This window comes from Ligilactobacillus aviarius subsp. aviarius DSM 20655, from assembly GCF_001436315.1.
GTDB lineage: Bacteria > Bacillota > Bacilli > Lactobacillales > Lactobacillaceae > Ligilactobacillus > Ligilactobacillus aviarius.
Genome location: NZ_AYZA01000011.1, coordinates 40,126 through 91,133, shown reverse-complemented (window position 1 = coordinate 91,133; position 51,008 = coordinate 40,126). Strand labels below are relative to the sequence as shown.

At 42.1% G+C, this 51,008-nt stretch carries 45 protein-coding genes and 1 riboswitch; of the genes, 36 read left to right on the top strand and 9 right to left on the bottom strand.

Going from position 1 to position 51,008, the window contains the following annotated elements; all coding sequences use genetic code 11:
• From FC33_RS02200 to FC33_RS02190, 3 genes are all read left to right on the top strand, one after another.
• The coding region (locus FC33_RS02200; protein WP_202813764.1) for an LPXTG cell wall anchor domain-containing protein at positions 1-496 on the top strand (496 nt) is incomplete at its 5' end.
• Positions 497-752: 256 nt separating this feature from the next.
• Positions 753-3,428, top strand: a complete 2,676-nt coding sequence (locus FC33_RS02195) for a SpaA isopeptide-forming pilin-related protein (RefSeq protein WP_057826990.1) — start codon at positions 753-755, stop codon at positions 3,426-3,428.
• 1,042 nt (positions 3,429-4,470) lie between these two features.
• Positions 4,471-7,110 (top strand): LPXTG cell wall anchor domain-containing protein, encoded by a 2,640-nt coding sequence (locus FC33_RS02190; RefSeq protein ID WP_057826989.1) that lies wholly within the window; start codon positions 4,471-4,473, stop codon positions 7,108-7,110.
• A 54-nt stretch (positions 7,111-7,164) separates the two neighbouring features.
• Here FC33_RS02190 and FC33_RS02185 read toward each other — a convergent pair whose 3' ends face one another.
• The gene (locus tag FC33_RS02185) at positions 7,165-9,585 is read right to left on the bottom strand and encodes a Xaa-Pro dipeptidyl-peptidase (RefSeq protein WP_057826988.1); all 2,421 of its coding nucleotides are present in this window, start codon (positions 9,583-9,585) and stop codon (positions 7,165-7,167) included.
• Between the two features lie 177 nt (positions 9,586-9,762).
• Here FC33_RS02185 and FC33_RS02180 point away from each other — a divergent pair, with 177 nt between their 5' ends.
• The 4 genes from FC33_RS02180 to cls all read left to right on the top strand — a co-directional run bounded on the left by FC33_RS02180 (position 9,763) and on the right by cls (position 14,796).
• Entirely contained in the window at positions 9,763-10,935 is a 1,173-nt protein-coding gene (locus tag FC33_RS02180; protein WP_057826987.1) for a cation:proton antiporter, read from the top strand.
• 146 nt (positions 10,936-11,081) lie between these two features.
• Positions 11,082-12,365 carry a PTS transporter subunit EIIC gene (locus FC33_RS02175; RefSeq protein ID WP_057826986.1) on the top strand — a complete coding sequence of 428 codons (1,284 nt, stop codon included), beginning with the start codon at positions 11,082-11,084 and terminating at the stop codon, positions 12,363-12,365.
• A 16-nt stretch (positions 12,366-12,381) separates the two neighbouring features.
• A complete protein-coding gene (locus tag FC33_RS02170) occupies positions 12,382-13,254 on the top strand; it encodes an alpha/beta hydrolase (protein WP_057826985.1) in 873 nt (290 codons plus the stop codon).
• A gap of 93 nt (positions 13,255-13,347) precedes the next feature.
• Positions 13,348-14,796 (top strand): cardiolipin synthase, encoded by a 1,449-nt coding sequence (gene cls, locus FC33_RS02165; protein ID WP_420864651.1) that lies wholly within the window; start codon positions 13,348-13,350, stop codon positions 14,794-14,796.
• Positions 14,797-14,836: 40 nt separating this feature from the next.
• Here cls and FC33_RS02160 read toward each other — a convergent pair whose 3' ends face one another.
• A complete protein-coding gene (locus FC33_RS02160) occupies positions 14,837-16,132 on the bottom strand; it encodes a nucleobase:cation symporter-2 family protein (protein ID WP_057826983.1) in 1,296 nt (431 codons plus the stop codon).
• 2 nt (positions 16,133-16,134) lie between these two features.
• Positions 16,135-16,710 carry a xanthine phosphoribosyltransferase gene (locus FC33_RS02155; RefSeq protein ID WP_057826982.1) on the bottom strand — a complete coding sequence of 192 codons (576 nt, stop codon included), beginning with the start codon at positions 16,708-16,710 and terminating at the stop codon, positions 16,135-16,137.
• A gap of 77 nt (positions 16,711-16,787) precedes the next feature.
• A riboswitch (purine riboswitch) is annotated at positions 16,788-16,888 on the bottom strand.
• A 147-nt stretch (positions 16,889-17,035) separates the two neighbouring features.
• Here FC33_RS02155 and FC33_RS02150 point away from each other — a divergent pair.
• Positions 17,036-18,019 (top strand): GMP reductase, encoded by a 984-nt coding sequence (locus FC33_RS02150; RefSeq protein ID WP_057827040.1) that lies wholly within the window; start codon positions 17,036-17,038, stop codon positions 18,017-18,019.
• Between the two features lie 167 nt (positions 18,020-18,186).
• Here FC33_RS02150 and FC33_RS02145 read toward each other — a convergent pair whose 3' ends face one another.
• Positions 18,187-18,912 (bottom strand): GntR family transcriptional regulator, encoded by a 726-nt coding sequence (locus FC33_RS02145; RefSeq protein ID WP_057826981.1) that lies wholly within the window; start codon positions 18,910-18,912, stop codon positions 18,187-18,189.
• A gap of 197 nt (positions 18,913-19,109) precedes the next feature.
• Here FC33_RS02145 and galE point away from each other — a divergent pair, with 197 nt between their 5' ends.
• From galE to FC33_RS02105, 8 genes are all read left to right on the top strand, one after another.
• Entirely contained in the window at positions 19,110-20,111 is a 1,002-nt protein-coding gene (galE, locus tag FC33_RS02140) for a UDP-glucose 4-epimerase GalE (protein ID WP_057826980.1), read from the top strand.
• A 263-nt stretch (positions 20,112-20,374) separates the two neighbouring features.
• A complete protein-coding gene (locus FC33_RS02135) occupies positions 20,375-21,427 on the top strand; it encodes an aldose epimerase family protein (RefSeq protein ID WP_057826979.1) in 1,053 nt (350 codons plus the stop codon).
• A 14-nt stretch (positions 21,428-21,441) separates the two neighbouring features.
• Positions 21,442-22,089: an HAD family hydrolase gene (locus tag FC33_RS02130; protein ID WP_057826978.1), complete on the top strand. Its 648-nt coding sequence runs from the start codon at positions 21,442-21,444 to the stop codon at positions 22,087-22,089.
• A gap of 100 nt (positions 22,090-22,189) precedes the next feature.
• Positions 22,190-23,260 carry an AI-2E family transporter gene (locus FC33_RS02125; protein ID WP_057826977.1) on the top strand — a complete coding sequence of 357 codons (1,071 nt, stop codon included), beginning with the start codon at positions 22,190-22,192 and terminating at the stop codon, positions 23,258-23,260.
• The gene (locus FC33_RS02120) at positions 23,253-24,443 is read left to right on the top strand and encodes a MalY/PatB family protein (RefSeq protein WP_057826976.1); all 1,191 of its coding nucleotides are present in this window, start codon (positions 23,253-23,255) and stop codon (positions 24,441-24,443) included. Before FC33_RS02125 ends, FC33_RS02120 begins: the two co-directional genes overlap by 8 nt.
• Positions 24,444-24,526: 83 nt before the next feature.
• A complete protein-coding gene (locus FC33_RS02115) occupies positions 24,527-25,213 on the top strand; it encodes a 2,3-diphosphoglycerate-dependent phosphoglycerate mutase (protein ID WP_057826975.1) in 687 nt (228 codons plus the stop codon).
• A 115-nt stretch (positions 25,214-25,328) separates the two neighbouring features.
• Positions 25,329-25,898 (top strand): endonuclease III domain-containing protein, encoded by a 570-nt coding sequence (locus FC33_RS02110; RefSeq protein WP_235803878.1) that lies wholly within the window; start codon positions 25,329-25,331, stop codon positions 25,896-25,898.
• A gap of 57 nt (positions 25,899-25,955) precedes the next feature.
• The gene (locus FC33_RS02105) at positions 25,956-26,483 is read left to right on the top strand and encodes an HdeD family acid-resistance protein (RefSeq protein ID WP_057826974.1); all 528 of its coding nucleotides are present in this window, start codon (positions 25,956-25,958) and stop codon (positions 26,481-26,483) included.
• A gap of 30 nt (positions 26,484-26,513) precedes the next feature.
• Here FC33_RS02105 and FC33_RS08365 read toward each other — a convergent pair whose 3' ends face one another.
• On the bottom strand, positions 26,514-26,708 hold the full coding sequence (locus tag FC33_RS08365; protein ID WP_146993455.1) for a hypothetical protein: 195 nt from the start codon (positions 26,706-26,708) through the stop codon (positions 26,514-26,516).
• Positions 26,686-27,072: a TMEM175 family protein gene (locus FC33_RS02100; RefSeq protein WP_057826973.1), complete on the bottom strand. Its 387-nt coding sequence runs from the start codon at positions 27,070-27,072 to the stop codon at positions 26,686-26,688. Before FC33_RS02100 ends, FC33_RS08365 begins: the two co-directional genes overlap by 23 nt.
• Before the next feature lie 216 nt (positions 27,073-27,288).
• On the opposite strand from FC33_RS02100, the gene FC33_RS02095 reads away from it, so the two are divergent.
• From FC33_RS02095 to FC33_RS02065, 7 genes are all read left to right on the top strand, one after another.
• Positions 27,289-27,951, top strand: coding sequence for an Lreu_0056 family protein (locus FC33_RS02095; protein WP_162257607.1), 663 nt, complete (start codon positions 27,289-27,291; stop codon positions 27,949-27,951).
• Positions 27,952-28,231: 280 nt separating this feature from the next.
• Positions 28,232-29,206 (top strand): LPXTG cell wall anchor domain-containing protein, encoded by a 975-nt coding sequence (locus FC33_RS02090; RefSeq protein WP_057826971.1) that lies wholly within the window; start codon positions 28,232-28,234, stop codon positions 29,204-29,206.
• A 100-nt stretch (positions 29,207-29,306) separates the two neighbouring features.
• Complete coding sequence (locus FC33_RS02085; RefSeq protein WP_162257606.1) at positions 29,307-29,807, top strand: hypothetical protein; 501 nt, start codon at positions 29,307-29,309, stop codon at positions 29,805-29,807.
• Positions 29,800-30,339 (top strand): hypothetical protein, encoded by a 540-nt coding sequence (locus tag FC33_RS02080; protein WP_057826969.1) that lies wholly within the window; start codon positions 29,800-29,802, stop codon positions 30,337-30,339. The genes FC33_RS02085 and FC33_RS02080 overlap by 8 nt, the downstream gene beginning before the upstream one ends.
• A gap of 105 nt (positions 30,340-30,444) precedes the next feature.
• The gene (locus FC33_RS02075; RefSeq protein ID WP_057826968.1) at positions 30,445-31,863 is read left to right on the top strand and encodes a zinc ribbon domain-containing protein; all 1,419 of its coding nucleotides are present in this window, start codon (positions 30,445-30,447) and stop codon (positions 31,861-31,863) included.
• A 15-nt stretch (positions 31,864-31,878) separates the two neighbouring features.
• Positions 31,879-32,817, top strand: coding sequence for a zinc ribbon domain-containing protein (locus FC33_RS02070; protein ID WP_057826967.1), 939 nt, complete (start codon positions 31,879-31,881; stop codon positions 32,815-32,817).
• Between the two features lie 146 nt (positions 32,818-32,963).
• Positions 32,964-33,902 carry a phosphate/phosphite/phosphonate ABC transporter substrate-binding protein gene (locus tag FC33_RS02065; protein ID WP_057826966.1) on the top strand — a complete coding sequence of 313 codons (939 nt, stop codon included), beginning with the start codon at positions 32,964-32,966 and terminating at the stop codon, positions 33,900-33,902.
• Positions 33,903-34,075: 173 nt separating this feature from the next.
• On the opposite strand, the gene treC is transcribed toward FC33_RS02065, so the two are convergent.
• Both treC and treR read right to left on the bottom strand, forming a co-directional pair.
• The gene (gene treC, locus FC33_RS02060) at positions 34,076-35,743 is read right to left on the bottom strand and encodes an alpha,alpha-phosphotrehalase (RefSeq protein ID WP_057826965.1); all 1,668 of its coding nucleotides are present in this window, start codon (positions 35,741-35,743) and stop codon (positions 34,076-34,078) included.
• A gap of 14 nt (positions 35,744-35,757) precedes the next feature.
• Positions 35,758-36,480 carry a trehalose operon repressor gene (gene treR / locus FC33_RS02055; protein WP_057826964.1) on the bottom strand — a complete coding sequence of 241 codons (723 nt, stop codon included), beginning with the start codon at positions 36,478-36,480 and terminating at the stop codon, positions 35,758-35,760.
• Positions 36,481-36,682: 202 nt separating this feature from the next.
• Between treR and FC33_RS02050 the strand changes: the two genes are divergently transcribed.
• The 4 genes from FC33_RS02050 (at position 36,683) to trpS (ending at position 41,458) form a co-directional block, all read left to right on the top strand.
• Entirely contained in the window at positions 36,683-38,623 is a 1,941-nt protein-coding gene (locus FC33_RS02050; protein WP_057826963.1) for a PTS sugar transporter subunit IIABC, read from the top strand.
• 174 nt (positions 38,624-38,797) lie between these two features.
• Entirely contained in the window at positions 38,798-39,466 is a 669-nt protein-coding gene (locus FC33_RS02045) for a VIT1/CCC1 transporter family protein (protein ID WP_057827039.1), read from the top strand.
• 17 nt (positions 39,467-39,483) lie between these two features.
• On the top strand, positions 39,484-40,176 hold the full coding sequence (locus FC33_RS02040; protein WP_057826962.1) for a VIT1/CCC1 transporter family protein: 693 nt from the start codon (positions 39,484-39,486) through the stop codon (positions 40,174-40,176).
• A 265-nt stretch (positions 40,177-40,441) separates the two neighbouring features.
• A complete protein-coding gene (gene trpS, locus FC33_RS02035; RefSeq protein WP_057826961.1) occupies positions 40,442-41,458 on the top strand; it encodes a tryptophan--tRNA ligase in 1,017 nt (338 codons plus the stop codon).
• A gap of 35 nt (positions 41,459-41,493) precedes the next feature.
• On the opposite strand, the gene FC33_RS02030 is transcribed toward trpS, so the two are convergent.
• A complete protein-coding gene (locus FC33_RS02030) occupies positions 41,494-42,252 on the bottom strand; it encodes a substrate-binding periplasmic protein (protein WP_057826960.1) in 759 nt (252 codons plus the stop codon).
• Positions 42,253-42,331: 79 nt separating this feature from the next.
• Between FC33_RS02030 and FC33_RS02025 the strand changes: the two genes are divergently transcribed.
• The 9 genes from FC33_RS02025 (at position 42,332) to FC33_RS01985 (ending at position 51,007) form a co-directional block, all read left to right on the top strand.
• Positions 42,332-43,597: a hydroxymethylglutaryl-CoA reductase, degradative gene (locus tag FC33_RS02025; protein WP_057826959.1), complete on the top strand. Its 1,266-nt coding sequence runs from the start codon at positions 42,332-42,334 to the stop codon at positions 43,595-43,597.
• The gene (locus FC33_RS02020; protein ID WP_057826958.1) at positions 43,594-44,556 is read left to right on the top strand and encodes a hypothetical protein; all 963 of its coding nucleotides are present in this window, start codon (positions 43,594-43,596) and stop codon (positions 44,554-44,556) included. The genes FC33_RS02025 and FC33_RS02020 overlap by 4 nt, the downstream gene beginning before the upstream one ends.
• Positions 44,557-44,577: 21 nt before the next feature.
• Positions 44,578-45,279, top strand: coding sequence for an NAD-dependent protein deacylase (locus FC33_RS02015; RefSeq protein WP_057826957.1), 702 nt, complete (start codon positions 44,578-44,580; stop codon positions 45,277-45,279).
• 73 nt (positions 45,280-45,352) lie between these two features.
• Positions 45,353-47,383: a methionine--tRNA ligase gene (gene metG / locus FC33_RS02010; RefSeq protein ID WP_057826956.1), complete on the top strand. Its 2,031-nt coding sequence runs from the start codon at positions 45,353-45,355 to the stop codon at positions 47,381-47,383.
• Positions 47,384-47,474: 91 nt separating this feature from the next.
• A complete protein-coding gene (locus tag FC33_RS02005) occupies positions 47,475-48,242 on the top strand; it encodes a TatD family hydrolase (protein WP_057827038.1) in 768 nt (255 codons plus the stop codon).
• 16 nt (positions 48,243-48,258) lie between these two features.
• A complete protein-coding gene (rnmV, locus tag FC33_RS02000; RefSeq protein WP_146993469.1) occupies positions 48,259-48,834 on the top strand; it encodes a ribonuclease M5 in 576 nt (191 codons plus the stop codon).
• The gene (gene rsmA / locus FC33_RS01995) at positions 48,824-49,705 is read left to right on the top strand and encodes a 16S rRNA (adenine(1518)-N(6)/adenine(1519)-N(6))-dimethyltransferase RsmA (protein ID WP_057826955.1); all 882 of its coding nucleotides are present in this window, start codon (positions 48,824-48,826) and stop codon (positions 49,703-49,705) included. The genes rnmV and rsmA overlap by 11 nt, the downstream gene beginning before the upstream one ends.
• Positions 49,706-49,804: 99 nt before the next feature.
• Positions 49,805-50,056 (top strand): Veg family protein, encoded by a 252-nt coding sequence (locus tag FC33_RS01990; RefSeq protein WP_057826954.1) that lies wholly within the window; start codon positions 49,805-49,807, stop codon positions 50,054-50,056.
• Positions 50,057-50,158: 102 nt separating this feature from the next.
• Positions 50,159-51,007: an alpha/beta hydrolase gene (locus FC33_RS01985; RefSeq protein ID WP_057826953.1), complete on the top strand. Its 849-nt coding sequence runs from the start codon at positions 50,159-50,161 to the stop codon at positions 51,005-51,007.
• The last annotated feature ends 1 nt before the right edge of the window (position 51,008 follow it).

Here is a 51,008-nt window from a genome sequence, read left to right as displayed (position 1 = left end):
GCCAACATTGGTATCAAGCTCAATGAACGTCCCAGTAACAAGCTGGTCAAAGGAAATTGTGAACGGAAGTTCAGCAACGACGGTTGGAACAACAGTGATCACATATTCACAAAGTGAAATTCCGAATAAGGAAAGTAACAACAAACCAACAGCTAACACGGCAACAATTACACATAACGTTCAAAATACAACTGTAATTAATAACAATAATAATCACAGTACAAACCAAGGCGGAGTAGCAGTTATTGGAAATAACAATAACAACGGCGGCAACAACGCTCAAGGCGGCCAAGCTGCTCAAGGCACTCAAGGCAGCAACAATGTTGAGAACAATCAATTAACTGCAAATGGTCAAAATACACAAAACGGGAATGGTAACAATAGCGATGGCAGCAACTTACCACAAACCGGTGAAACTGGAGCAAGTGCATTGATTGCTTTAGGAGTGATTTTGATCGTTGGATCAACAATTGCTTTCTACATTAAGCAGCGTTAATAACTAATGATGAGAAAAGGGAATGCGATGGAAAGTCGCATTCCCTTTTTTGTTAAGAACTGATAATCTTTTTAAAGAAAAAATTATATTTTACAAATATTTAAGGTAATGTTTAAACAAAAATGCGTTTTTGTTGTGTTGGATAGTGATTGATAATAAGATTGAAAGTCGGAGATTATTTTATAGTGAATTCAAATCAAAAGGGGGATTTGATAACTATAAAATCATTCTAATTTTTAAGGAAAGGATCGATAAAATGTCAAAGAGTAAATCTCGAATTGTACGGTTTTTGATGGTTGTAATTTCTGCGCTTGCTTTGATTATTCCAATGACGCATTCTCAAAAAGTTCAAGCAGCAGATATTACAAGTTCAGAAGTCAATTCAATTTCAACAAATGTTGGGCAGGCTAAACCTGGACAACGGGTATACTTCACAATGACCTTTGGGAATAGTTCACAGGTTATTCATACGGGTGATACGATTCACGTAACCTTCCCGCAAGCAACTGATACGGCTGCTGGGATTCAAGGAATTCCTCACCAGATTCCAGTCAAGTATAATAACCCAAGTGATCCAGGTGACCCGCTAAATGGGCAAACGATTGCGACTGCTGATATTTCAACAACGGGTGTGACAATTACATTTAATAGTAAGATGAATGGTCACATTTTAACGTCAGGGAGGTTAACGTTTGCGGGTCAGATTGCGGCTAAGGCCGGAACTAATCCAACCAAGGTTAACAATTGGCCGAATATGGGAAATGTTCCGACACCATCAATTCACGTTAGCCAGACGATTAAGCCGAACACCAATCCTAACGTTGGCCAAGGTGGAACACCAAACATCATTGCACCAACCGGTCAAGTTAAGAAGAGTGGTCGGATTGCCAATAATGGAAATATTAATTGGCAAGTTCACGGGGTTTTAGGTGACCCAGGAACAACGACCATTACGGATACATTGAAGGATGGTCAAACATTGGTCCCAGGATCAATTAAAATCACCTACTTTATTCAGTACCAAGATGGTCAGTGGGGAACTGACCACTTCAGATATACTGAAAAGACTTATCCAGCCTCTGAAGGTAAGATAACAGAATCAAGCGATGGATTCACAATTACTGCAAACCAATATGACATCGCCGGTGCATTGATGGGGGTTGACCAAAGTGGTAACCAGGGCCAAGTTCAACAGGTTGCGTATACGATCACGTACCAATCAAGGCTTTCATCAACGGAACAAAATGATCAGTGGACAAATTCAGCTACGCAAACCAATCCTGACGGCTCAAGCGGCGGTTCAACAACGGCAACTGTAAAGAATAGTTGGCAGGCAACGGCGGACGGAATTCAACCGAAGTACGGGGTAAAATTACAGAAGGTTGAAACCACAAATGGTCAAATAGCTGGCTTATCAGGAGCAACATTTGAACTTACTGGAAATGGAAAGAATCTTACAGCGGTCTCAAACGCTGCAGGGGTCGTTGGCTTTAGCGGATTACCAGCTGGAACATATACGGTAAAAGAAACTAAGGCTCCAGCAGGATACAGCATTAATAATGAAAAAATTAATGTAACGATTGATGATAAAGGAAAGACAACGGTAACGGTTGATGGAAAAGATGTTACTGATAATGCATGGGTAATTGATACGCCATTAGCTGCAAGTTCGTCAAGTAGTTCATCGTCAAAGAAGTCAAGCTCAAGCAAGATCTCTTCAAGCAGTAGCAAGAAGAGTTCAAGCGTAAAGAGTTCATCAAGTAAGAAATCAAGTTCAAGCAAGATTTCAAGCAGCAGTGAGAAGAGCTCAAGTGTAAGGAGTTCGTCAAGTAAGGTCTCAAGTAGTAGCAAGAGCTCAAGTGTAAAGAGCTCATCAAGCAAGAAGTCAAGCTCAAGCAAGATTTCAAGTAGCAGTAAGAAGAGTTCAAGCGTAAAGAGCTCATTAAGTAAGAAGTCAAGCTTAATTAAAAGTTCAGTAAAGAGCTCAAGCAAGAAGAGTTCAATGGTCAAGTCATCAAGTAAGGCTTCATCAAAGAAAGCTTCAAGCAAGAAATCAAGTTCAAGCAGGGTTTCAAGTAGTAGCAAGAAGAGCTCAAGCATCAAGAGTTCATCAAGCAAGGAATCAAGCTCAAGTAAGATTTCAAGCAGCAAGAAGAGCTCAAGTATTAAGAGTTCATCAAGCAAAGAATCAAGCTCAAGCAAGGTTTCAAGCAGCAGTGAGTTAAACGCACCTTCAAAGAATGATTCAAGTAGTAGAGAGAGTTCATCAAACATTGTAAATTCGTCATCAACAGCTAGCTCAAAGAGCATTGGTGCAAATTCAAGCACGGCTTCATCAAATGGAAATGGTGGCGGAAATAGTTCAAGTAAGTCACAAGGCTCTCAAAGTATGACATCATCACTTGTGTATACATCAAGTATTGTTTCAGTATCTGGAGGAACGGGAACAAGTAGTTCTTCAGAAAATACAGGAAACGGGTTACCAAGTAAAGGTTCAAGTTCAATTGGGCCTTCTACGCCAAGTCAAAAGCCGGCCCCAGCTCCTGCATTTTCAACAAGCGTGATTATTAAATCAAGCTACGTTCAAGTTCCGGTTCCGGGTTCTGGAAACAATAATGAAGGTGGATCATCAGGAAATGGTTCTTCTCAGAACCAAGGTTCAAGCAACATTGGAAATGGAGCAGTTGCTGAAACAGGAAATACGAATGGCGGCAACGCACAACAAAACAATGGTGCTCAACCAATAGGTAATCAAAGCATAGAAAATAGTTCAACATCATTGAAAGCTCAAACAAGCCAACAACAAGCTGGTCAAAAAGAAAATTCACAACAAAAACTTCCTCAAACCGGTGAAGCAAGTTCAATTGTGATTGTTAGCTTAGGAGTTGCAATGATTGTTGGATTGGGAGTTTATCTAGAAAAAAATAAATAAAGGGATTGTTTGAAACATTAAAGAAGTTGCAGAAATGTAACTTCTTTTTTTATAATCTAAATTTAATTAAAGTTAAAGATTGTTGGAATATTACGAATGAATAAAAAATATCTCAAAATAAAATTTGGGTTTATCAAATGGATGAACGGCCGAATGGAAGCGGTTATCATAAATCATATTAAAAAACGCTATTTTAAAAATTTTAAGTGTTGATTTATTAAAATTTTTTTATTGATTTCAAATAATTCAGTAGGGTAAAATCAAACCACAATATGTTAAAGATAAATAAGCTTATTAAATAATCCTTTAATGTAGTGTGATTAAGAATCACGATGCATTTAATGACTTAAAACAAATCAAATGTTAATATTTCAGGACTTAAACCTGTAATGAAACCTCCGAGTAACTTTTCGAGGAGGATGATTGAATTTTTAGTCATAATCAAAAATGCTCCAAAATCGTTAGGTAATCTAATAATTTTAGAACACTTCTGAATTACGATTTTATGATTCGAATGAGGTAAGGTAAGTAACTAAGGATTCAATATGAGGGTTTAAGTGTAATGAAATTCAATAATGAACCAATTAAAATAAAATCCATTCAAATATTGGTGCGCTAGGGTCTCTATATACAATTCAGTTTTATTGTGAAGCTTAATTTGCGATAATTTTGTCCACTCAATAAGACACTGGCGAAAATTCCACAGTACTTTTTAACCTTATAAAATGACCAATTCAGATCGAACTGCACGATTTGAGTTGGTAAAATTGTTAAAATTAAATCCCCATTAATTTTGACGATTAATGAACTTTTCTAATTTAGAGAAGTTTAATTTGATAATTGATCCTCATTGATTATCAAAATTCGAAAACGAGAGTCCTTTTATAAATAACACGTAGATCGATTTAGTCCAATTAGAAGATAATTGGCAAATCCAAAATTTTATTTTGAAATGGTTAAGCTGTTGAAAGCAATAACTTTTCAAAGAAGGAATAGGTAAAATAAAAAATTTAATTGTTGGTTTTAAAGAAGGGGGATCTAAATGGATCATTTAGTTCATTTAATCAAACATTGTAAAATGGCACTTTTATCAGTTGCTATTTTGATAGTATCATTATTCAGCAGTTCGATTACTGTATTGGCAACAACGCCAACTGATGCCGGCGCAGGCCAGGTAAAGGTCACAGGACTAACAATCGATAAGCATGAAGTTCGAAATAACGGCTATGTAAATGTGGCTGTGGCGTTTCAAGGTGGAGCAAACGTTCAACCTGGAACAACGTTAACTATTAATTTACCGCAAAATACAACTAATGTTGCGGGCTTGCACGGTGTTCGTGGAAAGCAAGCAATCAATGCAACGTATAATGGAAATACCATTGATAATGTTGCGACTGCTGAAGTTTCGCAGGATAAGGTAGTAATTACTTTTAATGACCATGTTAAACAATTGCCTAACGGATTTGTGGGAAATTTCCGGTTTAACGCGGTTGCAGAAGCAGCGATAAATTCAAAAGATAAAGTTACTCCAGCAACAATTACGGTCGATGGTCAATCAGTATCAATAAATGTTACTAATAACTCAACCCCTGTAGGACCAGGGGTGTCATCCCAAAAGCCAATTGATACAAGTAAGACTTACTTTAATAAAGGCGGATATTTTGGAAAAGACGGGAATATTAACTGGGGAATCAATGGTTCGATTCCAGATGCAAACACGGGTAATATTGTAATCACGGATACTCCGTCTGGACCAGCGACCAAGATCAACCAGGCTTCATGGTCAATTGCGATTAAGTCAGCGAACGGTTATACTGATAAATTCAGCGTTGGTCGGGCACAAAAAGAACTACGCGCCAAAATTACCTTTGATGATAAGGGAGGATTTACCTGTGTAATTCCTGCTGATGTATTGAGAAATACGGTTTGGCATATTCAATACAATTCGCAAACAATTGAAACCCCAACAAATGGTGATACGTTTGATAATCATGCAGCTGTAAGTTATAACAATAAGACACAAACGGCTGATAAGCAGATATCTTTTAAGCAAAATATGAGCGGTGATATTGTTGGTTTTGATACTGGAAAATTAACTCTTCAAAAACAAGATGGACTGACTAAGGTCGCTTTACCAGGAGCACAGTTTTCTTTGTATAAGAACGGTACAGCGTTGAAAACCGCTGTTACGGATAATACCGGTAAATTAGTATTTACAGGACTTACAGATGGAAATTATACGTTGAAGGAAACGAAAGCTCCTAATGGGTATCAATTACCAAAAGATGAATACCACTTTACGATTAGTCAGGGTAAACTTGCAAACTCAAATTTACCTAAAAATTATATCTTGAAGAATTATAAGACTGCTTCAAGCTCAAGTAAGATTTCAAGCAGCACGAAGAGCTCAAGCATCAAGAGTTCATCAGGCAAGAAATCAAGTTCAAGCAAGATTTCAAGCAGCAGCACGAAGAGTTCAAGTGTAAAGAGTTCATCAAACAAGAAGTCAAGTTCAAGCAAGGTTTCAAGCAGCACAAAGAGCTCAAGCATTAAGAGTTCATCAAGTAAGAAATCAAGCTCAAGCAAGATTTCAAGCAGCACGAAGAGCTCAAGCATTAAGAGTTCATCAAGTAAGAAATCAAGCTCAAGCAAGATTTCAAGCAGCACGAAGAGCTCAAGCATTAAGAGTTCATCACCAAGCAAGAAGTCAAGTTCAAGCAAGGTTTCAAGCAGCACGAAGAGCTCAAGCATTAAGAGTTCATCACCAAGCAAGAAGTCAAGCTCAAGCAAGGTTTCAAGTAGCAGTAAGAAGAGTTCAAGCGTAAAGAGCTCGTCAAGCAAGAAATCAATTTCAAGCGTGAAGGTTTCAAGTAACTCATCATCAAAGAAATCAGCAACAGTTAAGAGTCATCATGGTGGTGATCGTCCTGCCAAGAGTTCAGTGGCTAAATCGAGTTTGAATAGTGAGAATAGTTCTGTGAAGTCATCAAGCGCAAAGAGCTCAACAGCGAAGTCATCAAGCAAGGAGTCTACATTAGTTGAAAATTCAAGTGTAAAGAGTTCATTAGAAAAGCCATCAAGCACAAAATCTTCAACAGCTAAGAGTTCATCAATTGAAAGCTCAAGTACAAAGTCTTCAACAAAGAAGTCATCAGGCGTGAAGAGTTCATCGATTGGAACAAGCAACACGAAGTCTTCATCAATGAAAACATCGAGTGTGAAAAGTTCATCAATTGAAGGTAATAGTGTTAAATCTTCAACGATGAAATCATCAGGTGCAAAAAGCTCATCAAATGCAATCAGCGACGTGAAGTCATCAACTGCTAAGAGCTCATCATATGCAACCAATAGCACGAAATCTTCATCAGTTGTAAAGGATTCTTCTCAAGAATCGTCAGCCAAAGATCACAACCAAGAAACAACTTCTGGATCAAAAGGTAAGGAAGAACAATCTTCAAATGGTCACAAGGCCGGCGTAATTGTAACAAATAACAATAATGGAAAAGGTAATACCACTGGTAAAAGCCATGGAAATGGCAATAATAGTGGTAACGGGAATAATTCATCATCCGGGTCCGAATTACCTCAAACAGGTGAAAAACAATTTACGATTTCATTAATTGTTGGAATTGCAATCTTAGCAAGTGTTGCTGGTGCAACCGTTTATAATAAGAAAAAATAATAAATTTAAATGAAAAACGCCCTGCGGTAACTCACCGCAAGGCGTTTTCTTAATTTATTTCAATTCTTCATAATCAACATTTAATTCACAGTTTTCAAGCTGAAGTGAGTAAGTAATGTCCTCGTTTCCGCGGACGGTCATTTCCATGTCGGTTGAGTAAATTACAAGCCCAAGTTGATGACCTTTAAGCAAATGGTAAAACATCGGCTGAAGGTCCAATTCGAATTGGTAGAACGTTTTTGGAACTAATTCATCCGTTTTCCATGGATGTTCACGGTTTTGAAGATTGATGTGTCCCTTCGTGATCATTTTCCACGGGGTTGGTTTTGCAAGTTTGAATTCCTTTAAATCATCAGGGCGCCATTGATAACCGGCATCAAGGGCCTTCAAGTCAAGCGTTGCCGGAACTTCACCCAGCCGCTTGGCCATTCCGAAGTCAACGAGCATGAAGCTCAGCATCCCCTTATCAACACTCGAGGCAACGTCTAACTTAATGTGCGGACACCCTTGAAGATAGATGTCGTGTTGCAGCTTTTCCGTCTTGAAGATCAACCGGTTGTTATTAAGGGCATTTTTTTCATCACTTAAAAGATCAGCGCGCCACTGATTCCAGTTCTTTTTATACTGATCAAAGGCAGCTTGTTCAAGCTGGTCATTAAATGATGCGACTGCTGGTGCAGTTGCATGGTCAACGAGCTGTTCATTTTCAAATCCAAATTGATGGGTTTGCGGATTTTCAGTATGCCATCCATCAAATGCATGCCACGTGCTTTCAGTACTATTATCCTGAACGCAAACATCTGGAAGTAATTCATCAGCGTGGTTTTCAACGCCGTATAATTTATTTGATAGCCAGATATTCATCATATCTGTGAAATCAATTGATTGGAAATTATTAATATAAATATGTTGTCCCTGATGTAAGAAAAGTTTCTTTGTTACAGGAAGCTTTTCTAGTTCGCGATACAAGTTATAAACATTGCGTGGTTTAACGTTCCAGTCATTTAATCCGTGAACCATTACGACGTCACACTTAATGTTTTCGACATCTTTAAGATAGTTGCGGGCGTCCCAAAATGAATTATAGTCTCCGGTTGTCCGGTCTTGGCCGGCTGTGATTTCGGCAAGATCACGGTTGAATTGGTCCTTGCATTTCAGGTAATCACCGGCTTGTTTTTGCCGACTGAAACATTCTTCGGCAAGAATATCGGCATCTTCACCTGGGAAGCCGCCGGGAGCAATTACAAGCCCGCCGTCCCGGTAGTAGTCATACCAACTTGAGATCGCAGCTTCTGAAATGATGGTCTTCAAACCGTCAACGCCGGTTGTAGCTGCAGCCGTTGCAAGCGTCCCGAGGTATGATTTCCCGGTCATTGCAACGGAGCCGTTACACCACCATGCTTTGATTTCGATGTTGTCGGTTTTATTGGTAAATGCCCGCCGGTTGCCTGCCAACCATTCAATGATTGCAATCGTCGATTCGGTTTCTTCCTTTGAACCGCAAGTCCGTTCGCCGTCAGAATCCATTGTTCCGATTCCGGCTGCATAAACGGCAGCATACCCGCGGGCAAGGAAGTAGTCGTTTAAGGTAACGGCTTTGGCGTGACCGAACGTTTCTTCAGCCGTCTGCGTTTCGCTCTGGACTTGGCGCGCAGGCGGAAGTTCAACGGCGGGTTCATGAAATTCAATGTCTTCATATGTATTGTTGTTTGGTTGCTTGCGTTTCAGCGACACGTCAACGTTGTGCATTAATTTATCAGCTGCATGATCGTTGGTTCCTTGATTATAAGGACTGGCAGTATAAAGCGCCGGAACTTTTAAACCATCGTTGGTTTCGACAGGCCGAATGATTTCGGCTTTCAGCAGATCGCGTTTGCCGTCATGATCAGTGTCCAAGGATGATTCAACGTAAACGACTTCACGAATCAATTTAGAAGTGTCAAATACCGGTTGCGTTTTTCCGTTGAAAATCAGCGGCTTTTGCTCAACCGGCAAATTCCAGAATGGTTTAAAGTAGCCCTTGGCAGCTAACAAATCAAGGTAGGTTCGGCCGCCTTTGCCGTGAGTACAAAGCAAATCATACCAAGCATCGATCAAGTCGGCTGCATTGGTTAACTGATCGTGGTGGAAAAGGTGCAGGTCATCCATTTTTTCAAATAGATGATCGATTTCAAAGTCATCGTCAACTTCAAAACCCAATAATTGCATTGCAACCGTGTAGAAGACTTCAAGTGTTAATTGATGATGATCAAGATAGTCCTTTAAGTCTTGATCAGGGGTTGCGAGCAATGCGTGTAACTTTTGGTCAAATGCACTTGAACTTTGAGCTTCGATCAACGCACACCGTAGGAAATGAAGGTAAAGGTCATTTAATGACAGTGTGCATGCATCAGCGTCTAAAAAATTAATTTTTTGAAGTTCATTAATTTTTTGCTGATGATCAACTTTAAGATGTGCAAACTGATTAATTTTCATTCAAAATTCCTCCCATTAAAGGTTAGTTTAAGTATATCAAGATTGGAGATTACATGACAAAAAAAGTGGGGCATGGTAAGATAGTAATTGAAATATTTGTTCGGAGTGGAGTTTGTCAACCTTAGGCAAACTCTTTTTTTATAGGCAATCGATGCGAGTCGAGAAAGGAATTTGATCGTGGAATTTTTAGGAACATTATGTTTGGTATTGATCACAACTTCATTGGCAGGTCACTTTAGCCGGCGAATTGGAATTCCGGCTGTCATTGGGCAGTTGCTGGTTGGAATTTTGATTGGTCCGGCCGTTTTAGGATGGGTACATAACAACGCGTTTATGCATACTTTTTCTGAGATTGGCGTCATCATTTTGATGTTTATCGCAGGGCTTGAAAGTGACCTTGGAATGCTGAAAAAGTATTTTAAACCGGCACTGGCGGTTGCTTTCAGCGGTGTTGTTTTTCCCGTGGTGTTGATTTACTTTTTCGGAAAGTTATTTCACTTTTCGTTTGAACAGGCGATTTTTCTGGGAGTAACCTTTTCGGCAACTTCGGTCAGTATCTCAGTTGAAGTCTTGAAGGAATTGAAACGGCTAAAATCCAAGGAAGGAACGACGATTCTTGGAGCGGCCGTGATCGATGATATTATTTCGGTGATCATTTTAAGCGTGCTGGTAAGCATGTTTAGCAACGTTGCCAAAGCACAGGGTGGCCATCACTCAAGCAACCTTTGGATGAGTTTCTTATTGGATGCCCTTTATTTTGTCGTGATTTTCTTCCTGTTTGAATGGATCGCACCGAAGATGATGCGGCTGGGTGAGCACTTAAAAGTTGCTTCATCAGTGACGTTAATGTCGATCGTCTTGTGCTTAGGGATGGCATGGCTTGCTGAACAGGTAGGCTTAAGCGATGTTGTTGGAGCGTTTTTTGCAGGGGTTGCGATTGCCCAAACCCCATATAAGCAGGAAGTTGATTCCAACATCGAACCGATCGGCTATGCGGTCTTTATTCCGATGTTCTTTGTTAGCATTGGCTTGAATATGACGTTCAAGGGCTTTTTTGACGACTTGATTTTTATCGTTTCGTTAACGATTTTAGCATTGATCACCAAGTGGCTTGGCTGCGGCCTGGGAGCAAAGGTTTTAGGAATGAATTACGATTCAATGAATATTATTGGATCGGGAATGGTTTCGCGGGGTGAAATGGCGTTGATCATCGCTCAGATCGGGTATGAAGCTCATTTATTGAGCTCAGAGTATTACTCGGGAGTAATTTTCGTAATCATCCTGACGACCCTTGCAGCACCATTTATGCTCAAAGCAGCGATCAAGCGGCAAATGCGCAATGAAAAGTAAAAATGAATATTGAATGAATAACCCTTGAATTTACTGAAGATTCAATGTATTTAGTAGGTTCAAGGGCTTTTTCATTGTATAATGACCAACAGAGATACTATAGAAATCAGGTAAGTGAAATGAGGTTATCGGAGAAAGGATACAAGTTGATCGTTAAACTGTATCAGCTCCCATTTATTTTAGTAATGCGGCGAACGATGCTGATGCTTTTTCCGTTTGCGGTTTTAGGCAGTATTGCGTCGGTGTTCAACGTTTCAATTTTGTCGCGAACAGGGTTTATTGGGAACATCTTTTATATTACCCAATGGTTGCCGCACGTTGCGCGGATCCGGTCAATGTTTGCAGCCTTCAGTATGATGACGGTTAAAATTTTGGCGGTTCTGGCTGCATACCAGGCCGGTACGCATACTGCCCGACTATATCATAAAAATACTGAAATGACCGGAATGACGGGGATGCTGGCATTCTTGATTATTACTTTACGTCCAGTCCAGCGTCAATATGGTCCGCAGACTTTTCTTCAATTCAACGTCAATAATAATTTGATGGGGATTCAAGGAATTTTGGTTGGAATTTTAATTGGTTTTATTACGGGGCAGATTTTCCGAATTTTTAACCGCAAGCCAATTTCGATCCGTTCAGATTCGTTTTCGCGGGCTTACCGGACAATTATCCCGGTCATGATCACCCTTGGAGCAGCGATCATTGTTAACCAGTTGATTATTCAAGTTTACAAGTATCAAATTCCATCTGGAATTTCGAATTATTATCAAGCATTATCATCGAAAAAGCATGGCTTAGTGATGACTTTGATTTTAGGGGCGTGGTCAAGTTTTTTGGCATGGCTGGGATTGAGCGGTCCGTATAATCAAGCCAGTTTCAATGATGATCCGGCTGCGGTCGCAGACTTAACGTATGCCCTGAAACACCATAGTCCATGGAATGTTCCATATAAGTATACGCAAACAACGCTATATCACAGCTTTGGAACGTTTGGCGGGGTGGGTTCAACCTTAGCCCTTGTCATTGCCATTATCATTGTTGCCCGGACGAGCCGGTATCATCAGGTTGCACGATGGGCAGTTTTTCCAACGTTATTTAATGCTAACCAGCCGATTTTATTGGGAATTCCAATTTTATTTAATCCGATATTCCTGATTCCATTTGTCGCAACGCCGGTAGTCAACATGCTGATTGCAGCGTTTGCGATTCATTTCCAAATCATGCCGCCGGTAACTTATCCGTCACCGCTTGATACCCCAGGAGTCTTGTCAGCGTTTATTGGAACGGGTGGAAATCTTATGGCATTATTAGTCGGAATTTTAATTATGACGCTTGATGTATTGATTTACATTCCATTTGTTAAGTTGTCAGAGCAAATTCGCAACGAAATGCAGACCAAGGAACGGCAACGGTTAAGAATGCGGTAATAAGGAAGTGAAAAAGATGGATGCACATAAGAAACGCAGTGGGATTTTCTTATTGGTTGCAGGAATCATCATGTTAGCAATGGCAATTCCATCGTATTTTTGGACGCGCAATAACATTGATGAGCTTGCTCATTGGCAAAATTCCAAACTTTCACCGGTGATCATGATTCCCGGAAGTTCGGCAACGGTCAACCGGTTTGACGACATGGTAAAATTATTGAATCAGACTGATCACCAGAATCATAGCCTCTTAAAGGTCAAAGTGTTCAATGATGGGAAAATTAAATATTACGGTAAGATTCGCTCGGGTGATAACGAACCGATCATTGTGGTTGGCTTTCAAAATAATCATGATGGGTATAGCAATATTCTGAAGCAGGCAAAAATGTTCAACGAAGCCTTCAAAGCGTTGCAGAAAAAATACTATTTCAACAACTATAAGGCGATTGGACATTCAAACGGTGGTTTGGTTTACACCGCCTTTTTGGAAAAATACTATAAAAACTATGATGTTCGAATGACAAGTTTAATGACGATCGGTTCGCCATTTAACTTTGATGAAACAAATCTTAAATATAAAACGCAGATGCTGTCTGACTTTATTAAGGCACGGAAAAATATTCCCAAGAATTTGACGGTTTATTCCGTTGCGGGAACCGAAAACTACGACTCGGACGGGTTAGTTCCGTTGAATAGTGTGGAAGCGGAAAAATATGTTTATCAAGGCCAAGTCAAACATTATACTGAAATTACGGTAACGGGTGTGAACGCTGAACACTCTGATTTGCCGCAAAATCAGCAGATTGTTGACCTGATTCAGAAATATATCTTGACTTCTGATTATCCAGCTCCGGGTGCCGGAACGGGTCACCAGCAGGTAAAGCAATAAAATTAAGTGCCACTTCGGTTTATCGAATGATTTGCTTTTGGTAAAATAAAAGTAAATGATTTTCGAGAAAGGAGCGGCACTTTTTTGCATACTTTGGGGATTATAATTGGAGTTATTTGGATCATTAACTTACTGGCTGCAATTATTACGGTTTTCCATGAAAAACGCGATATTTCAACGACGTGGGCATGGTTACTGGTGCTGGTGTTTATTCCGATTTTTGGATTTTTGCTGTATCTGTTTGTGGGACGTAAGATCTCGCACGATAAGATCTTTACGATCCAAAAAGAACAGGAAAAGGTTATTAACTCGCTGACGCGCCGCCAAAAAGAAATGTGGCAAAAGCGGGACCTGGACAAGAACAGTACCCAACAGGAACGTGAATTGGAGCATTTGTTTCTTGAATCGGAAGGGGCGTTTTTAACAACGAATAATCAAACCCAGTTGTTTGATGACGGCAAAGCCTTTTTTGATTCGCTGTTAAAGGATATCAAAAATGCCAAGCACAGCATTCACATCGAATTTTACACGTTTTATGCGGATAAAATCGGGCATAAGGTTCTGCATGCTTTAGAGGATGCAGCCGAACGCGGCGTCGAAGTCCGGGTCCTGTATGATATGTGGGGTTCGATTGGAACCAACTACAAGTTTTTCAAACGGTTAGAACAGCTAGGCGGCGAAGCTCAAGGATTCATTTCGAGTTCCGAAAAACAGTTGATCACCACCCCACGGTTGAACTATCATGACCACCGTAAACTGGTGATCATCGATGGCAAAACGGGCTACATCGGCGGCTTTAACATCGGCGATCAGTACCTTGGCCGGCTTGAAAAGTACGGTTATTGGCGCGACACCCACATGCGCATTTACGGAATGGTAACGATTCAAATGCAGGCCCGGTTCATGATGGACTGGAATACAACTTGCCGGCGAACAACGAAGAGCCGGTTTGAATTTGAAAAGAAGTACTTCCCGGTATTTGAGGGCAACGGCAAGACCAAGATGCAGATCGTTTCATCTGGTCCGGATAGTGAACGGCATTCGATTCGGCGCGGGTACCAAAAGATCATTTCAACGGCGCAACGTTATCTGTATATCCAAACCCCGTACCTGATTCCGGATGATTCAGTGATCGAATCGTTGATCATTGCGGCATTATCAGGGGTTGATGTGCGGATCATGATTCCAAGCAAGCCGGATCATCCGTTTGTTTACCGGGCAACGGAATATTATGCCAAGTACTTGGTAAATAATGGGGTCAAGGTTTACCGCTATGATAATGGTTTCCTGCATGCGAAGACGATGATTACCGATGATACGATTGCTTCGGTCGGATCAGCCAACCTTGATTTCAGAAGTTTTGAATTGAATTTTGAATGTAATGCGTTTTGTTATGACGCGGATTTGACCCGGCAGTTGAAGACAATTTACGAAAAAGATTTGGAACACTGTACCGAATTAACCCCGGAATACTTTGAAAAGCAGTCCCGGTGGCGGAAATTCAAGCAGTACTTCTCACGGCTGTTATCGCCGATCTTATAAATTAAAAAATGGAATCGGATTTTTCCGATTCCATTTTTGATTATTCACGATTTCTAAATTTCGGCCGTTTCAAAAGGAGATTCAATCCAACGGCACAGACACTGGCAATTACGATCCCGTTTCCGAAGAAAAGCTGAAGTGATTGCGGCAATGCTTGGAAAATGGTGGGGTAAACTGATGCCCCTAATCCAGCACCAACCGAAATGGCAACAATCAACGTGTTGCGTTCGTCGGTAAAGTCAACTTTTAAAAGCATCCGAATTCCTTGAACACTGATCATTGAGAACATGACGAGCATTGCACCGCCTAAAACCGGGGTGGGAATGATGGTTGCCAATGCCCCGATTTTCGGAAGCAGCCCCATCAGCATCAGTAAGCATGCTGCCCAGTAGATCGGACGCTTAGTCCGAATTCCAGAAAGTTCAAGCAAGCCGACATTTTGAGAGAAGGTTGTATACGGGAAAGTGTTAAAGATTCCGCCGAGGATCACGGCTAATCCTTCTGCCCGGTATCCTTTTTTCAGGTCTTCTTTTTGAATGTCGCGGTCAAGCAGGTTTCCTAAAGCAAAGAAAACGCCAGTCGATTCAACCATTGAAACCAGTGCAATGATGATCATTGTTAATGATGGTGAAAGGGCAAACCGTGGCATGCCGAAGTAAAACGGTTGCGGAACGTGGAACCATGCGGCTTGGGTAACGGGTTTGAGAGAAATCATTCCCATAAATGAGGCAACGATTGTTCCGCCAATCAAGCCGATCAAAACGGCAATCGAACGGATAAATCCTTTGCCCCAAAATTGGATTGCAAGGATGATTAAAATCGTAATGCCGCCAACCGCGATATTTGGCAGTGATCCGAAAGATTTGCTGGCGACGGTTCCGCCACCGAGGTTTTGAACGGCAATTGGAATCAGGGTCAATCCAATCACGGTGATCAAACTGCCCGTTACAACTGGTGGGAAAAGTTTGCGAATTTTAGCGAACTGTCCGGCAATCAGGAAAACGAAAATTCCGGCAACGATGATCGAGCCGTACATCGTTCCAATTGAGTATTCATGACCAATCATTTTGAGCGGTTCAACGGCTTGAATGGCGCAGCCTAAAATAACGGGCAAGCCGATTCCAAAGTACCGGTTACGGGCAAGTTGGAGAAAAGTGGCCAGGCCGCACATGAAAATATCGATTGAAACCAAATAGGTCATTTGAGTGCTGGAGAAGTGCAACGCGGTTCCAATCAATAACGGAACGGCAACCGCCCCGGAATACATTGCCAGTAAGTGTTGAATTCCTAAAATAAATGCTTTGCGGTGGTTAACTTCAGATGATGGTTGGTTCATAACTAATCCTCCATAAAGGTGACGTGCTGATCAGCAAGTGATTTGATTCGAACGAGGGATTCAAGCCTGTATCCTGAATTACGAAGTTGCTGGCCGCCTTTTTGAAAGGCTTTTTCAATTACGATTCCAATTCCAGTAAGGGTGCATTCGGCTTGGTTGCATACTTGAATCAGGCCGTTGACCGCTTCGCCATTTGCCAAAAAGTCGTCAATGATCAAGACATGATCGGTTGGGTTAATGAATTTGCGGTCAACTAAAATGTGATTGGTAACCTTTTTAGTGTATGAAAAGACGTCAGCGTGGTAACTGTTGTCATTTTGAATTGCACTTTTAGATTTGCGGGCAAAAACGACCGGAACGTTGAAAGCTAAACCGGTCATCAGGGCTGGTGCGATTCCAGAAGCCTCGATCGTTAAAATTTTAGTAACTGGTTGGTCATCAAAGAGGTGCTTGAATTGTTGACCGATGCGCTGCATTAATTGTGGATCGATTTGGTGGTTCAGAAATGAATTGACTTTTAAAATGTCGCCATCAAGGACTTCGCCATCTTGTAAAATACGTTGTTTAAGTTCTTCCATGTATAAAAAAATCCCTTCATTTTTGCTTGAAAATGCTGATGGTTAAGCAAATGCAAAAATGAACGGATTTAAAATGATTCCGAACACTCAAAGCTTATAGTCCGATGTTTTACGGTATCGGGTAGAAACTTGCTAACCATATCATAGCGATTATATAAGCAAAAAGTTAATTTAAATGTTAACTATATTATGAACGATTATTTTGAATTGTCAAACATTGGTGAATAATTTCGGGAACAAAAGACAATTTTGTTCTTGAAAATCAGTGGAGATTCCTATAAAATAATCAATGGTCATTTTAAGAATTTTGAAGGGGAAAACGAAAATGGAAACCTTTGATTATGAAGATGTGCAATTAATTCCAAACAAATGTGTTTTGAAAAGTCGGAAAGAGGCGGATACCCGAATTAAATTCGGTCCCCGGACGTTTAAGCTCCCGGTCGTTCCGGCAAACATGGCAAGCGTGATCGATGAGAACCTTGCTTTATGGTTGGCCCAAAACGGGTACTTTTATGTGATGCACCGGTTTGAACCGCAAACGCGGGCGGCGTTCGTGCAACGGATGCACCAGCAAGGCCAATTTGCATCGATTTCAATTGGAATCAAGGATCGTGAATATCAGTTAGTTGATCAATTAAAGGAAATGCATGAGGTTCCAGAATATATCACGATCGATGTTGCGCATGGTCATTCGGATTACGTAATGAAAATGATCGATTATATTAAGAAGCAATTACCGGAAAGTTTTGTGATCGTGGGTAACATTGCAACGCCGCAAGCAGTAATCGATTTGGAAAGTGCCGGTGCCGATGCCACGAAAGTTGGAATCGGACCAGGCAAGGCCTGCATCACCAAATTGAAAACTGGATTTGGAACGGGCGGCTGGCAATTAGCTGCGATTCAAGCATGCAGTGCGGTTGCTCATCATCCAATCGTTGCGGATGGCGGCGTGCGGTACAATGGCGACATTGCTAAGTCGATTCGATTCGGTGCTTCGATGGTGATGATCGGCTCAATGTTTGCCGGCCATTTGGAATCGCCGGGAGAAATCGTAACGATTGACGGTCAAAAGTATAAGAAGTACTGGGGTTCAGCATCAGCCGTTCAAAAAAATGATGTGCACAACATTGAAGGCAAACAGTTATTGGTTCCGTATCGCGGCAAGATCAGCGATACGTTGCAAGCCATGCAGGAAGATCTGCAGTCGTCGATTTCGTATGCCGGCGGTCGGAAGTTAACTGATTTACGGAAAGTTGATTATGTGATCGTTAAAAATTCAATTATGAATGGCGATCAGTTAGGAGAGTAAAAAAGAAGGTTGCAGACGCAACCTTCTTTTTACTTATCGGGTTCCAAAACAAACGGAGCTACGACGCGAAGCTAGTGAAGGGACGCAAACCTCCGAATCTACGCTGGCGCGATTCGTTCGATTTGCTGCTTCCACCACGCTCGTTTTGAACGTTTTGTCACACCTTTTTATTGAATACTTACAAATGAATTGAATTTCATATATTCATAGTGCAGCCGCATGCTTGAAAACTCAAACGGCGTTCCGTTATCAAGGAAGAAGATGCCTTCCATGACGCCGACTGGTTGAGTTGGATCAAGCTTCAGTAGTTCTTGATCTTGCTGGGTTGACGGTTCAGCAAAAACCGACATGAATGATTTTGAAACGGATTGTTTTAATTCACGGTGAACATAGTCGAAAATCGATTTTTCGAGAATGCTGCTGCTCAATTTCGGGAGCAGCTTGATCGGAATAAAGCCGGTTTCAATCATAAATGGCTGATCGTCAAAGAACCGCAACCGCTTGATCTGGTACACGAAGTCTTCGCTTTCAAGGAAGAGGTCGCGTTGGAGTTCAGCAGTGGGACGCACAACATCAAAACTTAAAACTTTAACGCTGGGCTTTTCACCGTTTAATTGGAAGTTGTCTGAAATTCCAAGATTTTTACCGGACCCGTAATTAAAGACAGATTCGTTCTTTAAGTAAAGCGGGTTGATGAATGTTCCGGAACCGCGCTTTTTAAAGATGATTCCGTCACTGGCCATCCGGCTGAGCGCCCGTTTGATCGAACTGCGGCTTACATCGTACTTTTCAGCAAGGCTGCGTTCATCAGGCAATTTCATGTCTGGAAATTCATTATTAAAAATCTTCTTTTTTAAATCGGTGATAATTTGCTGGTAAATCAATTCAGCCATGGTTAAACTCCTCTTATATAGTGCTATTACCAGTTAAGCACATGGCCGCGAAGATGACAAGTGAAATCTAGAAAGGCAAATTAATGCATGAAAAATGTAAAAAGTGTATAATCCTTTTTAGGAAAATTTATTTCAATGAAGAAATAAGTTTTTAATTACATAAGAATGTTAGAGATCAACTCTAATAGGAGGATATTATGGCATCAGTATTAGTTGTAGGTGGAGCCGGATACATCGGTTCACATATGGTCGACCGTTTAATTGAAAACGGCGAAGATACAGTTGTCGTTGATAACTTATGCACAGGACACCGTGCAGCTGTTAGCGACAAAGCAAAATTCTATGAAGGCGATATCGCAGACAAAGACTTTATGCGGAAGGTATTCAAGGAAAACCCTGATATCGATACGGTAATTCACTTTGCTGCATACTCATTGGTTGGCGAATCAATGCACAAACCTTTGAAGTATTTTGATAACAACATTACAGGCTTGATCAAGCTTCTTGAAGTTATGAAAGAAGTTGGTGTAAAGAACTTAGTCTTCTCATCATCAGCTGCAACATATGGTATTCCAGATCACATGCCAATCAAGGAAACAGACCCACAAAACCCAATCAACCCTTACGGTGAAAGTAAATTAATGATGGAAAAGATCATGAAGTGGGCTGACGAAGCATACGGCATCAAGTGGGTCGCATTACGTTACTTCAACGTTGCGGGTGCAAAGCCAGATGGCTCAATTGGTGAAGACCACGGTCCAGAAACCCACTTAGTTCCAATTATTTTACAAGTTGCTCAAGGCAAGCGCGACAAGCTTCAAATCTACGGTGACGACTACAATACTCCAGATGGAACAAACATCCGGGATTACGTTCACCCATACGATTTGGCCGACGCTCACATCTTAGCAATGAACTACTTGCGTGACGGCAATCCATCAGATGCATTTAACTTGGGTTCATCAACTGGATTCTCAAACTTAGAAATGTTGAAGGCTGCACGTGAAGTTACAGGAAAAGAAATTCCTGCAGAAATTGCCGGCCGGCGTGGCGGAGACCCAGACTCATTGGTTGCTGCTTCAGACAAGGCCCGCAAGATCTTAGGCTGGGAACCAAAATATGATGATGTTCACAGTTTGATTGAAACTGCATGGGCATGGCACTCAAAGCATCCAAATGGCTTTGATGACAAAAATTAAGAAGGTGTGACAAAACGTTCAAAACGAGCGTGGTGGAAGCAGAAAAGCGAACGAATCGCACCAGCATAGATTCGGAGGTTTTCGAACTTCCAAGTAGCTCGTTTGTTTTGGAACCCGATTATGTAAAAGTAACGAAGAAGATTGCGACGTATGTTGCAGTCTTTTTTAATTTAAAATAATGAATGACAACGCTTTACTCTAATTAGAGATATGAGATAATGAAATCGTAGAACGATACTACTTAATTACAGGAGATCAAAAAAATGGACATTTTACAACATACATTTGGACGTTATCAGAATGAAAAGGTTACGGAAATTACGTTGGTCAATGACAATGGGGTTGAAGTGTCATGCCTGACGATGGGCGCAATTTGGCACCGGTTCGCAGTGCCAGAAAATGACGGAACGAAGAAAAACTTGTTGTTAAGTTTTGACGGAATTGACGATTATTATTCAAACAATCAAAACATTTGCAAGTCGATTGGTCGGGTCGCCGGCCGGATCAAAGGCGCTTCGTATGATTTGAACGGTAAGCATTATCAATTACCGGCAAATGAAAATGGCAATACATTGCACGGTGGTCCGAACGGTTTTTCAACGTTGAATTGGAACTATTCAACTTCAATTTCAAAGAATGGCATCAGCGTTATTTTTCAACGGAAGATCGATCAAGAAATGGACGGTTTCCCGGGCAACATTTTAGCAACGATCATTTATACGTTGAACAACAATAACCGGGTGACGATTGCATATAGTGCAATGAATGGCAAGGAAGATACGCTTTTCAATCCAACGTGCCACGCATACTTTAACTTAAGCGACCGGCGTGATTTGACAACACATGAAATGCAGATTAACAGCACCGGAATTTTGGATGTGAATAATCAAATGATCCCAACCGGTGAAGTATTGTCCGTTGCGAATACACCATATGACTTCCGCGATTTCAGCAACGTTGCTTTAGCAGTCGGCAAGGTCCACGGCCTTGATACGGCGTATGTTGTAAACGGTCCTGGTCAAGGAACGAAACCAGTTGCGGTTTTACGTGACCGGGAAAGCGGCCGCCAGATCACGGTCAACTCCGACCGGAATGGCCTAGTGGTTTATACTCCGGAAGAAATTGCGGATCAAAATATGTCATTCAGCCGCGACCATGGCGAACCAGCTAACAAGAACGAAGGAATCGCGCTTGAATGTCAAATGCTGCCGGATGCAATTCACCAAGATAACTTTGGCGATATTGTTTTGCCGCGGTACAGTAAGCAAACATACCGGTTCTCATTTACCTATGACCGGATCAAAAATGAAGATTAGTGGAGTAAATTGAAATGCAGAATTTCTTATTTGACTTTGACGGGACGATTGCGGACTCTGGCGATGCAGCTACCCTTGCGACCCAAGCATGCTTTAAGGATTTTGATCTTGAAGTCCCGACGGCCGAAACGGTGCGGTATTATATGGGGGTTCCGATTGAAATCTTTATTCCGGAATTAGTTGAAAAACAAGGCAAGCATTATTCAGCTGAACAGTTTGAAGCAATGTACGACAGTTTTCGCCGGCACTATGGCGAAATCGAACAGGAAACAACGACCTTGTTCCCGCAGATGAAGGACACGTTGACTGCATTGAAAGATGCCGGTAAGAAGCTCTTCATCGTTTCAAGCAAGGCTTCGACTTCGCTCAAACGGAATTTGAAGACGCTTGGAATTGCCGATTTGTTCGATGATTTGATCGGCTCTGATCAGGCTGAACATTATAAACCAGCTCCAGATGGGGTCTTGATGGTGATTGAAAAGTATCATCTGGATAAGAATGAATCGGTGATGATCGGCGATGCGAAGTATGATCTTCAAATGGGCAAGGCCGCCGGCGTGAAAACATGCGGCTGCTTGTGGGATACGTTTGACGCGCAGTTATTAAAAGCTGAAAACCCGGACTTTCTTTTAGAAAAGCCCGCCGAATTATTGAATATTTAAGTGAAAGGTGTAATGAGCCAGGGATAAAGCGTGGTTTCATTACACCTTTAATGTATAATTAAATTATTGTGAACTAACAGATGGAAAGGGAAAAGAATTAATGAGTTTATGGCAACGCTTTTTGAATAATACGCGGTTACGGCGGTTTGTGATCCTGCTGTTTTTGATTGGAATTTTATTTGCATTCCACAAAATGATCAGTATTATTCTGCTGACGTTTATTTTTTCATTTTTGATCATCCGGTTGATCAACTGGATTCAAAAGCGGATCAAGATCCCGTCGCCGGTGATCGTGGTCGGGGTGTACCTGTTGCTGATTCTGTTATTTGTGGCGGCAGTCACGACCTATGTTCCAAAGTTGATCGTTCAGTCGGAAAACATGATCCACTCGATTTTGCATTTTTACAAGCACTTGCCAGAAGGAGCCGGTGAAATCGCAACGTACGTTTCAGCCTACATCAAGCACAGCGACTTTAGCCAGCAGCTGAAAGGTGGAATGACGGTTATTTTTGGCTATATCAGCAAGGCCGGCTCAATGGGCTTTACGTTCGTAATGTCATTGCTACTGAGTTTCTTCTTTACGGTCGAAAAGGATACAACGTTTAAATTCTCACGCAGTTTCTTGGAAGGACCGTACTCATGGATTTTCAAAGACATTTATCACTTTGCGAAAATCTTTACCAATACATTTGGGGTTGTCTTAGAAGCGCAATTTTTAATTGCAATCGTGAACACGATTCTGACGTGCATTGGGCTGGCAATCATTGGCGTTCCGCAAATTGCCAGTTTAGCTGTGATGATTTTTGTGTTAAGCTTGATACCAGTTGCGGGGGTCATCGTTTCGACGATCCCAATGTCGTTTGTTGCGTATACGGATGGCGGATTCCGCGATGTCGTTTACGTCCTGATCATGTTGTTGGTCATTCATGCGATCGAAGCCTACATTTTGAATCCGAAGTTCATGTCAAGCCGCACCGAACTGCCGATTTTTTACACCTTTGTTGTGTTATTTGTTTCAGAACGGCTTTTCGGAACATGGGGCTTGATCGTTGGAATTCCGATTTTCACTTTCTTATTGAATGTGTTGGAGATCGAACCGCATCCGGGACGGCATCAGAAATTGCATCGGAAAGTGCAACAGCGGCGCAAGAAAGGTGAGAGCAATGAATAAGGAAGATTTTGTAAAACAATATGCGGTTGAACGCCAAAATACGAATTCAGTAAAGTGGGACGGCATGCAAGCCAAGTTCGGCGAAAACGATCTGTTGCCGATGTGGGTTGCCGATATGGAATTTAAGACGCCGGAAGCAGTTCGGGAAGCGTTGCATGCCCGAATCGATGAAGGGGCATTCGGTTATTCATTTACACCGGACACATACTATGATGCTTACTTTACATGGCAAAAAGAACGGTACGGAATTGAACTGCACAAGGAATGGGTGCGGTTTAATCCGAACGTGGTGCAATCATTAAGCAACCTGGTTCAGTTATTGACAAAGCCGGGGGATGCCGTGATGGTTTTGCAACCCGTTTACTTCCCATTTATGGATGTGATTGAAAAGAACGGTCGCAAGTTAGTTGTTTCAAATTTGATCGATAATCACGGTCATTATGAACTTGATTTGGACGACATGCGGCAAAAGATGATCGATAACCAAGTCCGGTTAATGATTTTCTGTAACCCGCATAATCCGGTCGGCCGGGTATGGTCAGCCCAAGAACTTGAAGATGTCCTGGAACTTTGCCGTCAGGAACAAGTATTAGTGATTTCAGATGAAATTCACCATGATTTAATGATCGATGGCAGCCAATTTACATCAATGTTGAACATTAGGGACGGTTTTTACCGCGATAACCTGGTCGTTGTTGATTCCCCGTCGAAAACCTTTAACTTGGCGTCATTGTGGAACAGCCATGTAATCATTCCCAATCCGCAAATTATGATGCGCTATGACGCATATCAGGAACGGATGAAGAATCCGGGCGGTTGTTTGTTAGGCCAAGTTGCGGGTGAAGCCGCATACCGGCATGGCACCGAATGGCTTGAAGGATTGCTTGAAACGATTGCGGATAACTATCATTATGTTCGTGATGAATTAAAGAAGGAACTTCCAGAAGCTGTGATTTCACCGCTTGAAGGAACATACCTTGCATGGATCGACCTTTCGCAACTCGTCGCCAATGAAGACCTGCAGACCGTCATTCAGGATAAAGCAAAATTAGCCGTTGATTTTGGCGACTGGTTCGGTGAAGCGGGCAAGGGGCACATCCGCTTTAACTTAGCGACGACGCCGGCCAATGTCCACCAGGCAACGAAGCAGTTAATTCAAGCCGTTCGGGCATATCAGGAATAATTTGTTAAAGAGACTATTAATTTTTAATAATTCAGTGTAAAATATTCAATGTAATATCTTAATTCAAGAAAGAGGTTACGAATATGTCAAAATTAGTATTCATCCGTCACGGACAAAGTGAATGGAACTTAAAGAACCTTTTCACTGGTTGGACAGACGTTAACTTAAGTGAAAATGGGGTTGCAGAAGCTAAGGAAGCTGGTCGCAAACTTAAAGATGCCGGCATCCAATTAGACCAAGCATACACATCAGTTTTAAAGCGTGCCATCATGACATTGCACTATGCTTTGGAAGAATCAGACCAATTATGGATTCCAGAAGTTAAGTCATGGCGCTTAAACGAACGTCACTATGGTGACTTGCAAGGCCAAAACAAGGCAGAAGCTGCTGAAAAATTTGGTGAAGAACAAGTTCACATCTGGCGTCGTTCATATGACGTTTTACCTCCAATGTTAAGTGAAGATGATCCTCGCTCAGCTGCTCAAGATCGTCGTTACGCAAACTTGGATCCAAACGTTATCCCTGGCGGTGAAAACTTGAAAGTTACACTTGAACGTGTAATGCCATTCTGGGAAGACCACATTGCTCCAGACTTGTTAGCTGGTAAGAACGTAATCGTTGCTGCTCACGGTAACTCATTACGTGCTTTAACAAAATATCTTGAAGGTATTTCAGATGATGACATCATCAACTTGGAAATCCCAACAGGTCAACCAATCGTTTACGATTTAGACGAAAACTTGAAAGTTGTTGACAAGAAGCAACTTTAATTTGAAGTTGATTAAAATGAAAAGATGCGCTGCGGCGTATCTTTTTTTTTACCTTAATTAAGGCGGAGGAAGAAATGATTGATATTCGGAAACTTTATCAAACAATGGTTGCCCATTGCGGGGAACAGAACCCAAGCCGGAGATCGTTCTCGGGGCGATTCTAGTTCAAAATACAAGCTGGGAAAGTGCGCAAAAGTCGCTTGATCAGTTAAAGGAAACCACGGCATTTGATCCGCAGCGCATTTTACAGCTCGATGATCAAACATTGCAGGCGCTGATTCGGCCCAGTGGCTTTTACCGCAATAAATCCAAAGCGATTCGGGCAGTCTTTACATGGCTGGATGATTTTAATTTTGACTATGCGGCAATTCGGCAGCACTTTGGAAAGAACTTACGGCGCGAACTTTTAAAACTCCGCGGCGTTGGCAATGAAACGGCGGATGTTTTATTGATCTATGTATTTGATGTTCCGGCATTTGTGGCTGATAACTATGCGCAAAAGCTGTTTGCGCATTTAGGGGTTCCAAGCAAAAACTATCAAGACCTTGCCCGGCAGATCACGCTTCCAGTCGATTTTACGTTTCATGAAGCGCAGGTCTTTCATGGCCTGATCGATGATTTCGGGAAGAAATATTTTCGCGGCCAGGATACATTTGATGAAAGCTTTTTGGCCGCCTTCAATTAAGGAATTTGATGATAAGCGTGCTAGAATGAAGGTATCAAAGTGAGAGGAAAATGAAGGATGATTAATTCAGAACGAAAATTTGACTGGTTCAGTTTGGTAATCGGAATTTTATGGGTGATTTTAGGCGCAGCCGCCATTAATTCGCCCAGCACCGCCATCAGCGTGATCGCCGTTTTTGTCGGAATTGGGGCCCTGGCAAAAGGCATTTACACGTTATGGCTGCGGCGGGCGATTCAAATGTTGACGGGCAGCAACAGCAAGATGAGGTTGCTGATCATTTCGTCCGTGGTTGATATTATTTTAGGAATCATTTTCCTGTTCCGAATTCATTTTGGCTTCGGAATTATTGCTTACCTGTTTGCATTCTGGTTTATCTTCGATTCGATTTTGCAACTGGTGATCGACCACTTCTTTAAGGCAATGAACCGGTCGTACTTTGATATTTTGATCGTGTTAAACATCATTACGTTGATTTTGGGCGTGGTGTTGCTGTTTAACCCGATGTTATCGATTTATACCTTGATCGGCGTAGTTGCATTCTATTTGTTCTTGATTGGAATTACAAAGATTATTCAAGCGTTTTAAGAAAAAATGTGGCTTTTCAGTCACATTTTTTTACTTTAATGCTTTATCAGGAATTACCCAAATCACAACTGCTAACAGACTGATGGCAATTGTCGAAATGGGAACGACATAGCCGCAGCAAATTGCCAAAATGTTAATCAGCAAGTTAAGGTGAAGTTTAAAATGATAAACCTTAAAGCGCGGCAGGGTATTTAAACGCGGGTTAAAGTGAATTAACGTCCGCATTAAAAGGTAGTACGATCAGCATAATGGCGGCGTAAAACATTTCCGGGTCGCGCTGGTTGATATTGCATGCAAGCCAAGACGAAGCAAACGGCAAGAAAGTGATAAAAAGCAGGAAGATGCTGTTTGCCCATGAAACTTGCGGCGTGATTTTAAGATGCTTAAGGCCGGAAAATAACCTGCCATGGTTGACCCAGTACATTGAAATCAATAAAAAGCTGTAAATGTAGGTTAAAAAGTGGTCATTGGCTCGCAAGATGTCACTGAAAAAATGACCTGTCGGGACGTGAATATCAAGAACCATCAGGGTGATCACGATGGCGATCACCGCGTTCGTGTAATCTTCAAGCCGTTCAACTTTATTCATCATTCCACCTCCGATTTGCTTTTAATTATAGTTCCATTTGATGGTTATGAGGATAAAAAAGACCGTCAAAGATCATGACTAAATTAAAAAATGATGAGAATTAAAAACTTAAATATTTTTTTGAAAGCAACATTTAATCTAAAAATGTCGATGTAAAATTCCGAATCCAAGAAAATGGGCATTGATTTTTGAAAACAAACCGCGTATCTTTTCTCAATGAAAATTGAAAAGGAAGAGATGTTATTTATGGAAAAGTCAATTAAGACGACCCTTCTTGGATCGGCAGCGGTATTAATGTCCGTTTCACTTGCAGCGTGCGGGAATTCAAATGCAAGCAAGTCAACGAAGAAGACAACAGCCCCGAAAACAGAAAAGGTTCAAAAGAAGTCATCAGCAAGTTCAGCAACCAGTGCCGCAGAATCATCAGCAGTTTCAAGCAGCGCGAGTTCTAAAGCTTCATCAATGAGCAGTGCCAGTTCTTCAAGTACGGTGTCAGCTAAGAATTTGACACCGCAACAACTTGGAATCTTAGTTGTTCTTAATCAAAATCCGCAATTATTGCAGAATTTGAATACAAGCTCTGATGATCCGGTAGGGTTATGGTACGCTTCAAGTAATGATAATAATACTAGCCCGGAATTGGCTGGATTTGATGCAATTACAACCCATGGAGATGGAACAGCTAACTTGTATTATAAATTGAACGGTAATAATGTGATTATTAAAAAAATGGATCCGAACTCTGGTAACTGTGTTGCAGATGAAAAATTAATGACAATTACAGTTCCGGTATCACAAATTATGCAGAATTACTCAACTCCGCAACAACAAAGTCAAGTTAATAATGATGCCAACAAATTAAGACAGGGAAATAATTAACTTGATTGAAAATCAAACATATTTCTTAAGCAAGAATTGCAAAGTTTGCAGTTCTTGCTTTTTATTTTAATAAATAACAAAATGTTAAAGATTTAAACGAAAGAATTAAAACTTAAATGTTAAGTTTGTATTTAAATCAACAGATATTTTTTTATGTTGATTTAAATAATGGAGTTTGTGAAAGCATTTCAATCAAATTGTGAAAAAAGATTGATTTTTTCCATGTGGGGGGGGTAGAATTCGTTACTGAAAATAACGTTAAGAAAAAGGTGAAGTACAAATGAAGAAATTTTCTAAATTAGTTGCTGTTAGTGCAGCAGCCATGACTTTTGGGATTACAGGTGTCTCAGCATTGAATAATACAAAAGTTGTTAATGCTGATAATTTAACTGCTGATAATGGTAAGTTAACTAACGATATTAATGGGATGAAAGCTGAAAATTCACCATTACATGAAGAAATCAACACAGACTTTGGTTGCTTGATTGAAGGAATCAACAAGACAGCTTCTCAATTACAACCCAATGAGAGTTTAAAGAATATTAAGCAAGACTTAAATAACAATACTTATGAGTTGGGAGAAGGCGACAACTATAAAGCTGGTGATCAAAATAGTGATTGGGGCACTTTAAGAAATACTTGGCAAACAGATGACACCGTAAAGGACAATGCTGCTGCTGAACAAGCTTATGAAGGTGTATACAATGACGCTAACCAAGTATTAGCAGATCTTTACAACCAAGGTAGTCAACCAGCCGCTTCAAATGCTAACAAGCAAAACGCAAACAACAATAACAATGCGAATGTTCAAAGTAACTCATCAAACAAAAAAGCTGATGTAGTTGCTAATGCTAATAACAACAACGCTAAGAAGGACAACACTCAAGGTGCTGTTGCAAACAAGCAAAATACAAACAACGAAGCAAACGCTCAACAAAACACAGTTAAGAGCAATGCCAATGCCAACGTTGAAGGTGCAAAGACTGTCGCTAACGAAAACGAATCAAACTCAACAAAGAACCAAAACAATGGTGCCATTGCTGAAACTCAAAACGAAAACACAACAGCTGCTGGTGAAACAAGCACAGTTGTTAAGGCTCAAGCTAAGTCAGCAAGCAACTCAGCAGCTCAAAAGAACAACACTCCAGTCTTCCCACAAACTGGTGAACAAACATCAGAAATCTTGGCTGTTGCCGGTGGTTTAATCATCGCTGCAACTGCTGCTGGAATCGTTGTTTACAAGAAGCGCAACTAATATCTAACAGTTAGTTATACCCATTTGAAGAAGGTCACCTGCCCTTTAGAGGTTTTCTGACCTTCTTTTTTTATTGAAAAGGAAGAAAAGGATGATCATGATGGAGCAAAATGCAAAGAAAAAGATGTCAACCAAGAAGAAAGTTTTAATTATTATCGCCGTAATCGTTGGAATTTTGGTAGTTTGCTGGGGCGGTTATGAAATCTATGCAAACAAGGTCCCAGAATATAACCAAAATACAACGGGCATGATCTATGGCAATGATAAAGAAGATACGTTGGATGAACAACAATACAACGGCTTTAAGAAAATCGTTCAGGAAGCAATCCAACAAAAGTGTTCGGACGTTGATCCAAGTCAGTACAAGGATGACGGCATTGCGGTTGCCAAGTCAGGTAACAACTCATATGAAATTGCCTGGGGATGTGAAAAACAAGGCCAAAGGTACACAACAATGGTGAAGGTTGATATGCAAAAGGGAACCTTTATCGGCGGACCGAAGTTCAAGCTTGACTACTTCGTTTCAGACTTTAATAACGATGCAACGGCAAGCAACATTGAACAAGGCATTAGTGATTTAGGAAGTTTATTAGGTGATTAACATGAAGAAATCAGTAATTTTGGTTAGTGCATTAACGGCGTTGACCCTTACCGGTTGCGGCAATCAACACCAAGTGCCGAAAAAGAATTATGAACCGAAAAAAACAGCGGTCAAACCGCAAGCTCACAATTCAGCTAAGAATGATTTGTCTTCAACGATAACTGCAAGTTCAGCTTCCAGCCAAGCTCAAGCAGAATCATCAAGTGCTTCAGCAGCATCTTCAAGCTCAACGCAGCAAGCGTGGACGTTGGATTCAGCCAAGAACTATTACTTAGCAACCGTAAGAGATAATGATGGTAATCCGCTTCAATTAGTCGGTGACATCCCAACCGCAGCTCAAAACGGTCCAACCGTTTGGCAAAACATGGGAACATCGAATAACGGTCAAACCATGAACGTGGGAATCAGCGGAACGCAAATTTTCACGATCACGAATAATGGCGATGGGACGTCAACGATCCAACTTGGAACCGTCACAATGAAAGTTCGCAATTCCGACCACTGGATCTTGGAAAATAACCAGCAACAATAATTTGTAAATGTGAACTAAATATGAATTTTTTTTGATTTAATTTGGAATGAAGAGTACACTCTTAGGTGAATATATTTAGCAAAATTATTTTAGGGGGTTCTTTTTATGGCAAAGAAGTTTTGTCCCAAGTGTGGAACCGAGCGTCAAGGCAACGAAAAATTTTGTCGGAAATGCGGCTATCAGTTTGCTGAAGCGGCATCAACGGTAAAGCAACCCGCTGCCCAACCCAAAGTTCAACCGCAACGGCGCAGTCGGCTAGCACCGAAGCCGCGCAAACCAATGTCAAAGAAACAGAAGGCAGGGTTGATTGGAATCGGGGTCGTGATTGTTGCTTTAATTGCATTCTTTGTATGGGGCAACAATTACTATTCAGAAACCAATCAAATCGACCGGATCGCTCAAGACTTATCGAGCACCAAGAAAGATGCATCCGGAATCGTAACCACGTCTGACCCGAACTTGAAGATCACTTCAAGCACGGTCAAACCGCTTCAAGAATACTTTGAAAATAATAAAGATGACTTGAATTCTTTGGTTTCAGATGTTGAAAGCGGCGCAAGTCTGCATGGAATTACCCTTGTCCAAGACGGCCACTACTGGTTGTTCTTCCCGAAGTACAAGTTAAATGTTCCGGCAGCCTATGCCAAAGTTGAAACGAACCATGCTGGATCAACGGTTTACGTCGATGGCAAGAACGTCGGCAAGGCAACTGGCAGCGATGGCGAATACACGAAGAATGTGGGTCCATACTTCCCCGGAACGCACACATTCCAAGTTAAGACCAATGTTAACGGGCGCAATCTTCAAACCAACCAGGATGCGGATGATATTTGGGGTCAAAGTAATGACGAACAAATGACGATCACAACGGCAACCTTTAAGGTTAAGAGCATTGCGGGCGCAACGGTTCTTCTTGATGGCAAGAATGTCGGCAAACTTGACGGTAACGGCGAACTAGAATTTAAGGACTATCCAATTACGAAAGGCCTTGAATTACAAGTTCAAGCCAACGTCAATGGCAAGACGGTTACATCCAAGAAGATGAACGTTTATGACCAGGTTGAAGATGACACGAAGACATTGTCACCGAAATTTGCCGGGGTAATTTCTGAATCAGATGCTCAATCATTGTTATCAGCAGCATTTGATCAAAGTACAGCAACTTCTGATCAAGGTGCTGACCTGTATCAAAACCAGGAAGGAAACAGCGACTTTAAGCAGGTTAAACAAATGTTTGACGGCTTTAACAAGAACGATAACAACGATTCATACACAACGGATGTTACCGTGAAGAGCATCATGCCAGGTGGCGACGGCAAGAGTGATGTCGTTTACGATGTTAAGTACGTCTTTGATCGCAGCGATGGCAGTCAACTTGCTCAAGTCATGGAATATTCAGGCTGTGTCCTTGAAAAGAATCCAAACTACGATAAGAACGATGAAGGTCAACCATACATGATCGATACGATCGGTAAGGGTAAGATGATTCAAAACAACACCGTTTCAGGTGACGACAATAATTAATGAGGGTGAAAGAAAATGAAGAAATGTCCAAAGTGCGGCGCACAAATGTCGAGTGATACAAATTTCTGTACTGAATGCGGTGCAGATTTACGCAACGTTTCGGTAAGCGACGAATCAGTTCAATCAACTGAAACGTTTGAACCAAACGGAACGGTTGAAAATCAAAACCAACAACAAGCAAATCAAAATACGCAACAAACTGCTCAAGCCCAAGCAACGCAACAAGCACAACAACCTGCTCAAGCTCAACCAGTTCGGCGGTCGATCGATACCGAACAAGCTAAGCAAACAGCTGCCAGCTACTGGAAATGGTTGCTTGGTTCATGGGCTCACCCAACCAACACTGAAGCTCCAACTTCAAAGTGGTTTGGAGTAGTTTCAATTGCGATTGAAATTTTCTTGTTCTGCGCATCATTCTTTACAATGGTTCAAAAGGCAGTCGCATACCTTAACCAACAAGCAAACAACGTCTCAAATGGTCTTGCTGCTCTTTTAGGCCAACAACAAAACAACAGTAATTTGATCCACTTCAATTCATTTGGAACATCATTTGAAATCTTTATTGTATTGTTGCTGTTAGACGCTGCTGTTTTAGGTGCCGTTTACGGCATCAACTGCTGGGTATTCAGAGAAAAGGAAAGCTTCTTTGATTTCATCAACCGGTTTGCACACTACACAAACGTTATTTTGATCACAAACCTCTTGTTCTTCTTATTCAGCTTGATGTCAGCCTACACAATGATGGCCCTTGTATTAGTACTATCAATTTTCCTTTACATTTTAGGAATGACAATGGTAATCGTTACCCGGCAAGGAAGTCAACGCCTTGACCGGCTTTATGGAGCAGTCTTTGTTGCCATCATTATCTTAATTGCACTTGGCATTCTTTGCGCAATCTGCGGCACAGCGGTTGACATTGCAGTTAAGTCATTGACTGGCGGATTAGGGAATTAGGATATAAATTTTGGATAAATAAAGGAACTTCTGCGAAGGCTGGAGTTCTTTTTTTATCCATAGTAAATCCGAACTATATTTTAAAATTTATTCTTAATATTTTGTGTTATACTCCTTTATAGTGAATGGAAAGGGAGCAATTCTTAATGAAATTAATCAAAAAGGTAATTATGTCAGTTGCTGCAATCGTCCTTGCTTTATTGATTGGCGGCAACGTGCATGCGTCAACTACGAATTCAAAGGAGTATACGCCAAAGAAATTGGTAATTGCGTTTGATCCATCATCGAATGCAGAAACGATGGAATCAAAGGCGCAACCATTCGGAAAGTTGCTTTCAAAGCAGCTAGGAATCCCGGTCAAGGTCGTGGTTGCAACTAATGACGACACGATGATTGAAGGGATGGGGTCTGGCAAAGTCGACTGTGCGTTCTTACCGCCTGAAGGTTATGTTTTAGCTCACCAAAAATACGGCGTTAAAGTCATCTTGCAATCGACCCGGTACGCATACAAGGAACCGGATGATCAAATGACTCACCACCTGGTTAAAGATTTCCATGCTCAGATTTTAGTGCGGAAAGGCAGCGGAATTAAGTCGTTGAAAGATTTACGCGGAAAGAAGATTGCGGTTCAATCTTCAACTTCAACGGCTGGCTGGATTTGGCCGGTAGTTGCCCTTTACAAGCACGGCATCAATATTTATAAGGATCACATTCAAACCGTTCAAGTTAAGGGTCACGACCAAGGAGTTATGGCCGTTTACAATGGCAGTGCCGATGCTTGCTTTGTCTTCCAAGGTGCCCGGAACATCGTGAAGAAGGATGCTCCAGATGTTATGCAAAAGGTTGTTCCGCTTTACACGACGCCGGCGATTCCGGACGATACGGTTTCAGTTCGCGGCAATATGAGCCCGGCATTCCAAAAGAAACTGATCAATGCTTTCCAAACGGTTGCTAAATCAAAGCAAGGTCACAAGATCATTCAGGAAGTTTACCAACAACAAGGTTATGTGAAGGCAAATAACAGCGACTTTAACAAGGTTCGTGAATATGCAAAGATCATGCAAAAGATTAATCAAAGTAAATAGAAGGTGTGACAAAACGTCAAAAACGAGCGTGGTGGAAGCAGAAAAGTGAACGAATCGCGCAAGCATAGATTCGGAGGTTTGCGTTCTTCCACTCAGCTCGTTTGTTTTGGAACCCGATTATGCGGATATAGCAAAGAGGTTGTGACTTATGTCACAACCTCTTTTGAATCTAATTATTTAATTTTAAAAGCGATCGATTGATATGGTTGCAACCGGATGGCATCTTTCAATTGCATCTTCCGTGGTTCGCCGTAGTTATCGATCAAGACTTCAACTTCTTTATTTTGCAGGTCAGCTGGAATATCAGCCCAGGGTTCGTAGCCGTAGAAGTTGTTCAGGACGAATAATTGTTCATCACTGTCGTCAAGGTAACGCCGGTAAGCGAAGACTTGCGGATGATCTTCCAGTTCAGCCTTAAAGTGACCATCGGAAATCAAATCTTCCGTTTTCCGGAGATTGATCAGTTGTTGATAGTAATTAAAAATTTCGCCGTGATCAAGTTCGGCTTGAACGTTGATCTGATCCTGGTCAGTCGGTTTCAACCATGGCTTTCCGGTTGTGAAACCGGCATTTTGACTGTCATCCCAGTGCATTGGGACCCGTGAGTTATCACGTGCCTTGGTCTTCACGATTTCAAAGGCATCGTGGGCGCTCATCCCGTTATCCATCATTTCCTGGTAAGCATTCAGCGCTTCAACGTCAACGTAATTGTGGATCGAGTAGTAATGCGGATCGATCATTCCAAGTTCTTCGCCCATGTAAATGTACGGTGTTCCGCGCAACAGGTGAATGGCAGTTGCGAGCATTTCAGCTGATTTTTCACGGTAGTTGACTGGGTCGCCGAACCGGTTCAATGCCCATGGCTGATCGTGATTATTCCAGAACAGGGCTTGCCAGCCGTTACCGCGGTCGATTCCGGCTTGCCATTCATTTAAGATGCGTTTGAGTTTCATGAAATCAAACGGAACTTTGTTCCATTTTTCGCCGTTTTCATAGTCGACTTTTAGGTGATGGAAGGCAAAGACCATTGAAAGCTCATGGTCGTCTGGCTTCGTATATTCGATTGATTTTTCGATCGTCGTGGATGACATTTCACCAACGGTTACGGCATCTGGATCCTGACCGAAACTTTCACGGTTGAGTTGCTTAATGTAGTCCTTAACGACTGGAGTATCAGTGTAAAGGGCTTTTTCGTGATCGATGTTGCCATCTGAATCGACTAAAACTTCATCTTTTCCAGTAACGTTCAACACGTCAAACCGGAAGCCTTTGACGCCCTTTGTTCGCCAGAAATTGACGATGTCGACAGCTTCTTGGCGGACATCGGGATTATGCCAGTCAAGATCGGCTTGAGACGGATCAAACAGGTGAAGATAGTATAAATCGGTGTCACCAAATTTTGCCCAGGCCGGCCCGCCGAATTTTGATTCCCAGTTTGTCGGAAGATCGCCATTCGGCTTAGCCGGCCGGATGTAGAAGTATTTCATGTACTTTTCATCGCCGGCTAAGGCTTTTTGGAACCATTCATGGCCAGTTGAACAGTGGTTGAAAACCATATCCAACATCACGTCGACGTTGATTTTCTTTAACTTCGCAACCAATTCTTCAAAGTCCGCCATCGTTCCGAAGCGCGGATCAATTTCACGATAGTTGGCGATGTCATACCCGTTATCGTGCTGTGGTGAAACGAAGAACGGGTTGAACCAGATCATATCAATGTTGAGCCTGGCGATGTAAGGAATTTTTTTGATAATTCCTCTTAAATCCCCGATCCCATCGCCGTTACTATCATAAAAAGATTTGGGATAAATTTGATAAATAACTTTTTTTCCTAAATTCATGGGAAAAGTCCTTTCTATTTTAATTTGATTTTCTGTCGCCGGGCAAAGTCGCTGAATTTAAATTTGTCAGGCCGGTGGTAAGATTCAGTCAATTGAAAAAGGGTCGTGTCATTTAAAAATGATAAGCTGCGGACAACGACAACAAGTTGGTCGCCGGTCAGTTTCAGTTGGGCAGCGACTTCGTCATCAGCCTTTTCAACGGTAATTTCCTTTGAAGCGTACGAAATATCCAGCCCTAATTCACCTTCAATATAATCGTATAACGAATTTTCAGCAACCTTTTGCGGAATTTCGTCAATTGGCGGAGTCAGCAAAAAATCACGGTCGATTACAACTGGTTCATGATCGATCATTCTGAGCCGTTCAATGTAAATGGATGGTTGATCGGCATCAACGCCCCGGTTTACAAAGTATTGCGGAATTGAAGTGCAGGGTTCGTTTTTAAGAACCGTCGTGACCGCATGCATTCCCAATTTTTGATTAAGTTCCTGGAAACTGGTAATTCCGGATACCGGGAAAGTAAATTTTTGATAATCAAGGACGATCGATCCTTTCCCTTTGATTTTTTGAATTAGCCCCAAGTCATTCAACTGGGAAAGGGCACTGCGAATCGTTTCACGCGAAGTTCCGTACAGGTCGGTAAGCTGATGCTCGCTTGGCAGATAGTCCCCTGGACAGTACAATCCATGATGGATTTTTTCAGCAAGATCCTGGGCAATCATATCTTGTTTGCTCATGAACGTCCCTTCTTTCATTGATTTAAGTTCAAGTTCTATTTAACCATAGAATGTATAGTCAGGCAAATTAATAAAAGCTAATAACGTTGTCAAAATAATTTTGAAAGCGATTAAAAAAGATGTTGACAACTTGTCTATACAAGATATAAAATAATGACAGAAATTAAAAGAAAGTGCTTTCAAAAATTAAGGAGGAGCCGCAATGGCAAAGAGAACAGATATTGAGATCCTTGCACCGGCAACGGGGAAGGTCTTACCATTATGCGAAACAAAGGATGAAGTTTTTTCAGCAGGAACAATGGGCCAGGGATTCGGCCTTGAACCATCAGCTGAAGGTGAAATCGAAGTTGTTGCTCCGGTTAGCGGAACGGTCATGATGTTGGCTGATACTAAGCACGCGATTGGAATTCAAACCGCAGATGGGCTTGAAATTTTGATCCACATGGGAATTGATACGGTCAATTTGAAAGGAACCCCATTTACGGTTCATTGCGAACAAGGTTCAACGGTTAAAGCAGGCGAACCGATTGCAACGATGAACCTAAAAGAAATCGAAGCCCACAAGCTCGCTAAAACGATCATGGTGATCGTAACGAACTCAGCTGATAAACTTGAAAGTCTTTCATTAGATGAAGGCGAAATTCAAGCCGGCGAACCAGCCGCTGATGCCCATTTGAAAGGTGCCGGCAAAAAGAAAAAGGGCAAACGGGATTATGATGCATTAGCAACGACGATCATCAAGCTAGTTGGCGGGAAGGAAAACGTGAATAACTTGATCCACTGTATTACCCGGTTGCGGTTCTACTTAAAGGATGAAAGCAAAGCAGACACTGAAGCATTGAAGAATACCGATGGCGTAATCGATGTGATGAAGGCTTCAGGCCAGTATCAGGTTGTCATCGGGAATGAAGTGACGAACGTTTTTGATGCGGTAATGAAGCAATTAGGACCATTGGATGAAGACGCAGCCGCTGCTCAACCGGCAGAAAATGACGGGAAGAACCCAATCAGCCGGGCCTTTGGCAATTTGATCGGCTTTATTACCGGTTCAATGAGTCCGGTAATCGGCGTTATCGCTGCATCTGGGATCATCAAAGGAATCTTGGCATTGTTGACTTTGCCTCAATTAGGTTCGATCTTAAGCGTGAAGAGCACGATGTACATGACGGTCAGTGCAATGGCGGACTCAGCCTTCTTCTTCCTGCCGATTTTAGTTGGTTATTCAGCAGCTAAACGGCTTGGCAGTGATCCAATCGTTGCGGCCGTTATCGGGGGTGTCTTGACTTATCCGCAAATCATTACTTGGGGGAAAGCCTTCAAGACGATGTTTACCGTTGGTGGATTCCACTTCCAATTCTTGAACTACACGTATTCAATTTTCCCGATGATCGTTGCTGCATGGTTGGCCAAGAAGGTCGGTGACTGGTTGAAAGACCACCTGCCAAGCTACCTTCAAATGATTTTCAATCCGTTGATCACGATTTTAGTAGTTTCAACGATCACCTTAGTAATCACTGGTCCAATTATTCAAGGGGCTGCGAACGGAATTGCCGACTTCGTTAACTGGTTAGTTCAAGCATCAGGCTGGATCGGCGGTTTGATTATTGGTGGTTTCTATCAGTTACTGGTTATCTTCGGGTTGCACTGGGGCGTTGTGCCGCTGGTTGCCCAACAAATTGCCCAAACGCATCAAAGTGCTTTGAACGCAATTATTTCAGTTACAATGGTTTCTCAAGGGGCTGCCGTTTTAGCAGTTGCAATCAAATCAAAAAAGGGTAACATGAAAGAACTTGGCTTTGCAGCTGCCATTTCAGCCTTCTGCGGGGTTACAGAACCTGCAATTTACGGGATTAACTTACGTTACAAGAAAGTCTTCGTTTCTGGTTTGATCGGTTCAGCTGTCGGTGGGTTGATTACCGGCTTGATGCACGGAACAATGTACGGCTTTACGGGTTCATTGATTGGATTCTCATCATTCTTCAATCCAGCTCATCCAACCCAATTAACAAGCTTCTATGCATTCTTGCTTTCAAGTATTGCCGCCATTATCGTTTCATTCCTTGTAACATGGTTCTGGGGCTATAACGATAACATGTCAATGGGCAAGAAGGTTGAAAAGAAGAAACGTCCAGGAACAAAATAAAAATATTAATTAACCGATAAAATCTCGACCGCTTTGTTAGTGGTTGAGATTTTTTTATGTGATTCAACTATAATAAAAGTGTTAGTTCGCATTGACATTGATAATTTGTATTGTGTAAAATATAAATTAATTTGAAATAATGAGAGAAGGATCATTTTGAAAACCAAAAAGAAAATGTCGCTTGCCCAGCGAATCAACATTCTCCGGGCAGCGGTCATGGGCGCAAACGATGGAATCTTGTCAGTTGCCGGAATCGTTATCGGGGTTGCCGGAGCGGCGACAAGCAACTTTGCGATTTTTATTTCTGGAATCGCTGGAATGTTAGCCGGAACGGTTTCAATGGCAATGGGCGAATATGTTTCAGTCAGCGCTGAAAAGGATTCGCAAAAGCAAGCGATTGCGACTGAAAAGCAAGCTCTTAAAGATGATTATGATGGTGAATATGATTTTGTAAGACAAAAGTATTTGAAGAAGGGCATTAAGCCGGAATTGGTTGAAAAGGCCGTTCATGAAATGATGGAACGGGATGCACTCCGGACAATGGTACGTGAACGGTATGGGTTTGACGTTGATGAATTTACCAGCCCATATGCGGCCGCGATTGCATCAATGGTCTCATTTCCGTTAGGTTCGATCTTACCGTTGTGTTCAATTTCGTTTTTCCCGCATTCAATCAAAATCGTAGCAACGTTCATCGCGGTGATCATTGCATTGGCAATCACCGGGTGGGCCGCTGCTTGGTTGAACCACGCTAACAAACTTCACGGAACGGTGCGGAATGTGATTTCCGGGATCATTACGATGTTAGTAACATATGGGATCGGTCATTTATTCGCGCACTAGAAAGGAGGACTTAGACAATGGCAAAGAAGAAAAAAGATGAACAACGCTCAGCAATGGGCGAACGTTTGAATGTTTTACGGGCCGGAGTTTTAGGCTCCAACGATGGAATTTTAACGGTTGTCGGGGTCCTTTTTAGTGTGGCGGTTGCGACGTCGAACCGGTTTACGATTTTTATCGCTGGTTTGTCTGATTTGCTTGCCTGTGCCTTTTCAATGGCTTCGGGGGAATATGCTTCGGTAAGTACTCAACGCGACATGGAACAGGTAACGGTTAAGGAAGAACAGGCGCTGTTGAAGAAAGACCGCGAAGGCGAATTAGCCGCAGTTCGGAAATACTACATGGAAAAAGGGGTTTCCGAAGAAACGGCTGAAGACATTGCGGAGGATTTACTGGATAAAAAGCCGCTTGAAACGGTGGTTGATGTGAAGCACGGATTGATTTTAAACGAGTACATGAACCCGTGGAACGCAGCTTTTTCATCATTGATTTCCGCTTCGCTCGGCGGAATTTTCCCGTTAGCGGCAATGACTTTTAGTCCGGTAAAGTGGATGTGGCCGATTACGATCTTGGCCGTTTGCGTTTCCGTTTCGTTGACCGGTTATTTAAGTGCCAAGCTTGGAAACGGGTTGGTTAAAGTGGCTATTAAACGGAACTTGATCGTCGGGATCATTACGATGATCATTCACTACACGTTAGGATTAATGATTTAGCCGCTTTACAGGGATTTGAATAACGTTTAAAATGAAAGTAACAATTTCAATGACCGGATTGAAGTAGAAGATCCAGTAACAGAGAGGTTTCAAGTGCTGAAAGAAACCAGGATCTTCGAAGTGGGACCGACCAGAAATTCCAACTAAATATTGGTAACAAGTGGCAGGATAACTGCAAATTAGGTGGTACCACGGTTAAAATCGTCCTATTCAGAAATGATGGGGCGATTTTTTGATTGGTCAAGAAAAAGAAAGGAATTTTATCATGGCAGAAAAACCAGTAATTTTAACCGGTGATCGTCCAACCGGCAAACTTCACATCGGACACTATGTTGGTTCATTAAAGAACCGGGTTGAAATGCAGAATACAGGAAAATACACGCCGTTCATCATGATTGCCGACCAGCAAGCATTGACGGATAATGCGCGTGATCCGGAAAAGATCCGCAAATCATTGATCGAAGTTGCGCTGGATTACCTTGCAGTAGGCTTGGATCCAGCCAAATCAACGATTTTTGTTCAATCCCAAATTCCAGCCCTTTCAGAATTAAATTTGTACTACTTAAACTTAGTAACGGTTTCGCGGTTGGAACGGAACCCAACCGTTAAGGCTGAAATTCAACAAAAGAACTTTGAACGGTCGATCCCAGCTGGATTCTTTACATATCCGGTCAGCCAAGCAGCTGATATTACAGCGTTTAAGGCCAGCCTTGTGCCAGTCGGCGATGACCAGGAACCAATGCTTGAACAAACGCGGGAAATTGTCCGGAGTTTCAACTCAATTTACGGCGATGTTTTGGTTGAACCAAAGGGCGTTTTCCCACCAAAGGGTTCAGGACGAATTCCAGGATTAGACGGCAATGCCAAGATGAGCAAGTCGTTAGGCAATGCAATTTACCTTTCAGATGACGCAGACACATTGCGGAAAAAGGTTATGTCAATGTACACGGATCCAAATCACATTCACGTTGAAGATCCGGGTCAAGTCGAAGGCAACATGGTCTTTACCTACCTTGATATTTTTGATGATGATAAGGAAAAAGTCGCTGAATTGAAGGCCCAATATCAACACGGCGGATTAGGCGATGTGAAAATCAAACGTTACCTGAATGAAGTCCTTGAAAATGTCTTAGGACCAATTCGGCAACGACGGGAAGAATTCGCCAAAGACATTCCAGCGGTTTACGATATGTTGAAAAAAGGCAGCGAACACGCCAACGAGGTTGCAAACCAAACCCTTGAAGAAGTGCGGCACGCGATCGGCGTTGATTATTTTGGATAATAAAAATGGCATTCAGAAAATTCTGAATGTCATTTTTACTTAAACGCATAATTATATTGATAATACTTGGCCGACAACTTTGTCAATGTTCCGCTCATCCGCAAGCTGTTGATGACTTGTGAAACTTGTTTGGCAAGCTGGTCATCGTTTGTAATGGCAAACAGTTGCTGCGATAAAATTTGCGGATCGCTAACCTTTTTAAATGGCGGCAGTTTTAAACTCGAATTATTGATCTGGGCTGCCTTTTCCCGTTCCGGATGCTTATCAAGGTAAAGGTTATATTGATATTGGTTCAATAAAATTGCCTTAACTTGATTTTGATCAAGGGCGTTCACCAGCTGATTGACCGTCGCAAACTTTTGCGGTTTAAGTTGAAGCTGGGTTAACATTGTTCCTTGCCCGCTTTCGTCCAAAATTCCAATCTTTTTATTTTGAAGACCGGTCAATGAGCGGGACTTGGTGCTCAGCATCACGTTTTTAATATATAGATAAGGCTGCGTTTGATAAACGTTTTTCAATTTTGGGGTTGAAAAGCCCATTGCCAGGTCAAGCTGGTGGTCAGCAACGGCTTCTTCCAGCTGAGATTGCTGCCGGTATTGGCGAATTACAACCCTTCGGTGGAGCTTTTGCCCAATTTGAAGCGCAAGCCGCTGGTCAAATGCACTTGAGTTGTGATTGGTGGTTTCGGTTTGAATTCCGACTTTTAAAGCCGGGGCGGCTTCGATTCGTGAAAAGAGGCTGCTGATTCCGATCAAAGTCAGCAGCGAAACCAACAGGCGCGTAATTTTTTTCAAAATAATGCCCTCCGCGAAAACTTTTTCAAGATATTATATAATTAGTTTAACAAAGAATTGAGAACAGGGAGTAAAAAGAATGCAGTGCTTCAATAAATACTATCAAAAGCCATGGCAAAAGCGGTTGGCGATTTTGAAAAAAAACGGATTTCTGGATGAAAAGGAAATCAATCAGCTTGAAACTCAAGCCGTTGACCCAACGCTTGGCGATACGATGATCGAAAATTTCGTAACGCAGTACCAGCTTCCTGAAGGCCTAGCGATGAACTACGTAATCAACGGCAAGGAATACGTCGTGCCGATGGTTACGGAGGAGCCGTCAGTTGTTGCGGCGGCCAGCAATGGAGCTCGTTTAGTTAAGTTTGGCGGCGGTTTTCAAACCAAGTCATTATCCCGTCTGATGATCGGTCAAATTGCAATCGAAAACGTAACGGCGATGGATCAACTCGTTGAAACGATCGATCAACGGCAAGATGAATTCTTGGAAATTGCAAATCACGCCCATCCATCGATCGTGAAACGCGGGGGCGGTGCCCGGTGGATTCGAACTCGGATTTTGGCCGATGATATGTTGTCAGTTGACATGGCGGTCGATGTTCAGGAAGCAATGGGGGCAAACATGCTGAACACGATGCTTGAAGCGGTGGCCGATGAAATCCGGTCAACCTTGCATCAGGACATTTTAATGAGCATTTTGTCAAACTATGCAACGGAATGTTTAGTTTCAGCCCATGTTGAAATTCCGGTTACGGTTTTGGCAAAGGAAAAGATCGACGGAGCAACGGCAGCTGCGAAAATTGCTCAGGCAAGCCGCTTTGCCCACCTTGATCCGTACCGCGCAGCAACCAATAATAAAGGCATCATGAACGGAATCGATGCGGTCGTGATTGCCAGCGGAAATGACTGGCGGGCCATTGAAGCCGGAGCCCATGCCTATGCCGCCTGTGACGGCCAATATCGCGGGCTGAGCCAATGGCGGGTTGATGGTGATCAACTGATCGGTGACCTGACAATGCCGATGCCGGTTGGTTCGGTTGGCGGTTCAATTAAAATTGTGCCGTTAGTGAAGATCAATCACCATTTGATGAAAATCGAAAGTGCCGTTCAGTTAGCCCAAATCATTGTTGCAGTTGGGTTAGGGCAAAACTTGGCGGCCTTATACGCATTGGTAACCGATGGGATTCAACGCGGTCACATGCGGTTGCAATTGAAGAGTTTAGCGGCATCAGTCGGCGCAACTAAGGATGAAATTCCAATGCTCGTTAATGCCCTTGAAGAACAGCATGCCCGGGATTCACACACTGCAGAAGTTTTATTAAAGAAGATACGTGAGGAAAAAGAATGACAGAACCACAATTAAATGAAAAAGTTCAACAATTGATCAAAAAAGCAGAAGCGCTTCAACCAAATGGCATTGAGATCCAATACCATGACGAAAAATCGGGCTTTGTGCGTCACGACCAGGCACAGCACTTTTTACGCAACGGAAAATTAGTGATCGACGTTTTAGATCAAACCGACGTGAACTACATCGTTTCGCATGAACTGTTGCACTTTATGTTGATGTTTGAAAAGCTGCCGCAGATCGCATTTAATTTGGAAAGCGGGCGGCAAAAGCTTGATACAAAGTACACCGCTACGGGAATGGAATTGTATGATATTTTGATGCACTTCTTTGTTTATGACCGGCAGCGCGAATTAGGCTTGATCGATGACCAGGTCGAAGATTTGTACTTTAAAGGCATTTTGGCAGTCTTAAAACCGGAACCGCAAGATCATCAGGATGACTGGATGGTTTTACGGACGGTCAACCTGCTTGATGCGTTGATTTTCTTTAAGGACCAACAGGATAATGTTTTACCGAAATTGCGGGAATTATACCCGAAGGCAACTGCGCAAGCCGAAAAACTGTATGCAATTGTTACGGCTAAACCGCTCGACTCGGCTTTCAACGTTCGGCGGGCAATCGTGAAATTATATAAAGGCTTTGATGAAGCATTGAAGAGCTATGGCTTGTATGAAATGAATTTGAATTCGTATGTTTCATTAACGCCGGTTTTAAGTGATCGCCAGTTACGGCTTGAAGTGCGGCAATTATTTGAAATTTTCCACACTGATATGAAGGAAAACCTGCATTTTCGGACGGCTTACATCGGCCGCATGAAAAATGATCAGCAAAATGTTTTTGTTATTCCTGAACCAAAAGGCAGCGAACAACAGCGGTCAGTTGAATTTCGGCACATTTATGAGACCCCGGTTGGAGAATATTTAGATTCAATCGGTGTCCCATACTTGAAACGTTAATTATCAAACGGAGGCGGTTAGATGACAAAACTGAATGATTTGATTCAACATGCCCGCCAGATCGTATTTATGACCGGTGCGGGAGTTTCAACGGCATCGGGAATTCCGGATTACCGTTCAAAAAATGGGTTGTATTCGCATGGGCAAACCCCAGAATACCTATTAAGTCACGATTGTTTGGTGAATGAACCGGAAGTGTACTATGACTTTGTGATCCATAATTTATTTTATCCGGATGCCCAACCGAACATTATTCACCAAAAAATGGCGGCGCTGACCCGGGAAGGTCGGGCAACGATCATCACCCAAAACATTGATGGCTTGCATGCGCAAGCTGATCCGGCACCGGATTCGCTAATTGAATTTCACGGCAATTTATATAATATTGTTTGTCAAAAGTGCGGTCAAAAGGTTGATTGGCATGAATATCTAAAAGATATGCATCATCGGAATTGCGGCGGTATTTTGCGCAGCCAGATCGTTCTTTACGGTGAAGGAATCGATCAGCAGAAACTTGAACACTCGATTCAAGCTATTCAAGCGGCCGATTTGATCGTCGTTGTCGGGACTTCATTTGTTGTTTATCCGTTTGCAGGCTTATTACAGTATCGCCGTCTGGACGCTCAAATTGCGGCGGTCAACAAGGAACCAATTCAAGTTCCGCCGCAAACCACGATGATCGTTAACGATGCGGTGCAAGAATTCGCTCAAGTTAAGGTCTGACTATGATATACTAAAAATAATGATTTTTGAGATTGAAATTTGATTTCACATTCAAGGAGAAAGGAAACTGAACATGGCAGACAAACCAACATTTTACGTAACCACACCAATCTACTATCCATCAGGGCGGTTACACATTGGAAATGCATACACCACAATTGCATGTGATGTTTTAGCCCGTTACAAGCGGCTTCAAGGATACGATGTATTCTTCCTGACCGGAACGGATGAACACGGCTTGAAGATCGAACAAAAAGCCAAGAAGATGGGCATCACGCCGCAAGAATACGTTGATCAAATGGCTGCGGATATCAAGCAATTATGGAAGAAACTTGAAATCACCAATGATAAGTTTATCCGGACAACGGATGACTATCATGAAGCAGCTGTTCAACAAATTTTTGAAAAGTTATTGAAGCAAGGCGACATTTACAAGGGAACATATAAAGGATGGTATTCAGTTTCAGATGAAGAATACTTTACTGAATCACAGTTGAAGGAAGTTTTCCGGGATGAAAATGGCAATATGACTGGCGGAATTGCTCCATCAGGGCATGAAGTTCAATTAGTTGAAGAAGAATGCTACTTCTTTAAGATGAGCAAGTACGCTGACCGGTTAGTTCAATACTATGATGAACACCCTGAATTTATTGAACCGGCTTCACGGAAGCAGGAAATGTTGAATAACTTCATCAAGCCGGGATTGGAAGACTTGGCCTTGACCCGGACCAGTTTCGACTGGGGCGTTAAGGTTCCATCAGATCCAAAGCATGTTGTTTATGTTTGGATCGACGCGCTTTGCAACTATATCACGGCTTTAGGTTATGGTTCAAAGGATGACAGCCTGTTTAAGAAGTTCTGGCCAGCTGACATTCAAATGGTTGGAAAGGAAATTGTCCGCTTCCACACAATTTACTGGCCAATCATTTTGATGGCGTTAGATTTGCCATTGCCAAAACACATCGTCGGTCATGGCTGGTTAGTTATGAAGGACGGCAAGATGTCGAAGTCAAAGGGCAACGTTATTTATCCTGAAACAATCGTTGACCGCTATGGCTTGGATGCATTGCGTTACTACTTAATGAAGGCTGTTCCGTTCGGCAATGATGGCCGGTTTACTCCGGAAGACTTTGTTGAAAAGATGAACTTTGATTTGGCAAACGACCTTGGAAACTTGCTTAACCGGACGGTCGCAATGATCAACAAGTACCGGGATGGTCAGATTCCGGCCCTTGAAAGCAATGTGACACCATTTGATAAAGACCTTGAAGAAACGGCCGCAACGGCAATTCAAGAATATTGTGATGACTTGGACAAGACGTACTTTGCAAAAGCTCTTGAAAACTTATGGAAACTTGTTTCACGGACAAACAAGTACATTGATGAAACGGAACCATGGAAGCTTGCCAAGGATGAATCAGCCGAAGCAAATGCCCAATTAGACAGCGTTTTGGCTCACTTAGCAGCCAGCTTACGGGTAATTGCAATTCTCTTGCAACCGGTAATGACCCATGCACCGCAACAAATTTTTGAACAGTTAGGATTAGCAACTGACAAGATGGAGATCAAGAATCTTTCATACTTTGATTTGCCAGCCGGGGCAACGGTTGTGAAGAAGGGAACACCAATCTTCCCGCGGCTTGATAAAGGCGAAGAAATTGAATACATGCAATCAATGATGACTGCCAACGAAAAGGCAAAGGGCCGGAAGAACATGGCGGTTAACAAGGAAGATGCATTTGATCCTTCAAAAACAACGTTGAATTTAACGAAGAAAGAAATTCGGTTTGATAAGTTTGAAAAAGTCGAATTGAAGGTTTGCGAAATCAAGGCGGTTGAAAAGGTTGAAAATGCCGACAAGTTATTGAAATTCCGGTTAGATGCAGGTGATGAAGGCGACCGGCAAATCATTTCAGGAATTGCAAGCTGGTATCCTGAACCGCAAAAATTGGTTGGCAAGAAAGTAATTGCAGTGACGAACTTGAAACCGCGTGAAATGCGGGGCGAACTTAGTCAAGGAATGTTACTTTCAGCTGAATTTGGCGATCAGGTTCAACTTTTGACCGTTCCAGAAAATATTCCAAACGGTTCAATCGTTGGCTAAAATCTAAAATTGGGAGAAAAGACTGGCAGGTTGAGTTGAAACTGAAAAATGTCCAGTCTTTTTTCATAAAAATGAGAGGAGCAGGAAAATGATTTCAATTTTCGATTCGCATACCCATATCAATTCCCACGAATTTGATGATGATATTCCAGACGTCATTGACCGGGCAAAGGCATTGAACGTTGATTCAATGCTTGTATTGGGCTACGACGGTGAAAGTGCTGACAAAATGGTGAAATTGATCAACCAGTACCCGGATATTTACGGGGCAGTTGGAATTCACCCGGAAGATGCGGCCAAATATGATGATTTTGAAGACCAGTTGCGGGTTTATATGATCGAACCGAAAGTGAAGGCCGTTGGTGAAATTGGTCTGGACTATCATTGCGATGTTGACCATGATTTGCAAAAGGAAATCTTCAAGAAGCAGATCAAACTTGCCCATGAATTTCATTTACCGATCAGCGTTCATAACAGGGATGCGTTTGAAGATACCTATGACGTGATCAAAGAAACCGATGGGGCCAAGTATGGCGGCATTATGCACAGCTTTAACGGTGACGTGCAGTGGGCTCAACAGTTCCTTGAGCTTGGAATGGATCTGTCATTTAGCGGCGTCGTAACATATGATAACGCCAAGAAAGTTCAAGAAGCTGCCAAATATGTTCCGGCTGATCGGATGCTGGTTGAAACGGATGCCCCGTATTTGACGCCGATGCCGTATCGCAACCAACGCAATGAACCGGGAATGACCCGGTATACAGTTGAATTCTTAGCGCAATTGCGGAACGAAAACGTTGACCAGTTGGCCACGCAAACAAGTCAGAATGCAAAGAAAGTATTGAAAATCAATGAGTAAAATGATGGAAGATAAAATGAAAATTCAAGAAGTGATTGTCGTTGAGGGTAAAGACGATACCAAACGAATTAAAATGGCGGTGAATGCCGATACGATCGAGACCCGCGGATCAGCAATTAGTGATGAAACCCTTGACCAAATTGCGGAATTACAAGAAAAACGGGGAGTGATCGTGTTCACTGACCCTGATTACTCCGGTGAAAAAATTCGGAAAACGATTCGCGAAGCAGTCCCAGGAGTCAAACATGCTTTTTTGAAACGGAAAGATGCCGTTCCGGTTCATCAAGGAAGTTTAGGCGTTGAACATGCAAGCCCCGAAGTGATCCGCGAAGCATTGAAAAATCTTTACACGGAAGTTCCGGATGCGCCAGCGATGATTTCACGTGAAACGTTGGCGGCCAAGGGATTGATCAATGGTCCGGCGGCCAAGAAACGTCGGGAGTTACTGGGTGAAATTTTAAATATTGGCTATACGAACGGCAAGCAACTGTATAAGCGGTTGCGGTTGTTTGAAATTACCCCGGGTGATTTTGAAGATGCAATGCAAAAGGTTGAACAGCAAATGGAAAACGGTGATCAACATGAAAAATAATGAAATTGAAATTGCGAATCCAACTCGTACGCGGGCAATCATGGAAACGTACGGGTTGAATTTTAAGAAGAGCTTAGGCCAAAACTTCTTAACGGATATCAACGTGTTGCATAACATTGTGGACGCGGCCGAAATTAGTGAAGAAGATGATGTGATCGAAGTTGGGCCTGGAATTGGAGCTTTGACAGAGCAGCTTGCAAAACGTGCTCATCAAGTAATGGCTTTTGAAATCGATGAACGGTTGATTCCGGTGTTAAAGGAAACGTTAGCGCCTTACGACAATATTACGGTTGTCCAGCAAGATATTTTAAAGACGAACCTCGAACAGCAAATTGAAGCCCATTTCGATGGCCATCATCAGTTGAAATTGGTTGCCAATTTGCCGTACTACATCACGACGCCGATCATCATGCATTTGTTAGAAAGCGGGATTCACTTTGATGCGATCGTTGTGATGATGCAAAAGGAAGTTGCCCAACGGTTAACGGCGGAACCGGGAACAAAGGACTACGGTTCCCTTTCAATTGCGGTTCAGTATTATACCGATGCCAAGATTGCCTTTATTGTTCCCAAGACGGTTTTTGTTCCGCAACCGAAAATCGATTCAGCAGTTGTTCGCCTAACACCGCAAAAGCCGGTGAAACAGCCTCAAGATGAGCAAGCATTTATGCAACTGGTAAAGGGCAGCTTTGCTCACCGGCGGAAGAGTTTATGGAATAATCTTTTAGGAATTTACGGGAAGGACCCGGCAACTAAGGAACGGTTAGAAAAGGTTCTTGCACAGGTTGGAATTGAAAAATCAATTCGAGCTGAACGGCTGACAATTAGCCAATTTATAGATTTATCTAATGGATTAATAGAAAATGATTAGAAATTAGAGTAATTTATTGCTTTTTGTTAAAGATTTGTGCTAAAATTGAGATTTTCTTTCGTGTGTGGTATAGTGTACGCTGACGGGAGGATGAAGCACATGCCAAGCACTTTAGCAAAAATTAAGTCGATGTTGGATAGTCATATTGGAAAGAAACTGACCGTTACGTCTCATGTTGGACGCAAGAAGATCTTAACCCGTAAAGGTAAACTGAGCGAAACATTTCCAGCTGTTTTTGTAGTTGAACTCGACAAGGATGAAAGTGCAGTTGAGCGTGTTTCATACAGCTACACGGATGTTTTAACTCAAAATATCAAACTTGAATTTGAAAATGAAGAGGCTGAAGAATAGCCTTTAAATAACGATTAGAAGTGTCTATTTCATACGAATGCCGTTTTCCGCGGTATAGTATGAAGTAGATACTTTTTATTTTATAAGAATGAAGGAATTGAGTTGAAGAAAATCGGGAAACGGATCGGTCAGGTTTTGATTGGAATTATTGTGATCGCGTTGGTTGTTCAAATGATCTTATTGGTCCCTAGTCCGCAAAAAGGGTTGCGGCAAGACCAACTGCGAAGTGATATTCATTATCAAGATGTCCCAACGTTGCTGATCAATGGATTTGGCGGCAGTAATTACACGTATAATAAAATGATCAATTATTATCAAAAAGAAAACATTGCGCAAAAAACAATGACGATCCATGTAACGCCGACCGGCACGGTGCATGTTTCCGGGTCAGTCAAAGGGAAAAAGAATGCGATGATTCAGCTTTTATTTGACTGGAACCTTGCCCAAACGTACAATCCGCAAACGAATTGGACGATCAAGGTTATTAAGATCTTGCATAATAAATACGGGATCAATGAATTGAACGTGGTTGGTCATTCATGGGGTGGAACGGAATTTTTACACGCCCTTGGACAATCAAAATGGATTCAGCGAAACGTGAAGTTCAATAAGGTTGTTTTGATGGGAACGCCGGTTAACGAAGGCGTTACGAATAAGGTAACGTATCCGCAAGCACTGCGGGAGCATTTAACGGACGCTGAATATCGTAAATTGAAACGGGAATATCAGGACTTAACGCCGTGTTCGTCAATCAAGTTTTATAATGTGATGGCTGATTACCATGATCATACAGATACTTCAGTTCCCAATGTTCAGTCTGAATTTTTAGCAACGATCTTAAACCCGAAGTGGTCATCATGCAAGACCGTAATGTTTTATGGAATCAAACACTCTGCTTTGCATCAAGATCCAAAAGTTCTGATGAAAGTGGCAAAAATGCTGTATGACTAAT

Bases quoted from the DNA above. Each gene is read 5' to 3' on its own strand.
- FC33_RS02045 (WP_057827039.1), top strand. From the start codon at position 38,798: ATGTCGCTTGCCCAGCGAATCAACATTCTCCGGGCAGCGGTCATGGGC.
- trpS (WP_057826961.1), top strand. From the start codon at position 40,442: ATGGCAGAAAAACCAGTAATTTTAACCGGTGATCGTCCAACCGGCAAA.
- FC33_RS02025 (WP_057826959.1), top strand. From the start codon at position 42,332: ATGCAGTGCTTCAATAAATACTATCAAAAGCCATGGCAAAAGCGGTTG.
- FC33_RS02020 (WP_057826958.1), top strand. From the start codon at position 43,594: ATGACAGAACCACAATTAAATGAAAAAGTTCAACAATTGATCAAAAAA.
- rnmV (WP_146993469.1), top strand. From the start codon at position 48,259: ATGAAAATTCAAGAAGTGATTGTCGTTGAGGGTAAAGACGATACCAAA.
- FC33_RS02040 (WP_057826962.1), top strand. From the start codon at position 39,484: ATGGCAAAGAAGAAAAAAGATGAACAACGCTCAGCAATGGGCGAACGT.
- galE (WP_057826980.1), top strand. From the start codon at position 19,110: ATGGCATCAGTATTAGTTGTAGGTGGAGCCGGATACATCGGTTCACAT.
- FC33_RS02145 (WP_057826981.1), bottom strand. From the start codon at position 18,912: ATGGCTGAATTGATTTACCAGCAAATTATCACCGATTTAAAAAAGAAG.
- FC33_RS02155 (WP_057826982.1), bottom strand. From the start codon at position 16,710: ATGGAAGAACTTAAACAACGTATTTTACAAGATGGCGAAGTCCTTGAT.
- FC33_RS02050 (WP_057826963.1), top strand. From the start codon at position 36,683: ATGGCAAAGAGAACAGATATTGAGATCCTTGCACCGGCAACGGGGAAG.
- FC33_RS02170 (WP_057826985.1), top strand. From the start codon at position 12,382: ATGGATGCACATAAGAAACGCAGTGGGATTTTCTTATTGGTTGCAGGA.
- FC33_RS02075 (WP_057826968.1), top strand. From the start codon at position 30,445: ATGGCAAAGAAGTTTTGTCCCAAGTGTGGAACCGAGCGTCAAGGCAAC.
- FC33_RS02125 (WP_057826977.1), top strand. From the start codon at position 22,190: ATGAGTTTATGGCAACGCTTTTTGAATAATACGCGGTTACGGCGGTTT.
- FC33_RS02185 (WP_057826988.1), bottom strand. From the start codon at position 9,585: ATGAAAATTAATCAGTTTGCACATCTTAAAGTTGATCATCAGCAAAAA.
- treC (WP_057826965.1), bottom strand. From the start codon at position 35,743: ATGAATTTAGGAAAAAAAGTTATTTATCAAATTTATCCCAAATCTTTT.
- FC33_RS02085 (WP_162257606.1), top strand. From the start codon at position 29,307: ATGGAGCAAAATGCAAAGAAAAAGATGTCAACCAAGAAGAAAGTTTTA.
- FC33_RS02095 (WP_162257607.1), top strand. From the start codon at position 27,289: ATGAAAATTGAAAAGGAAGAGATGTTATTTATGGAAAAGTCAATTAAG.
- FC33_RS02105 (WP_057826974.1), top strand. From the start codon at position 25,956: ATGATTAATTCAGAACGAAAATTTGACTGGTTCAGTTTGGTAATCGGA.
- FC33_RS01990 (WP_057826954.1), top strand. From the start codon at position 49,805: ATGCCAAGCACTTTAGCAAAAATTAAGTCGATGTTGGATAGTCATATT.
- treR (WP_057826964.1), bottom strand. From the start codon at position 36,480: ATGAGCAAACAAGATATGATTGCCCAGGATCTTGCTGAAAAAATCCAT.
- FC33_RS02015 (WP_057826957.1), top strand. From the start codon at position 44,578: ATGACAAAACTGAATGATTTGATTCAACATGCCCGCCAGATCGTATTT.
- FC33_RS08365 (WP_146993455.1), bottom strand. From the start codon at position 26,708: ATGCGGACGTTAATTCACTTTAACCCGCGTTTAAATACCCTGCCGCGC.
- FC33_RS02135 (WP_057826979.1), top strand. From the start codon at position 20,375: ATGGACATTTTACAACATACATTTGGACGTTATCAGAATGAAAAGGTT.
- FC33_RS02065 (WP_057826966.1), top strand. From the start codon at position 32,964: ATGAAATTAATCAAAAAGGTAATTATGTCAGTTGCTGCAATCGTCCTT.
- FC33_RS02150 (WP_057827040.1), top strand. From the start codon at position 17,036: ATGGAAACCTTTGATTATGAAGATGTGCAATTAATTCCAAACAAATGT.
- rsmA (WP_057826955.1), top strand. From the start codon at position 48,824: ATGAAAAATAATGAAATTGAAATTGCGAATCCAACTCGTACGCGGGCA.
- metG (WP_057826956.1), top strand. From the start codon at position 45,353: ATGGCAGACAAACCAACATTTTACGTAACCACACCAATCTACTATCCA.
- FC33_RS02070 (WP_057826967.1), top strand. From the start codon at position 31,879: ATGAAGAAATGTCCAAAGTGCGGCGCACAAATGTCGAGTGATACAAAT.
- FC33_RS02190 (WP_057826989.1), top strand. From the start codon at position 4,471: ATGGATCATTTAGTTCATTTAATCAAACATTGTAAAATGGCACTTTTA.
- FC33_RS02160 (WP_057826983.1), bottom strand. From the start codon at position 16,132: ATGAACCAACCATCATCTGAAGTTAACCACCGCAAAGCATTTATTTTA.
- FC33_RS02130 (WP_057826978.1), top strand. From the start codon at position 21,442: ATGCAGAATTTCTTATTTGACTTTGACGGGACGATTGCGGACTCTGGC.
- FC33_RS02120 (WP_057826976.1), top strand. From the start codon at position 23,253: ATGAATAAGGAAGATTTTGTAAAACAATATGCGGTTGAACGCCAAAAT.
- FC33_RS02090 (WP_057826971.1), top strand. From the start codon at position 28,232: ATGAAGAAATTTTCTAAATTAGTTGCTGTTAGTGCAGCAGCCATGACT.
- FC33_RS02115 (WP_057826975.1), top strand. From the start codon at position 24,527: ATGTCAAAATTAGTATTCATCCGTCACGGACAAAGTGAATGGAACTTA.
- FC33_RS02195 (WP_057826990.1), top strand. From the start codon at position 753: ATGTCAAAGAGTAAATCTCGAATTGTACGGTTTTTGATGGTTGTAATT.
- FC33_RS02100 (WP_057826973.1), bottom strand. From the start codon at position 27,072: ATGAATAAAGTTGAACGGCTTGAAGATTACACGAACGCGGTGATCGCC.